The 56,983-nt window shown below is 68.5% G+C and carries 54 protein-coding genes and 2 tRNA genes (1 of these 56 cut by a window edge); 32 read left to right on the top strand and 24 right to left on the bottom strand.

Annotated elements, in window-relative coordinates; all coding sequences use genetic code 11:
* The 5 genes from NZH93_RS51090 to NZH93_RS44275 form a co-directional block, all read left to right on the top strand.
* Positions 1–2,090: the end of a WXG100-like domain-containing protein gene (locus tag NZH93_RS51090; protein WP_308214304.1), read on the top strand. Its footprint begins 4,201 nt before the window's first position; only the last 2,090 of its 6,291 coding nucleotides appear in the window; its start codon lies beyond the left edge, outside the window; it ends in the stop codon at positions 2,088–2,090.
* Positions 2,053–2,526, top strand: coding sequence for a hypothetical protein (locus tag NZH93_RS44290; protein WP_259629349.1), 474 nt, complete (start codon positions 2,053–2,055; stop codon positions 2,524–2,526). The genes NZH93_RS51090 and NZH93_RS44290 overlap by 38 nt, the downstream gene beginning before the upstream one ends.
* On the top strand, positions 2,523–4,076 hold the full coding sequence (locus NZH93_RS44285) for a TNT domain-containing protein (RefSeq protein WP_259629348.1): 1,554 nt from the start codon (positions 2,523–2,525) through the stop codon (positions 4,074–4,076). Before NZH93_RS44290 ends, NZH93_RS44285 begins: the two co-directional genes overlap by 4 nt.
* A gap of 133 nt (positions 4,077–4,209) precedes the next feature.
* The gene (locus tag NZH93_RS51085) at positions 4,210–7,992 is read left to right on the top strand and encodes a TNT domain-containing protein (RefSeq protein ID WP_259629347.1); all 3,783 of its coding nucleotides are present in this window, start codon (positions 4,210–4,212) and stop codon (positions 7,990–7,992) included.
* Positions 7,993–8,062: 70 nt separating this feature from the next.
* Positions 8,063–8,317 (top strand): hypothetical protein, encoded by a 255-nt coding sequence (locus tag NZH93_RS44275; protein WP_259629346.1) that lies wholly within the window; start codon positions 8,063–8,065, stop codon positions 8,315–8,317.
* Here NZH93_RS44275 and NZH93_RS44270 read toward each other — a convergent pair.
* Positions 8,314–8,928, bottom strand: a complete 615-nt coding sequence (locus NZH93_RS44270) for a pentapeptide repeat-containing protein (protein WP_259629345.1) — start codon at positions 8,926–8,928, stop codon at positions 8,314–8,316. The two genes, NZH93_RS44275 and NZH93_RS44270, sit on opposite strands and share 4 nt — an antisense overlap.
* 194 nt (positions 8,929–9,122) lie before the next feature.
* On the opposite strand from NZH93_RS44270, the gene NZH93_RS44265 reads away from it, so the two are divergent.
* Positions 9,123–10,112, top strand: coding sequence for a malate dehydrogenase (locus NZH93_RS44265; RefSeq protein ID WP_259629344.1), 990 nt, complete (start codon positions 9,123–9,125; stop codon positions 10,110–10,112).
* Positions 10,113–10,383: 271 nt separating this feature from the next.
* On the opposite strand, the gene NZH93_RS44260 is transcribed toward NZH93_RS44265, so the two are convergent.
* Positions 10,384–10,995 (bottom strand): TetR family transcriptional regulator, encoded by a 612-nt coding sequence (locus tag NZH93_RS44260; RefSeq protein ID WP_259629343.1) that lies wholly within the window; start codon positions 10,993–10,995, stop codon positions 10,384–10,386.
* A gap of 55 nt (positions 10,996–11,050) precedes the next feature.
* On the opposite strand from NZH93_RS44260, the gene NZH93_RS44255 reads away from it, so the two are divergent.
* Entirely contained in the window at positions 11,051–11,974 is a 924-nt protein-coding gene (locus NZH93_RS44255) for a hypothetical protein (RefSeq protein WP_259629342.1), read from the top strand.
* 161 nt (positions 11,975–12,135) lie between these two features.
* Complete coding sequence (locus tag NZH93_RS44250; protein WP_259629341.1) at positions 12,136–12,948, top strand: inositol monophosphatase family protein; 813 nt, start codon at positions 12,136–12,138, stop codon at positions 12,946–12,948.
* Between the two features lie 46 nt (positions 12,949–12,994).
* On the opposite strand, the gene NZH93_RS44245 is transcribed toward NZH93_RS44250, so the two are convergent.
* The 9 genes from NZH93_RS44245 to NZH93_RS44205 all read right to left on the bottom strand — a co-directional run bounded on the left by NZH93_RS44245 (position 12,995) and on the right by NZH93_RS44205 (position 22,472).
* A complete protein-coding gene (locus tag NZH93_RS44245; protein ID WP_259629340.1) occupies positions 12,995–13,186 on the bottom strand; it encodes a DUF1918 domain-containing protein in 192 nt (63 codons plus the stop codon).
* Positions 13,187–13,311: 125 nt separating this feature from the next.
* Positions 13,312–13,710 (bottom strand): bacteriophage spanin2 family protein, encoded by a 399-nt coding sequence (locus NZH93_RS44240; RefSeq protein ID WP_259629339.1) that lies wholly within the window; start codon positions 13,708–13,710, stop codon positions 13,312–13,314.
* Positions 13,711–13,759: 49 nt separating this feature from the next.
* Positions 13,760–14,737: an ABC transporter ATP-binding protein gene (locus NZH93_RS44235; RefSeq protein WP_259629338.1), complete on the bottom strand. Its 978-nt coding sequence runs from the start codon at positions 14,735–14,737 to the stop codon at positions 13,760–13,762.
* Positions 14,734–15,531 (bottom strand): ABC transporter permease, encoded by a 798-nt coding sequence (locus NZH93_RS44230; RefSeq protein ID WP_259629337.1) that lies wholly within the window; start codon positions 15,529–15,531, stop codon positions 14,734–14,736. The genes NZH93_RS44235 and NZH93_RS44230 overlap by 4 nt, the downstream gene beginning before the upstream one ends.
* Positions 15,524–16,321 carry an ABC transporter permease gene (locus NZH93_RS44225; RefSeq protein WP_259629336.1) on the bottom strand — a complete coding sequence of 266 codons (798 nt, stop codon included), beginning with the start codon at positions 16,319–16,321 and terminating at the stop codon, positions 15,524–15,526. Before NZH93_RS44225 ends, NZH93_RS44230 begins: the two co-directional genes overlap by 8 nt.
* A 33-nt stretch (positions 16,322–16,354) precedes the next feature.
* Entirely contained in the window at positions 16,355–18,082 is a 1,728-nt protein-coding gene (locus NZH93_RS44220) for an AIPR family protein (protein WP_259629335.1), read from the bottom strand.
* A 12-nt stretch (positions 18,083–18,094) separates the two neighbouring features.
* Positions 18,095–21,289: a helicase HerA domain-containing protein gene (locus NZH93_RS44215; RefSeq protein WP_259629334.1), complete on the bottom strand. Its 3,195-nt coding sequence runs from the start codon at positions 21,287–21,289 to the stop codon at positions 18,095–18,097.
* Between the two features lie 2 nt (positions 21,290–21,291).
* Complete coding sequence (locus tag NZH93_RS44210) at positions 21,292–21,891, bottom strand: hypothetical protein (protein ID WP_259629333.1); 600 nt, start codon at positions 21,889–21,891, stop codon at positions 21,292–21,294.
* Positions 21,892–22,163: 272 nt separating this feature from the next.
* Positions 22,164–22,472 (bottom strand): ArsR/SmtB family transcription factor, encoded by a 309-nt coding sequence (locus tag NZH93_RS44205; RefSeq protein ID WP_259629332.1) that lies wholly within the window; start codon positions 22,470–22,472, stop codon positions 22,164–22,166.
* Positions 22,473–22,558: 86 nt separating this feature from the next.
* Between NZH93_RS44205 and NZH93_RS44200 the strand changes: the two genes are divergently transcribed.
* Positions 22,559–23,725 carry an MFS transporter gene (locus NZH93_RS44200; protein ID WP_259629331.1) on the top strand — a complete coding sequence of 389 codons (1,167 nt, stop codon included), beginning with the start codon at positions 22,559–22,561 and terminating at the stop codon, positions 23,723–23,725.
* Here NZH93_RS44200 and NZH93_RS44195 read toward each other — a convergent pair.
* Positions 23,714–25,126 carry a serine/threonine-protein kinase gene (locus NZH93_RS44195; RefSeq protein ID WP_259629330.1) on the bottom strand — a complete coding sequence of 471 codons (1,413 nt, stop codon included), beginning with the start codon at positions 25,124–25,126 and terminating at the stop codon, positions 23,714–23,716. The two genes, NZH93_RS44200 and NZH93_RS44195, sit on opposite strands and share 12 nt — an antisense overlap.
* 9 nt (positions 25,127–25,135) lie before the next feature.
* Positions 25,136–25,705 carry an HhH-GPD-type base excision DNA repair protein gene (locus NZH93_RS44190; RefSeq protein ID WP_259629329.1) on the bottom strand — a complete coding sequence of 190 codons (570 nt, stop codon included), beginning with the start codon at positions 25,703–25,705 and terminating at the stop codon, positions 25,136–25,138.
* Positions 25,706–25,907: 202 nt separating this feature from the next.
* Here NZH93_RS44190 and NZH93_RS44185 point away from each other — a divergent pair, with 202 nt between their 5' ends.
* Genes NZH93_RS44185 through NZH93_RS44170 form a run of 4 tightly spaced genes read left to right on the top strand, consistent with a single transcriptional unit; the run spans position 25,908 to position 29,438 of the window.
* On the top strand, positions 25,908–26,132 hold the full coding sequence (locus NZH93_RS44185; RefSeq protein ID WP_259629328.1) for a hypothetical protein: 225 nt from the start codon (positions 25,908–25,910) through the stop codon (positions 26,130–26,132).
* Between the two features lie 4 nt (positions 26,133–26,136).
* A complete protein-coding gene (locus tag NZH93_RS44180) occupies positions 26,137–26,688 on the top strand; it encodes a DUF6879 family protein (RefSeq protein WP_259629327.1) in 552 nt (183 codons plus the stop codon).
* A 45-nt stretch (positions 26,689–26,733) separates the two neighbouring features.
* A complete protein-coding gene (locus NZH93_RS44175; RefSeq protein ID WP_259629366.1) occupies positions 26,734–28,881 on the top strand; it encodes an ATP-binding protein in 2,148 nt (715 codons plus the stop codon).
* Complete coding sequence (locus tag NZH93_RS44170; RefSeq protein ID WP_259629326.1) at positions 28,878–29,438, top strand: GNAT family N-acetyltransferase; 561 nt, start codon at positions 28,878–28,880, stop codon at positions 29,436–29,438. Before NZH93_RS44175 ends, NZH93_RS44170 begins: the two co-directional genes overlap by 4 nt.
* Positions 29,439–29,511: 73 nt before the next feature.
* Here the strand turns inward: NZH93_RS44170 and NZH93_RS44165 are convergent, their stop codons facing one another.
* From NZH93_RS44165 to NZH93_RS44155, 3 genes are all read right to left on the bottom strand, one after another.
* Complete coding sequence (locus NZH93_RS44165; protein ID WP_259629325.1) at positions 29,512–29,946, bottom strand: hypothetical protein; 435 nt, start codon at positions 29,944–29,946, stop codon at positions 29,512–29,514.
* Positions 29,947–30,225: 279 nt separating this feature from the next.
* The gene (locus NZH93_RS44160; RefSeq protein ID WP_259629324.1) at positions 30,226–30,555 is read right to left on the bottom strand and encodes a DUF6188 family protein; all 330 of its coding nucleotides are present in this window, start codon (positions 30,553–30,555) and stop codon (positions 30,226–30,228) included.
* A 78-nt stretch (positions 30,556–30,633) separates the two neighbouring features.
* On the bottom strand, positions 30,634–31,053 hold the full coding sequence (locus NZH93_RS44155) for a hypothetical protein (protein WP_259629323.1): 420 nt from the start codon (positions 31,051–31,053) through the stop codon (positions 30,634–30,636).
* A gap of 213 nt (positions 31,054–31,266) precedes the next feature.
* Between NZH93_RS44155 and NZH93_RS44150 the strand changes: the two genes are divergently transcribed.
* Positions 31,267–31,953: a DUF2625 family protein gene (locus NZH93_RS44150; RefSeq protein ID WP_259629322.1), complete on the top strand. Its 687-nt coding sequence runs from the start codon at positions 31,267–31,269 to the stop codon at positions 31,951–31,953.
* Here the strand turns inward: NZH93_RS44150 and NZH93_RS44145 are convergent.
* Positions 31,929–33,083, bottom strand: a complete 1,155-nt coding sequence (locus NZH93_RS44145) for a J domain-containing protein (RefSeq protein ID WP_308214303.1) — start codon at positions 33,081–33,083, stop codon at positions 31,929–31,931. The two genes, NZH93_RS44150 and NZH93_RS44145, sit on opposite strands and share 25 nt — an antisense overlap.
* Before the next feature lie 117 nt (positions 33,084–33,200).
* Between NZH93_RS44145 and NZH93_RS44140 the strand changes: the two genes are divergently transcribed.
* The 5 genes from NZH93_RS44140 (at position 33,201) to NZH93_RS44120 (ending at position 36,216) form a co-directional block, all read left to right on the top strand.
* Positions 33,201–33,274: transfer RNA gene (locus tag NZH93_RS44140), tRNA-Cys, on the top strand.
* A 5-nt stretch (positions 33,275–33,279) separates the two neighbouring features.
* Positions 33,280–33,354, top strand: a tRNA-OTHER gene (locus NZH93_RS44135).
* Between the two features lie 131 nt (positions 33,355–33,485).
* The gene (locus NZH93_RS44130) at positions 33,486–33,995 is read left to right on the top strand and encodes a GNAT family N-acetyltransferase (protein ID WP_259629321.1); all 510 of its coding nucleotides are present in this window, start codon (positions 33,486–33,488) and stop codon (positions 33,993–33,995) included.
* A 175-nt stretch (positions 33,996–34,170) separates the two neighbouring features.
* On the top strand, positions 34,171–35,421 hold the full coding sequence (locus NZH93_RS44125) for a glycoside hydrolase family 18 protein (RefSeq protein WP_259629320.1): 1,251 nt from the start codon (positions 34,171–34,173) through the stop codon (positions 35,419–35,421).
* A gap of 534 nt (positions 35,422–35,955) precedes the next feature.
* The gene (locus NZH93_RS44120) at positions 35,956–36,216 is read left to right on the top strand and encodes a metallothionein (RefSeq protein WP_259629319.1); all 261 of its coding nucleotides are present in this window, start codon (positions 35,956–35,958) and stop codon (positions 36,214–36,216) included.
* Between the two features lie 40 nt (positions 36,217–36,256).
* Here the strand turns inward: NZH93_RS44120 and NZH93_RS44115 are convergent, their stop codons facing one another.
* A complete protein-coding gene (locus NZH93_RS44115) occupies positions 36,257–37,063 on the bottom strand; it encodes a metal-dependent hydrolase (protein ID WP_259629318.1) in 807 nt (268 codons plus the stop codon).
* Positions 37,064–37,275: 212 nt separating this feature from the next.
* On the opposite strand from NZH93_RS44115, the gene NZH93_RS44110 reads away from it, so the two are divergent.
* From NZH93_RS44110 to yhjD, 11 genes are all read left to right on the top strand, one after another.
* Positions 37,276–38,499: an NADP-dependent isocitrate dehydrogenase gene (locus NZH93_RS44110; RefSeq protein WP_259629317.1), complete on the top strand. Its 1,224-nt coding sequence runs from the start codon at positions 37,276–37,278 to the stop codon at positions 38,497–38,499.
* Positions 38,500–38,790: 291 nt separating this feature from the next.
* Positions 38,791–40,332: a hypothetical protein gene (locus tag NZH93_RS44105; protein WP_259629316.1), complete on the top strand. Its 1,542-nt coding sequence runs from the start codon at positions 38,791–38,793 to the stop codon at positions 40,330–40,332.
* Positions 40,333–40,480: 148 nt separating this feature from the next.
* Entirely contained in the window at positions 40,481–40,798 is a 318-nt protein-coding gene (locus NZH93_RS44100; protein ID WP_259629315.1) for an SH3 domain-containing protein, read from the top strand.
* A gap of 16 nt (positions 40,799–40,814) precedes the next feature.
* Positions 40,815–41,033, top strand: coding sequence for a hypothetical protein (locus NZH93_RS44095; RefSeq protein ID WP_259629314.1), 219 nt, complete (start codon positions 40,815–40,817; stop codon positions 41,031–41,033).
* Positions 41,034–41,042: 9 nt separating this feature from the next.
* Positions 41,043–41,837: an exodeoxyribonuclease III gene (locus NZH93_RS44090; RefSeq protein ID WP_259629313.1), complete on the top strand. Its 795-nt coding sequence runs from the start codon at positions 41,043–41,045 to the stop codon at positions 41,835–41,837.
* Positions 41,838–41,874: 37 nt separating this feature from the next.
* Complete coding sequence (locus tag NZH93_RS44085) at positions 41,875–42,183, top strand: nucleotidyltransferase family protein (RefSeq protein ID WP_259629312.1); 309 nt, start codon at positions 41,875–41,877, stop codon at positions 42,181–42,183.
* Positions 42,184–42,373: 190 nt separating this feature from the next.
* Positions 42,374–44,056 (top strand): TIGR03767 family metallophosphoesterase, encoded by a 1,683-nt coding sequence (locus NZH93_RS44080; RefSeq protein ID WP_259629311.1) that lies wholly within the window; start codon positions 42,374–42,376, stop codon positions 44,054–44,056.
* 65 nt (positions 44,057–44,121) lie between these two features.
* Entirely contained in the window at positions 44,122–46,677 is a 2,556-nt protein-coding gene (locus NZH93_RS44075; RefSeq protein WP_259629310.1) for a bifunctional FO biosynthesis protein CofGH, read from the top strand.
* Between the two features lie 123 nt (positions 46,678–46,800).
* Positions 46,801–47,088, top strand: coding sequence for a hypothetical protein (locus NZH93_RS44070; RefSeq protein WP_259629309.1), 288 nt, complete (start codon positions 46,801–46,803; stop codon positions 47,086–47,088).
* A 21-nt stretch (positions 47,089–47,109) separates the two neighbouring features.
* Positions 47,110–48,132, top strand: coding sequence for a tryptophan--tRNA ligase (gene trpS / locus NZH93_RS44065; RefSeq protein WP_259629308.1), 1,023 nt, complete (start codon positions 47,110–47,112; stop codon positions 48,130–48,132).
* 605 nt (positions 48,133–48,737) lie between these two features.
* On the top strand, positions 48,738–49,757 hold the full coding sequence (gene yhjD / locus NZH93_RS44060; protein WP_259629307.1) for an inner membrane protein YhjD: 1,020 nt from the start codon (positions 48,738–48,740) through the stop codon (positions 49,755–49,757).
* On the opposite strand, the gene NZH93_RS44055 is transcribed toward yhjD, so the two are convergent.
* The gene (locus NZH93_RS44055) at positions 49,726–50,073 is read right to left on the bottom strand and encodes a hypothetical protein (RefSeq protein ID WP_259629306.1); all 348 of its coding nucleotides are present in this window, start codon (positions 50,071–50,073) and stop codon (positions 49,726–49,728) included. The genes yhjD and NZH93_RS44055 overlap by 32 nt on opposite strands.
* A gap of 26 nt (positions 50,074–50,099) precedes the next feature.
* Positions 50,100–50,333: an SCO4848 family membrane protein gene (locus tag NZH93_RS44050; protein ID WP_259629305.1), complete on the bottom strand. Its 234-nt coding sequence runs from the start codon at positions 50,331–50,333 to the stop codon at positions 50,100–50,102.
* Between the two features lie 60 nt (positions 50,334–50,393).
* Between NZH93_RS44050 and NZH93_RS44045 the strand changes: the two genes are divergently transcribed.
* Entirely contained in the window at positions 50,394–51,728 is a 1,335-nt protein-coding gene (locus NZH93_RS44045) for a D-alanyl-D-alanine carboxypeptidase family protein (RefSeq protein WP_259629304.1), read from the top strand.
* A 63-nt stretch (positions 51,729–51,791) separates the two neighbouring features.
* Here NZH93_RS44045 and NZH93_RS44040 read toward each other — a convergent pair whose 3' ends face one another.
* From NZH93_RS44040 to sdhC, 4 genes are read right to left on the bottom strand one after another with little or no spacing between them, the layout of a single operon-like run.
* Positions 51,792–52,583 carry a succinate dehydrogenase iron-sulfur subunit gene (locus NZH93_RS44040; RefSeq protein ID WP_259629303.1) on the bottom strand — a complete coding sequence of 264 codons (792 nt, stop codon included), beginning with the start codon at positions 52,581–52,583 and terminating at the stop codon, positions 51,792–51,794.
* The gene (sdhA, locus tag NZH93_RS44035) at positions 52,583–54,334 is read right to left on the bottom strand and encodes a succinate dehydrogenase flavoprotein subunit (protein WP_259629302.1); all 1,752 of its coding nucleotides are present in this window, start codon (positions 54,332–54,334) and stop codon (positions 52,583–52,585) included. The genes NZH93_RS44040 and sdhA overlap by 1 nt, the downstream gene beginning before the upstream one ends.
* 21 nt (positions 54,335–54,355) lie before the next feature.
* Positions 54,356–54,769, bottom strand: coding sequence for a succinate dehydrogenase hydrophobic membrane anchor subunit (locus tag NZH93_RS44030; RefSeq protein ID WP_259629301.1), 414 nt, complete (start codon positions 54,767–54,769; stop codon positions 54,356–54,358).
* Complete coding sequence (gene sdhC, locus NZH93_RS44025; RefSeq protein ID WP_259629300.1) at positions 54,769–55,191, bottom strand: succinate dehydrogenase, cytochrome b556 subunit; 423 nt, start codon at positions 55,189–55,191, stop codon at positions 54,769–54,771. Before sdhC ends, NZH93_RS44030 begins: the two co-directional genes overlap by 1 nt.
* 588 nt (positions 55,192–55,779) lie before the next feature.
* Here sdhC and NZH93_RS44020 point away from each other — a divergent pair.
* Positions 55,780–56,925 carry a BMP family lipoprotein gene (locus tag NZH93_RS44020; RefSeq protein WP_259629364.1) on the top strand — a complete coding sequence of 382 codons (1,146 nt, stop codon included), beginning with the start codon at positions 55,780–55,782 and terminating at the stop codon, positions 56,923–56,925.
* Positions 56,926–56,983: the final 58 nt, after the last annotated feature.

Genomic DNA, 56,983 nt, shown 5'->3' with positions numbered 1-56,983 from the left:
GCCAGCAGGTGATCGCGCCGGACAGCCTGGCGTGGTCGGACCGGCACGGCAACGTCTACTCCAGCTCCCCGGAGACGACGAACGGCCAGCAGCACCCGCGGATCCCGCCGGACGGCGGCTGGCACGCGTTCGAGCCGGACGGCACGAGCGCGCCGGTCGGCGAGAACGGGATGCCGCCCGGTCACACGCCGACGGGCGACCTGGCCGACAGCATCGACGCCGAGCACCGGGGCGACCGCGACCTCCAGCCGCAGGTCCAGACCCCCTGGACCGAGCCGAGCACCACGCACGAGCAGACGGTGCGGCTGCGCGACGGCCAGTCGCTGTTCGACGGCCGCGAGTTGCCGCTCGACACGCGCATCGAGGTGCTCAACGAGAACGGGCAGCTCCGCTCGGTCGTGCACGTGGACGCCGAGGGCGCGGTCAGCGTCGACGCCATCGCGCCGAACACCCGCGACGGCGTGAACCCGGAGATCGCCCACCCGCACCCGGACGCCAACTACCGCGTCCAGGTCGGCAACCACAACGACGTGTTCGTGGCGGGCCAGGACGGGTCGCCGCAGACGCAGGACGACCGGGTCAAGATCGGTGGCAAGTCCGTCGAGGTGACCAGGCCGGTGACGATCACCGAGCCGCCCGCGCCCGCGAACGGCGAGCAGACGATCGGCCGCGGCCACCCGATGGCGCCCGGCCCGAACGACGCGTTCACCGCCCGCCAGGACCTGCCGCCGAACACCCGGTTCGACGTCACGGACACCGAGGGCAACCACCGCGGCACCGTGCAGACCGACGAGAACGGCACGCCGAGGTGGGTGGCCGCGCCGGAGAACGCGGGCGACCGCCCGAACCCGGAGGTCGCCAACCCGATCCCCGGCTCGAACTACAACGTCGACCGCGGCCCGCTCTACCAGGAGTTCAGCACCGACGCGACGGGTCGCCCGGAGCCGGGTGTCACCTACGAGCGGCCTGCGACGAGCAACCAGGTCGAGGTCACGGGCCTGCCGCAGAACCGGCCGCTGACCCAGCACGACGGGCAGCCGCTGGCCTCGGACACGGAGTACGTGGTCCGCGACGGCGACCGGGTCCGCACCCGCGTGTTCGTCGAGGACGGCGGTCTCACGCACGTCGAGACCGAGTCCGGTCAGCGCGGTCGGCTGAACCCGGAGATGGCGCGGGCCCCCGAGGGCGCGGACATCACCACCGATCCGTACTACGGCACCGGCGCGGCGCAGACGCCGACGTGGCCGGACCCGCCGAACGGCGAGGTGCGGGTCACCCAGGAGATCCCGCTCGGCGAGAACGGCAGGCCGCTGCGGGACGAGAACAACCAGGTCGTCCGGACCGTGCGGATCGACGGCGACACCAGCGGGTGGACGCCGGAGCAGCGCGCGGAGGTCGAGCGGCCGGTGCGGCCGAACGACCCGTTCGTCACCCGCGACCTGCCGCCGGGCACCCGGTTCAGCCTCACCGACGAGCGCGGGCCGTACAGCACCTTCCAGAGCGGTGAGGACGGCGCGGTCTCGCACGTCCACACGGCTCCGCCGTTCAGCGCCGAGCTGAACAACCCGCGCCCGCTGGCGGTCTACGACGTCGACAGCGGCCGGTGGAAGTTCCTCACCGACGACCGGGCCAACACGGTCGCGTCGACCGGCGTGCCGGAGTACGACGGCGGCACGGAACGCCGCCGCGACACCACGTCGCAGACCGACGCGGGCGCGCTGGCGGGCAAGGGCGAGGACGGCCGCAACCTCGCCGACGGCGGTCACCACCAGGGCAAGGAGTCCGGTGGTCCCGGCGAGCTGATCAACGTCTCCAGCCAGCAGCGCGACCAGAACTCGGGCCTGGAGCGGCCCGCGTTCGTGCGCGAGGAGACCTGGTATCAAATGGAGCGGGACCGCGCGGACCTGGAGGCGGCCTCGGGCGGTTCGATCGAGCTGGTCGACACCTTCGCGATCCGGGAACCAGGACAGGACCACCCGCACACGTACCAGACCCGGTGGCGCGAGACACTGCCGGACGGTCGCTTCAAGATCCACGTCAGGAGCTATCCGAATGACCACAACGCAGCCCTCTGGCCATCCGACTTCTGAGTCGGACGACCGCGAGGAAGAGCTGATGCAGCGGATCGGCGCCATGCTGCTCGAAGTGGAACCCGAGGGCTGGCGGCGGATCGACCTGCTGGTGAAGCTCAACGTGAAGGTGCACGACACGGAACTGGCCGTGTACCTGGAGAACGGCGCGACGGCCGAGGTGGTGCCCCCCGAGGGCATCACCAAGGTGTTCGCCGAGCTGCGGCAGTTGCACCACAAGCCCGGCCGGGGCACGTGGTTCTCGGCGCGGCTCACGGTGGACGCGCCGGGGCGGATGGACTTCTCCTACAACATGGACCACGACCCGCTGTGGAACCCGCCGATCCCGGCCGAGTTCTGGGTGCGCGACCTGGAGGTGTTCCCCCGTGACGAGGCGTTCGTCCCCGGTTGGCTGAGCACCAGGATCGCGGCAGGCAACGAGGAGCAGAAGGCATGACGTCCCCACAGCCCCGGCTGTCCCCCGAGGAGCAGAACGCGATCCTCGGTTCGGTCACGACCCTGCTCGTCCACCGGCTGCCCGGTGACTGGAGCCAGCTCTTCCTGGACTTCCGCGCGATGGGCACCTACGTCGAGGCGCCCGTGTCGGTGCTGAACATCTTCGGCCAGTCCGTCGAGTGGGCGCTGCCGGAGGAGGCCCTGCCGTTCTTCCTGGAGCTTCGCGCGGGCATGTACCGCGAGGGCGAAGGCACCTGGTTCTCGGCGCGGTTCCACCTGGCTCACCCGAACGTGTACTCCATCGAGTACAACTGGACCGAGGAACCGGCGTGGACGCACCGGCCCGCGGCGAAGCACTTCGCCGAGGAACTGGAGATGTTCCCGCGCGCCGAGGTCCCGACCTGGCTGGTGGAGACCCCCGCCGAGGGCGACCGGGGCTCGGTCCGGCTTTACGACGCCCCGGTGTTCGACGGCAGCGACGAGCAGGGCAGGCCGATCGCCCCGCGCCCCGCCGTGCACCCGCAGGACCGCGACGACGTGCTGAAGTACCTGGAGAACGCGCCCGTGGTGCTCGCGGCCCGCGGCTACGGCCCGGACCTGCTCCAGCCCGACGCCGAGCCGGACGTGCCGCAGACGTTCCACACCGACGGCACGTGGGTGTGGTCCGGCGCGGTCCCGCACTACTTCCGCAAGCACGGCGTGAACCCGGTTCCGCAGCTCGTGCAGCACATCCACGACAACGGCTACCAGGTGCCGCCGGTCGACGACGCCGCCCAGGACGCCGCCACCCGGATCGCGACCGGTGAGGCCGAGTCGCAGCCGCTGCCGGAGTACCGGCCCAGGCAGATCGCCGAGCACGACCGGCAGGCGCTCGCCCAGCTCCAGGAGCGGCTGAACCACTTCGGCGTCGCGCCCCACGAGTACGGGATCGTCGAGCCGAAGCTGGACGCACTGGTCATCGAGCCCGCGCCGGGCACCGAGAACGGGTGGCAGCTCCAGTTCTGGGACGCCAACCGCGGCCCCAGCGGCAGGCCCGCCGTGTTCCCGAACGCCGCCGCGGCGGCGCAGACGATGCTCGGCACGCTCCTGTGGTCGCCGGAGCGCGACGCGGCCCGCGCCCAGCAGGCCGCTCCCGCCCCGGTCGCCCAGCCCGCCCCGCCGACCGCGCCGGTGCCCTCCCAAGAGATCCAGCCGCTGCCCGACGAGCCGCCGCTGTCGCTGCTGCGCGACCGCGAGCCGGTCGTGATCCAGCCGGGTGTGGAGGTCGACCGGTTCGGCGACGAGAACGGCAACCTGCTCTTCGCCGCCCGGACCATGTTCGGCAACCGCTCGCTGCCACCGGACTGGCTGAATCGCCGGTACCACGTGTACCGCGTCCAGCGGCCCATCCCGGCCTCCAAGGGCATCGCCGTGCCGTGGTTCGGCCAACCGGGTGGTGGTACCGGGTTCTTCCTGGGAAAATCGGTGCGCGATCTGCTCGCCGACGGCAGCCTGCTGGAGGTGGCGGAAGCCACGACCACCCCACCCCCGCCCCAGACCTCCGCTCCGTAGCCCCCTAGCCGGTCCGGCTTCGGTTTTCCCGCGCGCTCCGATCGGGTTATGGTCGGGCCGGCGTGGTGGTGCTCCGATTTCGGCCCAGCAGGGGGCCGTTCCGGTACGCGGAGTCGCGGGGGAAGATGTTGGTGTGTCCGAGCCGAAGCCGTTGAACCCGACAGAGCAGGACGCTCTGGTCAAGCAGATCGGGCTGACCCTGATGCGGGCCGCCCCCGAGGGCTGGCAGAACGTCGTCGCCGACTACCGCGCGACCGGTCGCTACTTCGAGCTGTCCGCAGAGGTGCGGTCGGCCGACGGGAGCGCGCAGGCCTGGGCGCCACCGCAGGAGGTGGCAGGCCTGTTCTCCCGCCTCCGCGCGGGCATGCACCGCGAGGGCCGGGGTAGCTGGTCGAACGCCCGCTACCAGCTCGACCAGCCCGCCAGCTACAACCTCGACTTCGACCGGACCGAGCCGAAGTGGCAGACACCGCCACCGCCGCAGGCCTACGTCGACGAGATGCGCTTCTTCCCGCGCGCCGAGGAGAACGTGCCGGAGTGGCTGCGCAAGTGGCTGCCGTCCGGCCAGGTCCCGGTCGCCGCGCCGCCACCCCCGCAGGTGCCGCGCGGTTTCCGGACCGCGCGCGTCTTCGACGGCGCGGGCGCCGACGGCCGCCCGTCGGTCAACCGCCCGCCGATCCCGGAGCACGAGCGCGAGGCGCTGCTGGACTACCTGGACCGCGCGCCGGTCGCGGTGGCCGGTCGCGGCTTCGACGCCGACGTGCTGGACAAGGACGCGCCGTCCGTCGTGCCGGTCGCGTTCCAGACGGACGGCCACTGGATCTGGCCCGCCGCCGTGGGCTACTACCTGCGCGCGTACGGCATCCCGCCGGAGACCGAGCTGGTCGACCGGGCCCGTGCCGCCGAGTTCCGCAGCCCGGAGGTGTCGGAGGAGTCGCGCGTCGCGGCCGCCGCGAACCTCGGGGCCCCGACCGCGCCCCGCGGCACGCCCTTGCCCAAGCCCGCCGTGCCGGTCGTGGCGGAACCGCGGGCCGAGGAGTTCTCGCCGTTCGGCGACGACCACTCCACCCAGCCGTACGACCCGCACGCCACGGTCGCCGCGCCGCTGCCGGTGCTCGTCGACGAGGAGCGGGCCGAGCCCGTCGGGAACCAGGACCAGGCGACCCAGTTCCACCCGCGTCCCGACTTCGACGACGACACGAACTTCTTCCCCGGCGACGGGAACGACCCGAACACCCGCCAGCCCACCGCGGACTTCTACCCGGAGGGCGGTCCGGCGCACCAGCCGCCGGTCCAGCAGGCGCCGACCGAGTCGGCTTCGGCGTCGGCCGCGGCGAAGCCCGAGGCCAAGCCCGTGGTCGAGTCGGACGAGAACTTCTTCGGCGACGACGGCCCGAAGGTCGTTGAGGAGCAGTTCTTCCCGGAGGGTGGTGCTCAGCCGAGGTTGAGCGTGCCGTCGGGTCTGGACGCCCCGGCGGAGTCGGTCGAGCGGCCCGAGCCGCGGCCCCGTCCGGACTTCGGTGACCAGGACAGCTTCTTCCCCGAGGAGGGCGCCGAGGCGCGACCGTCGGGTACGGAGGAGCAGTTCTTCCCGGAGGGTGGTGCTCAGCCGAGGTTGAGCGCGCCGTCGGGCCTGGACGCCCCGGCGGAGTCGGTCGAGCGGCCCGAGCCGCGACCCCGGCCGGACTTCGGTGACCAGGACAGCTTCTTCCCCGAGGAGGGCGCCCAGGCGCAGCCTTCGGGTACCGAGGAGCAGTTCTTCCCGGAAGGCGGCGCGCAGCCCAGGCTGAGCACGCCGTCCGGTGCGGACGGCCCGTCGGAGACGAGCGCCGAGTCCCGGTTCCGCGCCGAGCGGAAGACCGAGGGCTTCGACGTCGAGTCCAACTTCTTCCCCGCCGACGGCCCGAAACCGGAGTCCAGCGGCGACGAGAACTTCTTCCCCACGGCGAGCGCGCCCGTGGAGCGGGCGGCCCAGCCGGACGCGGAGTTCCAGCCGAGGCAGGACTTCCACGCCGAGCAGCCGCCGAAGCGCGAATCGGACTACGCGGCCGAGTCGAACTTCTTCCCCGTCGAGGGCGACTCGGCGAGCGTCGGGTTCCAGCCGGGTGAGGACTTCTACCCGTCGGACGACCGCAGGCCGTCCGACCCGTCCCCGAACGGCCGCTACACCGAGCCGGACCACGCCGACCTGCCCGCGACGGTCTTCCAGCCGACGCCGGACTTCGCCGCCGAGCCGGAGCACGAGCCCGAGCCGGAACTGCTGCGCGCCGAACCGGGGCCGGGTTTCCAGCCCGCCGACGACTTCGACGCCCAGCCGGTGTTCCGCACGGACGTGGACCACGGGTTCCGCGCCGAGCCGGACCGCGCGCCCGAGGCCGTGCCCGTCGACCACCTGGTCGAGCCGAGGCCCGAGCCGATGCCGGTCGACGTGCCGGACGTCGAGGACACGGCGACCATGGACCTCGTCGACCTGCGGCCCGCGGAGGCCGAGGAGGCGGTGGAGTTCGACCAGAGCCAGTTCGACGCCGCCCAGGACGGTCCGCCGTACCGGGTGCAGTTCGACTTCGACACCGAGCCCACCCCGCCGCGCGACGACCGGTACCGCCGCGAGTCGTACGTCGAGGGCATGGACCTGTTCGCGCCCAACAGGTACGAGAGCGGCGGCGTCGAGCAGGACACGGCCGCGTGGAGCCCGTTCGGCGCAGCCGGGCAACCGTCGAGCGACGCGCTGCCGGTGGAGCCGAAACAGGATCCGCCGCCGGTCGAAGACCCGGTCGTGGAGCAAGCAGCGCTCGTCGAGTCCGACCTGGTCGACGTCGTGCCGAAGTTCGAGGTCGAGGCCGACCCGAGGCACGCGGACGTGACGACCAGGTTCGAGGTCGACCAGGAGACCCAGTTCGACATCGAGCCGGTGGCGGTCGAGCCGCCGCCCGAGCCCGAGGTGCCCAGGCAGGTCACGCCCGAGGAGGAGCGCGAGCTGTCCGGTGTCCGCCGGGCGCTGGACGACCTCGACGTGCCGCCCGCCGCGTACCGCATCGGCGAGCCTGCCGACCGCACGTGGAACCTGCGCACCGAGGGCAGTAGCTGGGTCGTCGCCTGGCACGACCAGGGCCCGAAGAACCCGAGCCGGTTCGACCGGCTGGAGGACGCGGCGTCGTACCTGATCGGCAAGCTGGTGCTCACGGGCCGCCGCGCGCCGCGCAGGCAGCCCCCGCCGCCGCAGATGCGCCCGCCGCAGGGCCCGCCGCCGCTCGGTGGACCGCAGGGTCCGCCGCCGAACGGCGTCAACGGGTTCCGCGACGGCCGTCCGATGCCGCCGCAGGCGGTGCAGGTCGCGCCCATGCCCCGGCCGGAGCCGCTGCCCCGCGTGGAACCGCCGCGCCCGGAGCCGTTGCCCCGAGCCGAGATGCCCAGGCCCGAACCGCTGCCGCGCGCGGAACTCCCGCGCCCGGAGCCGTTGCCGAGGGTCGAGCCGCCCAGGCCGGAGCCGCTCGGCGCGCAGCCCCCGCGGGGCGACGTGCCGCGCCAGGAGCAGTCGCAGCAGTCCGATTCGGGCGGCAAGCGCGGCTGGCCGATCAAGCCGATGAACGGCGAGCCGCCGCTCACGCTGTTCCGCCACAAGAAGATGGTCGAGCTGCCCGTCGGGTTCGAGGTCGACCGGTTCGGCGAGCCCGCGGGCAACCTGGTCTACGCCGCGGGCACGCCGTTCGAGGAGCGGTCGCTCGTGCCGTCGTGGATCAACCGCGCGTACCGGGTGTACCGGTTGCGGCGCCCGGTCGAGGTGCTGACCGGTGTGGCCGTGCCGTGGTTCGAGCAGCCCGGCGGCGGTACCGCTTACCTGTTCCCGAGTTCGGTCGAGGACATGGTCGCGGACGGCGCGCTCGTCGAGGTGTCGCACCAGGAAGCGCAGAACTAGCCGGTAGTCGGGTCGGTGAGGGCCGAGCCGTGTTCCAGTCGTCGAACTGGGGCGCGGCTCGGCTTTTTGCGTGGGGGGAAGGAAGGTCCGTTCGGCGGGTGACATCCCGGTCGAGGTGGTCCAGCACGGGCGGCAGCGCCTCGCGGACGTCCCCGAGGTCGGTCCGGCGTTGGAGCGGGCGTGGTCCGCGGGCAGCGCGGGTGGCTCGGGGTGTCGTGCCGCAGCAGCCTCGGCACGGCCGCGGAGAGCGGCCACTACATCCACGTCGACCAGCCCGACCTCGCGGCGCGGGCCGTTCACCGGGTCGTCGCGCAGGCGGCGCTAGTCCCTGCCGCCGAGTTCCTCCACGAGCAGGCCGTGCGCGGCGGCGAACGCGATGGCCATCGTGAGGTCGACCGTCGCACCGGCGATCTTCGCCTGCACCCAGCCGTTGGCGTCCAGCCGGGCGCCGCGCAGGTCGGCGCCGCCCAGGTTCGTGCCGAGCAGCCTGGTCCCCTGGAGGTCGGCGCCGCGCAGGTCGGTGTCCCGCAGGTCGGCCTCGCTGAGGTTCGCCTCCCGCAGCCGCAGTCCGCGCAGGTCCACCTTGCGCAGGTTGGCGCCCGCGAGGCTGGCCAGCGTGAGATCGGTCTCGTGGATCGTGATCGGCCGCAGCACGCAGGCCGTGAACGACGAGCCGAGCAGGGTGCAGTTCGTGAACGACGACCCCGCCAGCACCGTCCGGTCGAACGTGCACGACCGGAACGCCGTGGCGGTGTGCTTCGAGTCGCCGAGGTCCGTGCGGGCGAACGTGCAGTTCGTGAACGTGCAGCCCCTGGTCACCAGGCCGCGCATGTCCGCTTCGCTGAAGTCGCACCGGTCGAAGGACCGCCGCTCCCACGTCTGCTGGAACAGGACCGCGTCGGCGTAGTCCTCGCCGATGATCACCTCGTCGTCCACGCAGCACACCTAACCACCTGAGAGGCTCCTCACCGCACCGGCGGTCGGCGTTGGCCAGTTGGTAACCTGCGGAAGTCGGGCGAAAACGCCCGGCGCGCGGTCCCGGTGCAGAGACCGCCGCTGACAGGTCAGTCCTGCCTAGTGGTCGTGCCACCCGAGGACTCCGCCCCCTGGACCGTCATTCGGGAAGGCTCATGACCCGCACGCCCGTGAACGTCACCGTCACCGGTGCGGCCGGCCAGATCGGCTACGCACTGCTGTTCCGCATCGCCTCCGGCCACCTGCTGGGCCCGGACACCCCGGTTCGCCTGCGCCTGCTGGAGATCCCTCAAGCGGTCAATGCCGCCGAGGGCACCGCCATGGAGCTCGACGACTGCGCGTTCCCGCTGCTGTCCGGCATCGACATCACCGACGACGCGAAGACCGCGTTCGACGGCGTCAACATCGCCCTGCTCGTCGGCGCCCGGCCCCGTTCCAAGGGCATGGAGCGCGGCGACCTGCTCTCGGCAAACGGTGGGATCTTCAAGCCCCAGGGCGAGGCGATCAACGCCGGTGCGGCGGAGGACGTCCGGGTCCTGGTGGTCGGGAACCCGGCCAACACGAACGCGCTCATCGCGCAGCAGCACGCGCCGGACGTCCCGGCGGAGCGGTTCACGGCCATGACCCGGCTGGACCACAACCGGGCGTTGGCGCAGTTGTCGAAGAAGCTCGGGGTGTCGTTGGGGGACATCAAGAAGCTGACGATCTGGGGCAACCACTCGGCCACGCAGTACCCGGACCTGTTCCACGCCGAGGTGAACGGGACTTCGGCCGCTGCTGCTGTGGGTGATCAGGAGTGGTTGGAGGGGACGTTCATCCCGACCGTCGCGAAGCGTGGTGCGGCGATCATCGAGGCTCGGGGGTTGTCGTCGGCTGCTTCGGCTGCCAATGCGGCTATTGATCATGTTTATTCGTGGGTGAACGGGACTCCTGAGGGGGACTGGACTTCTGCGGCTGTTGTTTCCGATGGGTCTTATGGGGTTCCTGAGGGGTTGATTTCGTCGTTCCCGGTTGTGGCTTCTGGGGGGCGGTATGAGATTGTTCAGGGGCTGGAGATCGATGAGTTCTCGCGTGGGCGGATCGACGCTTCGGTTGCGGAGTTGGTTGAGGAGCGCGACGCTGTGAAGGCTTTGGGGCTTATCTGAGGGTTGGGGTTTCCTGGAGGGCGGTCCGGTTGTGGGCCGCCCTTTGGGGTTTGTGGGGGTGGGGTGGCTGCGGGTTCCGGCGTGGTCGGTGGGTGGATGGCTGCGGTTCCGGCGTGGTCACCGGGTGGATAGTGCGGTTCCGGCGTGGTGTGGCCGATTTGACTTGGGGCCCCTAGATTCGACCCTTCGCCGGGCACTTAGGGCGGAGGGTGAAGCTGCCGCCCGGCGAAAGTTTAAGGGTCGAATCCCCCAAGTAAAATCGGCCACGGTTTTAGGGCGGTGGCTGCCGGTCCCGTAGTGGGCCACCAGGTTGGTGGTGGGTTGTTATTTGGGCGTAGGCTTTGTTGGCTAGGTCTGTTATGGATTTTTTGATGGCTTCTGGCGCTTCTTTTGCTTGTACTCTTCGGCGGATTTCTGCGTGTAGTGCTCGGTCTATTCCCGCTACTATTGCGGCGGTGATGCGGGCTTCTGCGGTTCCGCCTAGGGCTTCTGCGAGTGCCTCTTCGGCTTGTTCTGAGATGTGTCGTAGTCGAGCTTGAAGTGCGGGGCTTCCGTCCACCACTGCCCAGAATCCTGCTGCTTCCTTGGACAGGCCTAGGGTCACTTCGTCCTGTTGTAGGGATGTCAGGAAGGCGTCTCGTACTCCTGCTGCTCCGCCTGTTCTTGCGGCTGTGGCGAGTCTGTTGATCACTGTGTCCTGGTGGTCGAAGAACAGGTCTTCCTTGGTGGGGAAGTAGTTGAACACCGTGTTGATCGACACTCGTGCTGCTGCTGCCACCTCGGCGACCGTGACGGCGTCGAAGCCGCGTTCGGTGAACAGGGTCGTGGCGATGTCGCTCAGGGCTGTTCGGGTGGCTGCCTTCTTCTCTTCTCGGAGTCCCACGGTTGAATCTTACATCAACCCCAAAGTTGGTGTGACACCAAGTATGGTGGTCGTCATGGCTCTTACCTTTGGCATTTACGCTGGTGGGCGTGTTGGGTTGGACGATGGGTCGCCGGTGGAGGATCCCGTTGCGATCGCGTCCGCGTTGGATCTCCTGCACGGGGAGCATCCGTTCCTGGTTCGTGCGTACGTCCACTACCCGACGTTGGTCTCGGCTCCGCCTCGGCCGGAGTTGCTGCTCAACGGGCGTCGGCGGCTTGATCTGGTCGTGTGCTTCCGCGAGTCGGGTACCGATCTGACCGGTTGGTTGGGCTTCCTCGTAGGACTGCTCCGCGAGTACGGCTCGTCCCTTGCCTCTCTTCAGATCACCGAGGAGCCGAACAACGCTGGGCCTGGTGGGGATGGGGAGTTCCCGGCCGTTCGCCAAGCGTTGGTGGAGGGGGTTGTGGTGGCCAAGCGGGAGGCGCTTGCGTTGGGGTTGGACGTGCTTGTCGGGTGTAACGCGACGCCGGTCTTCGATCCGTCCCAGGAGTTCTGGACTGATCTGGGGCGGAGGGGTGGGGAGGAGTTTCGGGACGCGCTCGACTACGTGGGTCTTGATCTGTTTCCCGATGTTTTCCAGCCGATTCCGGCTGATCGGCTGGTGGATACCGTGCTTGCTGTCCTCACCGGGTTTCGTGGTGAGAGTCTTGCCGCTGCTGGGATTCCTGGCGCGACGCCGATCCACGTCACCGAGCACGGGTGGGCTACCGGGGCTGGGCGGTCTGCTGCTCGGCAGGCTGAGGTGGTGGACGCGGTGGTTCGTGCGGTTGTGAAGGCGGATCTCAACATCACGACGTACGAGCACTTCGCGTTGCGTGATGCTGATAGTCGTCAGGCGGGTCCGCTGCACCAACTGGGGTTGTTGTGTTCCGACTACACGCCGAAGCCGGCGTTCGACACCTACCGGGACCTGATCGCTGAGTTCACGGTTCGGTGAGGGATGTCAGGACGTCTGTGGCTCAGCGCGATTCGCCTGTCCAGCCGGTCGGCACGTGTGCTCCGGGCTGAAACCAGGTAGGAAGACCAGCGGGCGGTCTTGGCCGATGGCCAGGTACGGCAGTCCACCGGAGAGTCCAGTCCTCATGAAGGAGACGCTCGTTGCGGATCACCTGGCCCGTGCCGGAACCCTTGATGCCCGCCGACGTCCACCCCGCGCTCGCCGCGACGGCCCGTGCCGCCTCGGTGGCTTACGGCGAGGCGCGGTTGGCGTTCACCCGACTGGAGTTGCGCGAGGAGGTCGCGGACGGGGCTGATGGGACGCCGACCATGCGGGTCGACGCGATCGTGGAAGGGGCCATCGCGGACGCGGCCAAGCGGAACGGGGCGAACCTGTTGTCCGAAGAGGCCGGGTTCATCGACAACGGGTCCGCTGAGACGTTGGTGATCGACCCGGTGGACGGGTCGGCGAACGCCGCGTTCGGGGTGCCGCTGTCGTGCTTCGCGGGTGTCGTCGTGCGGGACGGGGTGCCGAGTGAGGCGTTGACGGTGTGGTTCGACACCGGGCGGGCGTGGTGGGCGCGTGCGGGTGAGCCGACGCCCTACCGGACGACGGGGCGGACGGCGTTGGACGGTGCTTCGGTGTGCCTGATGCGGCCGAAGCGGGGTACCGAGGAGGCGTGGCAGCGGGTCGCGAACCGGGCGGACCGGATTCGTGTCCTGTGCACCACGTGCCTGGAGACGGCGCTGGTGGCCGAGGGGTCGGTCGACGCGTTCATCGACGTCGGCTCGGACACCCACCGGATCATGGACCTCGCCGCGGCGTTGGTGACGGTGCCCGCCGCGGGCGGTGTGCTGCTCGACCTGCGGGGAAGGCCTTTCACGTTCGACCACGACCTGAGCAGGCGGTGGTCCGGGGTCGCCGCCGCGACCCCTCAGCTCGCCGAAGCGCTGATCGAGGTCGCACTCGGGTGAGCCGATCTGCTGTCGCCAAGGCCGGGGAACGGCCTTGGCGACAGGGTCAGCTCGTCGAGCGTGATTCGACGAGGCAGTCGGGGCCTGGGTAGACCAGCCCTTCGTGCCCGTCTACGAAGCGAATCAGGTACGGGGGAGCACCTTCACGGCCGCGGACCTCGAGAACCTCACCCAAGCGCTCCTCGACGCCGACCACACGGCTGTGGACGTGCAACCTGTCGCCTACCAATGCCTGCATCTCTCTGCACCTCCGATGCCACCAGAGTAGGGGGCCGGGGCAGCGGGCGACAGACCACCAAGGTTTGGTTTCAACCGGTGGAAAGGCGTTCCCCCAACGGGTGCGGGCACGCGGGTGAACTTTCTTCAGCTCGCGCAAGCGGTGTTGAGGGCATTGAGCTTGTCGAGCTTCTGCTGTAGCCACCCGGCAGCGGAGGCGGGGTCGAGGTCGCTGATGGTGACCGAGCTGAGCTGCTGGGCCGACGCCTCGAGTGCCTGCTTGAGCGTGGTGTCGCCCGCCTGCTCGGCGAGCTTCGTCATCTCCTCGGCCTTCTTGTGCGCGTCGTCGACGGCCGCCTGCGGGTTGCTCAGGTCCGGCGTGAAGCCGATCAGCTTCACGGCGTCGAGGCAGAGCTGGACCTTGGTCGCGGCGTCGTTGACCGAGTTCGCGGCGTTCGTGGCCTCGTTCACGGCATCGCAGCCGGAGGCAGCACCTGCCAGTCCAAGTGCCAGCACGGCGGTGGCCACCGACCGGGAAACGCGCATGGGAGGACTCCAGTTCGTCGGCGATCGAGCGTCTTGTGGAACTCCGACATTACCGACACTCCGCCCCGAGGTGTCGGCGTTCGTACAAGCGGCGCACCACGTCGTCGATCTCCGGCTCCACGACCGCGAGGTCGTGCACCTCCGCGCGGGCCGCCACGGCGGTGATCAGCGCGGCCGCGGTGGTCACGTCCCGGCGGAACGCCAGGTGCTGCCGCTTGCCGCCCATCTCCAGCCGCACCGACGTGACACCGGGCAGGTCGTCCAGCGGCGGGGCGGCGTCCTCCAGGTCCACCACGAGCACCCGGTCCGGGCTCACCTCGGCCCGCAGGTCGGCCAGCGGGCCGTCGGCGAGCACGGTCCCGTGGTCGATGACCATCAGCCGCGGGCAGAGCCGCTGGATGTCGTCCAGGTCGTGCGTGGTCAGCAGCAGCGTCGTGCCGCGCTTGGTGTTCAGCTCCGCCAGGAACTCCCGCAGCCGCTCCTTGGACTCCAGGTCCAGCCCGATCGTGGGCTCGTCCAGCACCAGCAGTTCCGGCGCGTGCAGCAGCGAGGCCGTGACCTCGCCGCGCATCCGCTGGCCCAGCGAGAGCTGCCGGACGGGCGTGGTCAGGAACGGCCCCAGCTCCAGCAGTTCGACGCACTCCGCGAGCCGCGCGGTGAAGTCCGGCGCGGACACCCGGTAGATCGCCTTGAGCAGCTCGAAGCTGTCCTTGAGCGGCAGGTCCCACCAGAGCTGGCTGCGCTGCCCGAACACCACGCCGATCCGCCGCGCCAGTTCCTTGCGCTGCCGCGACGGGTCGACCCCGGACACCCGCACGGTCCCCGACGTCGGCACCAGGATGCCGGTCAGCATCTTGATGGTGGTGGACTTCCCGGCCCCGTTCGGCCCGACGTAGCCGACGGCCTCGCCCGCCGCCACGTCGAAGCTGACGCCGTCCACCGCGGCGACCGTGCGGTGCGCGCGCCGCAGGAACCCCGCCTTCTCGCTGACGCGGAACTCCCGGCGCAGGTCGCGCACCTCGATCATGATCCAGTCCCTCGGTAGTGTCGAACGGCGAACGTCCAGGTGATCCCCGCCAGGCCTGCGACCAGCGCGGCGACGAGCGGCGCCACCCAGCCCAGCCACGCGGGCGCCCCCAGCGGATCGGTCTTGTCCAGCAGCGCCAGCGCCGGGTAGTACGCGACGAACGCGCCGGGCACCACGAACGCCATCAGCCGCCGCAGCCAGCCCGAGTACACGCTGATCGGGTAGGAGGTGAAGGTGTTGCTGCCGTACGTCACGGTGTTCGCCAGCTCTTGGCCGTCCACCAGCCAGAAGCACACGGAGCAGGCGAGGACCCAGATCCCGCTGAAGATCACCGCTCCGGCGACGGGCGTCACGAGCAGCAGCCCGACCGACCACGGCGTCCACACGACGTCGTTGTGCAGGAGGGCGTACCCCAGCACGACCAGCCCGGAGAACACCCGGCCGATCCGCTTCAACGGCAGGTCCGACGCCATGAGCTGCGGCAACGTCCCCAGTGGACGCAGGAGCAGCACGTCGAACGTGCCCTCCCGGATGTACATCGGTAGCGCGTTGAGCTGCCCGGCGAACAGGTCCGACATCCCGAAGGCGGTGCTGGCGAGCGCGTACACCAGCAGCACCTCGGTCACCGAGAACCCGCCGAGCGCGGTGATCCGGTTGAACAGCACCAGGATCACCACCAGTTCCCCGCCCTGCGCGATGGCCTGGGCGAGGCAGTCCAGCAGGAACGAGCCGCGGTAGGAGAGCTGCCCGCGCAGCCGCGCGTGCAGGATCTTCCGGTAGATCCCGTCAGCCACCCTGCACCACGACCTTCCGCACGGCCCGCGCCAGCGCCAGCCTGCCCGCCAGGAACAGCGCCACGGCCCAGAACACCTGGTGGCCAACGGTGAGCCACAGCGACCCGTGGCCGATGAACACGTCGATGGGGCTCTGCATGATCGCCGGCATCGGCGTGAACCACAGCGCGAACCGCGCCCACTCCGGGAAGAAGTCCAGCGGCACCGTCAACCCGCACAGGATCCCCGTGGCGACCCCGTACAGCGCCATCACACCGCGGTTGTCCAGCAGCCAGAACGTGGACGCGTTCACCAGGAACCGCATCCCGAAGCTGACCAGCACCGCCAGCACCGCGCTGACCAGGAACACCGGCCACCGCTCCGGCGTCGGCCAGCGGAACGGGAACAGCAGCGCCCCGACCACCACCGGCGGCACCAGCCGCGTCACCGCGCAGTACGCCGCCCGCCCCAGGTCCTCGGCCAGCAGCGCCTGCTGGAGGTCCCACGGCCGGTACAGGTCCACCACCACGTCCCCGGAGCGGATCCGGTTGGCCAGCGCGGCGTCCCCCCACAGCACCACGAACGCCAACAGCCCCTGGCCGAGCCACACGTAGGTGACCGTCGCGGCCACGTCGTACCCCGCGATGCGGCCACCGGGCGCCGCGTCGAGCGCCGCGAGCAGCACGGCCATCCTCAGCAGGCCGAACACCACGTTCGTGGCCGTGCCCGCGATCATCGCTTGTCGGTAGGTCGAATATCGGCGGAACCCGGCTGCCGCGAGCCGGAACTGGCTGGAACCCCACGCACGCACGTCGATCAACGCTACGGCGGCGCGCAACCGGTTTTAGCCTGCCGTGCCGAGCACCTCACGCCGGACGTTCTCGGCGAAGCGCTGCGTGCGCACGATCTCGCCCAACCGCACGTTGACGCCCGGCTCGGCGTCGATCGCGCGCTGGAGCGGGTCGAGCAGTTCGAGCACCAGGCGTTCCGACTCGTACTGGTCCCAGACGAGTTCGAGGATCCGCTCGCACTGCTTCACCGCGGCCTTCGACGAGTGCGGCACCCGGTCGGCGCCGAGCACCCGCAGCTTGATCGCGGCGAGCAGGTGGTAGCGCGCAGGCCGATAGCTGCTCGGGATGCGGCGGTTCCGGATCAGCCACTCCACCCGGTACAGCGTGGCCGCCGCCGTGTAGTAGAGGATCGGGTGCTGCTCGGCGGCGAACAGCTCCTTGCCGCGGGCGTCGAGCAGCGACTTCAGGTGCCCCGACCGGGACGGCTCCTCCAGGAACATGGCCACGAAGGCGCGGGTGAGCTGGGCCCTGGCGATGACGCGGGTCTTCTCGATGTGCTTGCTCTCGCTGTACTGCTTCGACCGCCGCTCGTAGTACAGGCTCTGCTGCTTGTCGCGGCCGCGGTGGAAGTAGTCCTCCAGCAGGCGGTGGAACTCCTCCCGGACCGACAGGTCCTCCTCCGTGACGACGGTCTGGCGGTTCGTCGCGGCCACGATCCCGTTGATGAGGTCCTCGTCCAGCGAGTGCACGATCCGCACGCTCACGTGGACGGCGTCGGTGAGCAGGTCGCGCTGCTCGAAGAGCACGTGGCAGGTCTGGCAGCCGTTGACGATCTGGAAGTCGTCGACGTGGACCTCGTCGCCGACGACCGTCAGCCCCCGCGTCACGATGGTGATGCCGTTGTTGAGCACCGCGAAGCGCTCCCGGCGCACCGGGTCGCGCAGCGTGCCGAGGATCTCGGTGTTGACGTCGTTGTAGCCCTGGAAGTCGCGCACGTTGTCGTTGAACAGCGTCTTGCGCAGCCGTCCCGACTCGTCGCCGAGGATGTGCTGGACGAGGTCCTTCGCGGCCAGCAGGCCCAGCAGCGACTGGTCGACGCCGGGCACCTTGGGGAAGAACACCTTCTTCGGCATCGGGAACGTGGCCGCGACCTTGGTGGTGGCCCGCCGGTAGAGCTTGCGCAGCTCGCTGCGGACCACGCAGTGGAACTCCACGACCTCGAACAGGCCGGGTTCGGCGAGCTGCTTCTCCGCGGAGTGCGCCTTCTGCGCCACCATGTCCGCGACCTGGTCACCGGTGGTCACGTAGTGGACGTGGAGCTGCGGGAGCCTGCTGGACAGCTTGCCGATGTCGGCGTAGATCGCGGTCAGGCAGTCGCGGAGGTTCCGCACGTCCTCCGACGCCTGGTACGGGAGCGGGGCGGAACTCATGACGTGGCACAGGTTCTCGGCCAGGTCGGAGATGACCTTGGTGTCGAACCCGGAGCTGGTCTTGGCCTGCACGACGACGATCTGGATGTCGGGCTTCGACGCCCCGTCCACGGCGGCCCGGACGTCCTCGACGTCGTGGTACAGCTCCCCGTTGACCACGACGCCGAACGCGTCGATGCCCAGGTCGTTGCCGCCGCCGGTGCGGAAGTCGTCGGGGCTGAACTCGTTCTCGTAGTACGAGCTCAGCACGCAGTAGGCGGCGAACGCCTCGAACGCCTCGCTCTGCGGGAGTTCGGTGAGGCTCTGGACTTCCTGGAACTCCTTGACCAGTCCCTGGATGACGAGGTCCACGTGCGCGGTCTCCTAGTGCTGTTCGGTGCGGGCCCTGACCAGTACTTCCTCGGCGGTCAGGGCGCTGGACGGGTGGTGGCTCAGGCACATCGGCGACCGGACCCTCCGGAACGGCATGCCCTCGCCGACGGCGTAGAACTGGCCCGCGTTCAACCGGGAGATGTCCAGGACCGTGCTGCCCTTGGCCGCGGCCATCTCCTTGGCCGCGGCGACCTGGGTGGGGCTGTTGATGAAGCCGAAGTACTGCGTGGCCGCGTTGCCGACGATCCGGTTGTGGATGCCCTTCGGCGCCTGCGTGGCGAACACCAGGCCCAGCCCGTACTTCCGGGCCTGCGACGCGAGCGCCAACGTGCTTGACGTGCACGCCGTCATCGCGCCGGACGGCGCCAGCGTCTGCGCCTCGTCCATCACGAACAGCCCGCCCAGCGGCCGGTCGCCCGCCGGGTTCTGCTTGATCCAGGCGAACAGCGCCATCTGGAGCTGGTTGACGAAGCTCTGCCGCTGCTCGTCGGTCGGCAGGCCGATGAGGCTGATCACCGAGATGCGGGCGCGCTTGCCGGGCGCGGGCGTGAGCAGGACGCCGGGGTCCAGCGGCGTGCCGGAACCGCCGAACAGCGGGTCGTTGATCATCGCCGCGGTGAGGGTCTGCGACATGTCGGCGGCCATGGCCTGACCCTTGGTGAGCGAGGTGACGCCGTCCGGCAGGTCGCCGAGCAGGTCGAGGAACGATTCGAGGCTGCCGCCGCCGACGTGCGCGAAGTACGCCAGCGCTTCCTTCAGCACCGCCCGCGCCAGGTCCGCCTTCGCCGTCGAACCGTCCGCGCGCGCCCGCGGCGCCAACCCGGCGACCGCCGTGTCGAGCGCGAGCCCGAACTCGTCCGGGTCACCGGCCACCGCGGCCAGGTCCGGCAGCGGCTGGAAGCTCAACGGTCGCCCCGCTTCCCGCCGGGGCGTCCAGACCACGACGTCGGTGTGCTCCAGGTAGTCGGCGGCCTTCACGTCGTCACCGGGACCCCACCCGCCCGGCGCCGACGGCCACGCGTCACCCAGCCGGGCCAGGTCGTTGTTCGGGTCGAGCACGATCGCCGACACACCCTGGAGCGCGCACTCCTCCAGCAGCCTGCGGATCAGCACGGTCTTGCCGGACCCGGACCCGGCGAAGATCACCGCGTGCTTCCTCAGCGCCTCCAGCGGGATCGGCACGGGCTCCCCGGTGTCAGCGCTCTCCCCCAACGAAACGAAGCCGGGCGGCACGACGGGCACCACGACGGGCGGCGCTTCGACGTCGAGATCCTCGTCCGGCCACCCGTCGAAGTCCCCGTGCGACTCCGGCGGCACCGGGTCGTCCGGCTCGGTTTCCCGCTCCGGCAACGGCTCCGGCTCCCCGAACACCGTGCGGAACAACGCGGTCGTACTCGCGGGCCTCCGCTGCTGGAGCCACGGCTTGAAGCCGGAGGGGGGCTCGTCCCACAGTTGCTCCAGCGCGGCGAACGCCTTCAGGTCGTCCGGGTCGACGTGGTCGAGGAACACCCCACCCGCCGCGCGGAACGCCTCCAGCATCTCGCCGGTCTTCTTCGTGTTCATCTTCCACGGGCCCGTCCGCAGCAGGAACGCCTTGCGCTTGGGCACGTTCGGGTCCAAGCCCGCGTTGATGAGCAGCCGCTGGATGCGGTTCTGCGCGGCCCTGGCGTCGGAGCTGGCGATCGAGCGGAACGACCAGTGCGCCTGGTCATCGGTCTTCTCCTCCAGCATCCGCCGCAACCTCGCGTGCAGCGAGGGGTTCGCACCCGGTCGGGGGTCCAGCGAGTACTGCTCGCGCTCGTCACCCTGCTCGAAGATGTAGGTGCGCAGCCCGGCCTCCAGCAGGGCGGGCATCCGCGAGTCCTCGCTCGCCTTGTCCAGCGCGGCACGCGGGTCGGCGCTCCGCGTCAGCGCGGCGAACCGCGCGTCCAGCGCGTCCACCTGCTCGTCCGACGCGGTCTCGACCTGCGGCTTCCGCCTCGGCTTGAGCCCGACCCTGCTGGTGAGGCTGGCCAGCGTGACCAGGGTGTCCGCGTCGAGGCAGGTCCTGATGTGGTCGTCGATCTGCTTGAAGAGCTGCCGCGGGGTGAACTGCACGGCCCCGGAGAACGCCTGCGGCAGCACCGGCCAACTCGGGTACGGCGGCTCGAAGCCCACGTCCTCGAACCGCTGCTCGAACCGCGTCTCCACGAGCGCCCGCCCGACCTCGGCCGACGGCACCGAGTTCAGCTTCGACTCCCGGCGGAACCGGTCGCCGACGGACTTGATGGCCTGGTCGTTGATGCTCTCCCACACCTGGTGCTGGCAGGCGACGACGGACACGGTCCGCTGCATGGACTCGCGCAGGGCCATCAGCCCGCCGCCGATCTGCTCGATCAGCGAGTCGTTGGCCAGGGTGACCAAGGCCGACCCCCGCGCGTCGGTCGACCGCGACGACTGCGAGATCAGCGTGTCGATCTGGTCGACGGCGAGGACGCTCGCCCCGGTCAGCGACAGGAGCCGAGACAGCTCCTCGACGATCTGGTGCGGGGTCTTCGACGCCGGGTGGATGCCCCAGTGCATCCGCTCGCCGGGCAGGGCCTCGCTCGCCGAGATGAGGTAGGACTCGCCCACCTCGCTGGCGGACAGGTCCCCGGACGCGAGCAGCACCAGTGCCCTGGCGGTGTGCCTGCACTCGTGGCCGCGCTGGGGGTCCGTCCTGCCCAGCGCGTGGACGACCTCGTCGAGCGCGGCCCTGGTCAGCGGTGCCTCACCGAGCACCTGCCGCCTGGCGTCGTCTGGCAGGTCCAGCCGGTTCGCCAGCCGCGTCAGCGCGACCATGAGCTGCTTCTCGCCGCCGAGACCGGGGTAGTGCAGGCCCGTGCGCAGGGCGTGGACGATGTTCTGCCAGAAGTCGCTGCCGTGCAGCAGGCTCACCAGGAAGAAGTAGCCGCCCCGGCGTTGCACCTCGGCCCGCACCGCGCCGAGCATGTGCGTCTTGCCGGAGCCCTGCTGGCCGGTGATGGCGACGCCGAGCGGACTGGGACCACGGCTCGCCTTGGCGTCCTCGTACGCGGCCATGACCGTCTTCAGCACGCCGTCGTTGAGGCCTTCGACGTGCGGCGTGGTCCGGTCCCACACGTCCTCCGGGGTCGGTGCCCAGTCGAACCGCAGGTTCTCCAGTGCCTTGCGCTCCAACGCCTCCATGCTCAGTCGAGTTCGATGGACAGCAGGTGCTTGTCCTCGCCGCCGACGTGGACGGCCGCCTCGCGGTCCGCCTCGGAGAGGGTCTTCTGGTTGGCCTCGGGGATGAGGTACGCCCACGGTTCCAGGTTGAGCCGCACCAGGGCGTCGTCCACCTCGTCGCGGGACAGGTGGGGGAGCGCGGCGCGGAGCCTGGTCAGGCTGACCCACGCGCCCGGACGGGACACGAGTTCGTCGTACGCGGCGCGGATGTCGGCGTCGGGATCGGCGTCACGGGGAGCCTCGACGACCTTCGCCGACCTGTGGGGCAGGAAGACGTCGGCCACCTCCAGCTTCGACCTGGTCATGTGGCGGTCGAGGGTGCGCAGGACGCCGTAGAGCAGGCGGTAGACCTTCTGCACGCCCGGTGGCGTCGGGGCGGCCAGTTCCTCCCGGCTCTGCTTCCAGCCCGCCTCCGTGAGTTCGTGCACGAACGCGCCGCGCAGCTCCTTGGACTTGTACGCGGAGATATAGCCGGAACCTACTAGCCGGTCGCGAACCTTCTTGTCGATCGTGAAGCCGTACTCCTCGCGGATCTCCGTGTTCGACACTTCTTCCACGAACATCATGAGAACCAGCAGAGCGGATTTTTCGGGAAGGCTGAGTTGGACGTCCACCGCGCGCGATCTCCAATGGGGCAGGCAGGGATCTGAACGCGGCCAACCCTAGCTGCCGACTCCTCGCTGGTCAGCGGTTCGCGAGGGCGGAACAGCGGATGTCCAGGAAATGGCCACGAATTGTCCACGCGGCTCGCTGGAATCCCTCGGACGTGCCTGCTGTTCAACTCATTCGGCGGTATGCGGCGGAATATTCCACATCAATTCCGCAAAATAGCGGCCTAGTGCTTCGCCGCCAGGACGCCGTCCAGCAGGCCGGGGTAGAGGGCGTTCAGGTCGTCGCGGCGCAGCGTGCTGATGCGGGACGTCCCCTCGGGGCGCACGTGGACGACACCCGCTTCGCGGAGGGTGCGGATGTGGTGGGTGCGGGTCGACTTGCTGATGTCGAGTTCGATCGCCCCGCAGGCGATGCCGGTGTCCGTGTGGGCGAGGGCGCGGACGATCGTCAGGCGGACCGGGTCGGCGAGCGCGTGCAGGACGGCCTCGATCCGGATCTCGTTCCGGTCGGGGTGCTCCAGCGCGTTGTCCATGTCACCCATCGTACGATATTCATCGTAGTTCGACGAAAGTCGTAGTACGGTCGTCGTCGAACCACTGAGCCGATGCTGGGAGTCCGATGTCCGCCCGCACCTACCTGCTCGCCGCCGGAGCCTTCACCGTGGGCACCAGCGGCTACATCCTGTCCGGACTGCTGCCCGCCGTGAGCCGCGAGCTCGACGTGTCGCTGTCCACGGCAGGTCAGCTCCTCACCGTCTTCGCGCTCTCCTACGCCGTCGCGGCCCCCGTGCTCGCCGCGCTCACCGGCCGCTGGAACCGCCGCAAGCTGCTCGTCGTCGCACTGGTCGTCTCCGCGCTCGGCAACGTCCTGTCCGCGCTCGCCCCCAACTACCCGCTGCTCATGGCCGCCCGCGTGGTCAGCGCGCTCGGCGCCGCCGCGTACACCCCGGCAGCCACGCTCGTCGCCACCGCGCTGACGACGCCGGAACACCGGGGCCGCGCGGTCGCCACGGTGTTCGGCGGGCTGACGTTCTCGCTGATCATCGGCGTCCCGGCGGGCAGCCTCCTCGGCGGCTCGATCGGCTACCAGGGCGTCTTCGCGCTGGTCGGCATCGCCTCGCTGGTCGCGGCCGCCATCGTCCGCGTGGGCGTCCCCGAGGTCGCCGCGCCGCCCGTCGTGAGCGTCCGCGAGCGGTTCGCCGTCGCCGCCGACCGCCGCGTCGTCCCCGTGCTCGGCATGACCGTGCTCGCCTGCCTGGCCGCGTTCAGCGTGTTCACCTACATCTCGCCGCTGCTCGCCGCGACCGCGGGCGTCCACGGCACGGTGATCTCGCTGCTGCTGTTCGCCTACGGCGTCGGCGGCGCGGTCGGCAACTCCCTCGGAGGCAGGCTCACCGACCGCTTCGGCAGCCAGCGCCTGCTGTACGTCATCTTCAGCGTGTTCACGCTCGTCCTCATCACGCTGCCGCTCACCACCACGACCACCGTCACCGCGGGCATCGCCCTGTTCGTCTGGGGCCTGTTCACCTGGTCGGTCAACCCGCCCATCCAGAACTGGCTGATCGAACTCGCGCCGACCAACAGCGGACTGCTGTTGTCCCTCAACGCTTCCGCCATCTACCTCGGCGTCGGCCTGTCGGGCGTCTTCGGCGGCCTGGTCATCGACAACGTCGGCATCACGCTGCTGCCGCCGATCGCGGGCGTCCTCGCGCTGGTCGCGTTCGGCCTCCTGGTGCACGCCCGCCGCGTGACGCGCACCCCGGAGCCGGTCCTGCTAGCCGCCTGACCCGAAGGCGCTCGTGGTCAGCTCGCCGCCCTCCTCCGGCGAGGCCATGCAGAGGAAGTAGTTGCGGTCGCCCTCCTCGAAGCCGACGACGCCGAGCTGCCAGGTCGACGTGTCGACCGTCGGCCGGGTGTTGGCCTTCATCGCGGCCTTGGTGCAGACACCCGCCACCTCGGGGGCCGTCAGCAGCTCATCGCTGTCGACCTTGGGGATCTTGCCGGAGAACCACTCGCCCGCGAAGGCTTCCCAGAAGTGCTCGTCGGAGCAGCTCGCCGCCTTGCGGGCGGTGGTCACCTGGCCGCCGATCGAGACCATCCCCCGGAAGCAGGCCGGTTCCGCCACGCAGTAGCCGGTCTGGCACGCCTTGAGGAACGGCGGCGGCAGCTTCTCGTCGGCGGCCTTCTGCGCCGCACCGCTGGTGGACGCGCCACCGGTCGGCGTGGCTCCGCCGCCACCGTCCGGGATCGCGAACCACACGCCGACACCGACGGCGACGGCCACGACCACCGCGGCGGCGATGACCGGCCACCGCTTCTTCGGGCCCGGCAGCGTTTTCGGCGGCCGCTGAACCGGTGCCCGCACGACGGGAGCGGGCGGCGCCACCTGCACCGCGCCGCGCAGCTCGTCGCGGAGCTGCGCGGCCGTCGGCGTCCGCGCCGACACGTCCGGGTGCAGCGCCCGCACCAGGATCTGGTGGAACTCGTCCGGCACACCGGGCACCTGCGGCACGGGGGAGCGCAGCACCTCGCCGAGGTGGTCGAACGACGCGATCGGCCACGGCACCGGCCGCGGCGGCTTGCCCGCCAGCAGGTCATACAGGGTCGCGGCGAGCGCGTACACGTCGCCGGTCACGGTCGGCGCGGCCATCGCGAACGCCTCGGGCGGCGCGTAGCTGGGGCTCAGCGCGTCGCGCGTGACGGTGCTGCCGCCCGCCGCGTCGAGCAGCGCGGCCAAGCCGAAGTCGGCGAGCTTCGCCGTCCCGTACCGGTCGACGAGGATGTTGGCGGGCTTGATGTCCCGGTGCAGCACGCCTTCCGCGTGCGCCGCGGCCAGCGCGTCCGCCAGTTGCATCCCGAGCTGCCGCACCCGTTCGGCGGGCAGCGGGCCGTTCTGCTTCAGCACGTCGTGCAGCGATCCGCCCGTGCACAGTTCCATGACGATGTACGGCATGCCCTGCGGCGTGATGTTCGCGTCGTGCACCGCGACCACGTTCGGATGCCCGGAAAGCCTTGCGGCGGCGTGGGCTTCGCGCAGGAACCGCCGCCGGTCCCGCTCGTTGCCGAGCACCCGGTTGTCGATCTTCACGGCGACGTCGCGCCCGAGTTGCACCTGGTGCGCGCGGTAAACGGTGGCGAACCCGCCGGACCCGAGCGGCTGGAGGTTCGTCAGTCCGGGAATGTGCACCCGCAGACTTTACGTCGTCTTCGCCGCCGCCTTGGCCGCCTTCTTGAACTCCCGCACCTCACCGAGCGAAACTGCGTCCACGACATCGGCCACACTCCGCCGCGCCCCGTCCTCCCCGTACGCCCCAGCAGCCTCCCGCCACCCCTCGGGCTCCACCCCCACCTGCTTGCCGAGCAACGCCAAGAAAATCCGCGCCTTCTGATCCCCGAACCCCGGCAACGCCTTCAACCGCTTCACCACAGCGGCCCCGTCACCCTCGTCCCAGATCCGCCGCACGTCCCCGTCGTACTGCTCGACGACGAACCGCGCCAACTCCTGCACCCGCTTGGCCATCGATCCGGGGAACCGGTGGATCGCAGGCGGCGTCGACGCCATCTCCACGAACGCCGCTTCGTCCATCTCCGCGATGTGCGCGGGCTCGAAGCGCCCCAAGCGCTCTTCGATCACCTTCGGGCCTTTGAAGGCTTTTTCCATGGGGATTTGTTGATCGAGAAGCATGCCGACGAGCAGGGCGAACGGGTCTTTGGCGAGCAGTTCGTCGGACGCCGGGTCCTGGGCGAGGCAGAGCGTGCGGGTCATGGGGAGAGGATCCCACGGTCCTAAGTTCTTCGCACCCCGCATCAATGCGGAAAATCCGACCGAGACTACTCCAACGATTCCAGTTGGATGTGGTATATGGGTCACCCGGTGGGCTGGTATTACGGCCTGTTTGGTGGATTGACCCACTTTGAAAGTTAAACTACAACTGGTTGTAAGTCAAATCTGTTTATTGGGGAGTGACATGAAGATCACGAAGCTTGCCAAGGATCAGAACTCCGGCGGCAATGGATGCCCTGCTGTCTACCTCGGAGAGACCGGCGAGTTGGTTATTCAAGGGGTGCAGGTCGATATCGATACGTTCGGCCGGTTGGACGATGTGCTTCCAGGCGAAACCGCTGTCCGGATATCATCCGACGTAGTCGTGCGGGCGGTTGAACTTTATCTGGCTCGAGCCGGTGGGGAGTAGGTGTATGGGCCAGGTATTCTCATCATTGGATGACATCGAGTTCAACCAGCTCTTCGTTGACTTCAAGTACACGGCGTTTCGGCTGGAAACGCTTCAGCACTACGACGTTTCGTACGAATCGCGGGAATTCTCACGTTTCCTCGGTGGGGAGCGTTCGGAGGAGTTCGAAGGCATCCGTGGATGGATAGACGGAACCGTCGCCAAGGCTGTGGCGAACGGCAAGAAGATGCATCGCGTGCATGTGGTCGAGATGCCCCTCTCCAGCTACATCAGATTCGAGTTCGCCTCGGCGTACGACCACACCACTTCTGCTGGTGAGGAAGTCCGAATACTGCCCGTTCGAGCTGGTGAGTGGCCAGAGCAGATACCGCGTTGCGACTACTGGCTGTTCGACTCCGTCAAGTTGGTGTTGATGAACTACGAGGACTCTGGCCGATTCTTATCGGCGGAGGTCGTGGACGATCCAGCGCAAGTGATCCGAGCGAACAACCTGAGAGATATCGCGGTTGCGTCCTCGACGCCTTATCAGGAATTTGTTGCCAAGTGTGATGTGTAGTGTTCGGAATCAACTGGACAAGTCGAGCAGGACCTGTTGAAGAAGGTGGCCAGCTTGAGTGTGGAAGGCGATGGCGGTGCTGCCAATGACTTTTCAGGTAGTGGTGAGTCGGTAGTTCAGGCGGGGACTGTTCACAGCGTTCATTTCCACAACGCCGGACGTCCGCACAGCATGCCGCCTCGTCAGCTTCCGGGTGGCATCGGTGGTTTTGTCAACCGCTTGTCTTCTCTGGCTCAACTCGACAGTTTGCTCGGGTCGTCGACTGCTGCCCACAGGCCACCTTCTGCTCCCCATGTCGTCGTCATCGTCGGTGCGCCAGGGGTTGGGAAAACTGCGCTCGCGCTTCATTGGGCGCATTTGGTTCGAGAACATTTTCCAGATGGAGAGCTGTACATCGACATGCGCGGCTATGGAGCTGATCATCCGCTCGGGCCGGAGCAGGCGATAGACGTTTTCCTCAGATCCCTGAACGTGGCACCGGACAGGATACCGATTGATCTTGAAGAGCGCGCATCGCTCTACAGGTCGATACTGGGTGACAAGAAGATGCTGATCGTTCTGGACAATGCCTCAAGTGCAAAGCAGATCAGGCAACTTCTTCCTGGCTCGCGCGATTCTTTGGTGTTGGTGACAAGCCGAAGTAGAATTTCTGGCCTCGTGGTGCGTGAAGGAGCAATCCGGATGAGTCTTGATGTTCTTTCATCTAATGATTCTGTCCGTTTGCTTGCCGAAATCATCGGTGAGGACCGAGTCGATGCCGAAATTCGTTCAGCCGAGCAGGTGGCTGTGTTGTGCGGATTTCTCCCACTTGCGCTTCGCGTCGTGGCGGAGAGAACTGCTGGACGGCCGCACATGAGGCTCAGTGAGCTGGTGAACGAGCTGAACGGCGAGCAGAGCAGGCTGGACGCGCTTGCGGCAGAAGTAGATGAGCTCACTGACGTTCGGGCGGCGTTCTCGTGGTCCTACCGCGCACTCGCGCATGAGCACAGGCATATTTTCCGAATGCTCGCGCTGCACCCCGGTCCGGAGTTCTGCTGCTCGGTTGTCGCAGCTTTGGTGGATGTGCCCGAGGCTGAGCTCAAGCCACAGTTGGAAGTGTTGGTCGGTGTTCACCTGTTGCAGCAGATCAGCCCTGATCGATATCGAATCCATGACCTTCTTCGGGCTTATTCAGTAGAGCGCAGCAATCATGAGCTTGCTCAACGTGATCGCACTTACGCAATGAGAAGGATGCTGAGCTGGTATCTCATCGGTACGGACAACGCTCGCCAGTTGATGGTGCCCTACTCGCGCGCTGTCTCACTGGTTCCGGCCGGAAGGATCGACGCTCCATCATTTTCCACCCTCCAGGACGTGATCAACTGGTTCGAATCGGAGCGGCTGAACCTGTTGGCCGCGTTGCACCAGGCGATGGAACTCGGCCAGTTCGATATCGCGTGGAAACTTCCCGTGGTGGCGGACGCGTTTTTCGAGATGCGTTCCTACTGGAAGGAGTGGCGGCAGATCCACGTTGACGGGGTCTCCGCTGCCCGCATGATTGGCGATGACCTGGGCGAAGCGGCGAACCTCATTTGCCTGGGAGATGCGATGTGGAGGCTCGGTGAGCACGAGGACGCGCTCACGACCTACGAGCAGTCCAGCAGAATCGCACACGAAATCGGCGATCGGCGAACTGAAGGATATGCCCTCCGCGGGAGCGGGTTGATCTGTTACGAAATCGCGGACTACGACCGGGCGTTGCAGCTTTTTGAAAATGCTCTGGAGGTATTTCGCGCCAGTTCCGTCAAGCGTGGTGAAGCAATGTCGCTGTTGAGCTTGGGTACGACATTCAAGATGCTCGGGCGCATGGATGATGCCGTGCGGCACTGCGAAGAGGCCGTGGAAATCCTCCGAGATATCGATGACGTGTGGAGCGTTGCCTGGGCGTTGATGCCGCTCGCCGAGGCGTTGGGTTCCGCTGGGAGGTTCTCCGAGAGTGAAGGGCAGCTCGCTGAGGCCGTGGAAATCTTTCGACGATTCGACGACCGGAACAGTGAGGCCATGGCGTGGGAGCACTTGGGTGATGTTCTCGCCAGTCAGCGGAAGTCTGATGCCGCCATCGCCGCTTGGTCAAAGTCGTTCGAAATCCTCGAATCGCTCGGCAACTCCCGTTCGCGGGAGGTCGGGCAAAAGATCGAAGGTTTGCAGGGTTGAACGAGTTGAGTGAGATCACGCTGCTGTCCGGTGGGGCAGAAGTTGCCAGGTCGTGCGCCGAGGAAATACGAACGCTGTACGACGACACCTTTTCAAAGGCACCGTTCGAATGGCTCGACTCGGACTCCGAGACGCATCATCGAGAGTTTGAGGCGTTGTTGCGCGAAGAGACGTTCTCTGTTGTCGTCGGCCGGTTCCGGGGCGAGCTGGTTGCCTTCGCCTACGGGTTCGCACTGCCGGTGGACCATCGGTGGTGGGCGGGCTTCTCCGATGATCTTCCTGCCGACTTGGTCCTCGAATACCCCGGTCGCACCTTCGCCTTGATCGATCTGGCGGTCTCGGGGAGTTGTCGAGGGCGAGGGTGGGGTGGCCGTGTGGTCAGCAGGCTGCTCGACGGTCGGAGGGAGGAGCGCGCGATTCTGTCGGTGCAGCCTGCCGCCGTGGACACGCAGTCGATCTACCGGCACTGGGGGTGGACGCTCGTCGGTCGGAAGGGGCCGATCGACGGTGCGTCCCCGCCGTACTGGGACATATTCGTGAAGCCCATCAGTGGGTAGTCGACCATCCACCGATGGTCCCTCGCGGTGGTCGTGGTTAGCCGGGCTCCTGACAGTTTGGCCCGTGCGCTCCTCAGAAGTGCCAGATTATCCAGTTCGACAGCAGCGGTACGAGGCCCGGTAGCAAGGTGGGGCCCTGGTTGATCGCCAGTGCGACGACCACGATCGCGGAAAGGAGGCGCAGTGGGGCGAATTCGGTGCCTTGCAGGCGGTATTCGGTGGTGATGAAGACGGGGATCAGCAGTGCGGCGCTGAGGGTCAGTTTCAGCCAATCCCAGACCGTCAGGTTGAGGTTGGCGATTGTGTGGGAGTACGCGCTCGTCACGGCGAAAAGCGCTCCGTACGCCGCTGCGGTGTAGCTCCAGGGCAGCGGTGGGAGGAGTGGTTCCGGCGCGGTGGTGTGGACGTTGATTCCTCCCTGGACGTCGCGTGCTTGCAGGGAGTGGTGAGTCGCGCCGGAGTGTTCGTTGTGCGTTCGGCCGTCGACTTCGTACTCGTGGTGGTCCATGCCCCCGCCAGGTTTCTCCGTGAATCCTCTTGACCGGTTCGGTAGCGCCGACGCTCCAAGGTAACGGAGCGCCGGAGTTCGGAAAGAGGTCAGTCGAACTATTTGTGAGGTTCACCGATTCGGCCTAGCGAAAGCGGATTTGCGCGAGGAATCCGATTACTTCTGGTGGCGCCGCTAACCCTATTGGCGGCAAATATTTCCTCGACACCCGAGCCCGCGCCATCACCGAAGGCCGCGCTCGTCGACGTGGCCCGCCCGACGAGCGCGGTCACCCGGTCGTCACAGCTCGACGATGCTCCACGACTCGAAGTCGCCGTCGGGCCGGGCCGCGAGGGTCCAGCCGTCGTCGAACGTGAGCGTGAGCGACTCGTCCTCGGTCACGTCGACGGAGGCGACGGTCTTCATGAACAGGCCGAGCACGGGGGTGAGGGTGCCGGGTTCGCCGGGCTTGATCTCGTGCTTCTCGCCCGCGCCGCCGCACAGCTCGAACGGGACTTCCACGACGAGTTCGGCGCTGAGCCGCGGGTGCGCGACCAGTGTGAGGCGGACCTGGTGGTCGAACGACGTCCGCCAGACCTGCGTGCCGACCAACTCGTGATGCGACTGCATGCTTGTAACGCTCCGAACTGACTAGTGGTCCCGCGGGCAATGTAAGGCCGTGGCGGCCTCGATACGAGGCCGGGACGGTCACAGCTCGTCGTCGAGCCAGGGCAGGTAGGGCCGGTCGCCCTCCGGGGTCTCCCGGTTGGCGAGTCCGTAGCTCTCGGCGGGGAACACCGCGAAGGGCAGCGCCATCCGCAGCGCCAGCACCTCCATGTCGGGGTAGAGCGGCCTCGTCTCCTCCACGATCGAGTACTCGGCGTCGACCGGTCCGGGCGGGTCGAGTTCCACGATCGTCTCGAACTCGCCGCGCGCCGCGCGGTTCGGCACGATCCGGACGGCGCCGGGTCCGGTGGCCGTCCAGGTGAACACGGTGAACTCGCTGACCCCCGGCCGCGCCCACTCGCACCAGCCGGTGCCGTCGGCGCGGAACACGAGCTCCTCGTCCTCCATCGCGCTGTGGTAGCCGTAGTCGACGCTCCATCGGCCCACCAGGTCGGCGCTCATGTGGGCCAAACTACAGAGTCCACTGATCGACTCCGCGACTCGCGGTCGATCATCGTCGGACGCTCAACGCCTGATCAGAGGCCTGTGAACAGCGCTCGCACGGAACCGTTGAAACGTTACGTGTTCTTCCCCACGGTTACGTCCTGTAGAAGTTCGAAAGCTCGCAGCCCCGGAATGGGTGATTGAAGCGCCGGAGTAGGTGAGAATGGTCGGGTGAGCGCACCACGTCAGGTCGAGGATCTCGTCGACGTCGACCGTCCCGCATGGCCCTGGGTGCAGGGACTGATCGAGAAGTCCGAACTGTCGGTGGAGGTGCTGCCGGTCGGCCCCGAGTCGGCGCGGCGCACGCTGCACCGCCTCCAGGTGACGGCGGGGTCCGCGCTCGGCGCGATAGCCCTGCACACCGGTGGCCTCGTCATCGACAACTGGGTCCGCCTGCTCGGCGGTGGCGGCGCACTGCCCGCCCTCGGCGAGTACGAGGAGGTGGGCAAGATGACGGTCGGCTACGACCTGCTCGGCGGCCGGTTCGCGCTCAACGGCACCGCGTTGGACGGTCCGCCGGGCGGCCTCTGGTACTGGGCCCCGGACACGCTGGAGTGGGAGAGCATCGACTCGACCTACAGCGGGATGCTGGAGTGGTTCCTCGGCGGGGCGCTGACCAAGTTCTACGCCGACTGCTACTGGCCGGACTGGCGGTCCGAGGCGGCGCGCGCGGCACCGTGGGAGGGCATCACGCTCTTCCCGCCGCCGTTCACCAAGGAGGGCACCAAGGCCGAGGGCGTCCGCCGCAAGATCGTGGACATGAGCCTGCTGCTCGACCTGTACGTGGACACCGCGCGCCAGCTCGCGGGCAAGGGACCGGACGACCTCGTCGCTCAGGCCCCCGCCGCGCGCGCCTGAGCGACCACCTGGTTCAGCAGCACCCGAAGCGCCTCGCGGTCCACCGTCGCGGGGTCTTCGGCGAACCACTCGCCGAAGACCTCCACGAACTGGTCGGGCGTCATCGGCACGACCACCTGGTTCTCGTCCTCGTCCGTGGTGATCTCCCCGGCGCGGCTCGGGTAGACCAGCACCGCGCCGCGCACCTCGAACCCCGGCAGCGCGTGCCGGTACGCGGCCAAGCCCTCGGGCAGCATCGTGCCGCCGCCGCGGAACACGTGGCCGTTGCGCCACAGCGTCCCGTCGTCGTCCGCGCCGTAGTGGCCCGGTAACCAGGACTTCGACTCGATCAGCACGAGCCGCTTCCCGCACAGCACGGCGTGGTCGATGTCCGCGAACACCGACCCCGGCCAGGACAGCCCGTGGAAGATCCGCGCACCGGGCAGCCTGGTCAGGTACCGGCCGAGCACCTCGGCGCTGTACCGCTCGCACAGCCGCTCGTCCGGCTGGCCGTGGACGACGCCGGTGTCGTACCGCCCGGCGAACGCCCGGTCCGCCCGCATGGTCCGCAGGTACTTGCGGACCAGCTTGAACGCCGTCAACGCCGCCGCCGCGACCAGCGGCAGCCACACCGCGAGCAGCAGCAGCGAGAACCCGAACACCGCCACCGGCAGGAACAGCAGCAGCCACCCGGTGATCGCCGCCAGCGCGGGCGCGTGACCGGGCCCGCTCGTCGGGACGTACCGGACGCGCTGCGCCAGGTCGACCAGGTGCCACCACGGGATGTCGCCCAGGTCCACCCGCGGCCGCGGCGGCACGAAGTTCGGGTCCTCGCCGAACACCCGCAGCTTCGTCGAACGCCGAGTCCGCGCCGACGGCCTGGTGGCGACCGTGGTCGTCACGCCGACGCGGTCGTAGTGGAACCGCCGCACCGGGTCCTGGAGCGTCTCGTACGCCTCCTGGAGCGTCCGGAACCCGTCCCCGCTGCCACCCGCGTCGGGGTGCACGACCTTGGCGAGGGCCCGGTAGGCGGACTTGATCTCCCTGGTGGACGCGCTGCGCCCGACGCCAAGCACCTCGTAGTAGTCGACCGCGTGCACGAAACCGCCCATCATCAGTGACCCCGCGGAGCAGACCTTATTGCGTGCCACCGAACCACCGGACAGCCCCGTCCCGAGTTGATCACCCGACCGGCTGACGACGGCCCCGATTGCTCCGTTGGGCTTGATCTCGCACCACCTCAGGCCAAAGCCGTTAGGCTGGGCAACGAGTCCGGTAGCGCAGTGGTTGTCGCGCTCCACAGCACGTGGGGAGGACGTCGGTTCGAATCCGGCCCGGCTCACACGGGGACCTGTAGCGCAGTGGTTGTCGCGCCCTCTCACTCAGAGCGGGAGCACGCCGGTTCGAGTCCGGCCTGGTCCGTGTCTTTCCGGGGCGAAGCCCCCAAGTCCCACCCGGCGGGCTCCGCCCCGGACCCCGGCTGGTGGGCTGCGCCCGCCCTGCCCCGCTTCGCGTGCGGCAGGTCCGGTGCCGGTCCTTCTTAGACTCGGCGTATGCCTGGTGAGCGCGAATCCGCCGTCGTCCTCCGTCCCGCCGTGCCCGCTGATGCCGCGGCCGTCGCCGACATCTGGTTCCGGGGTTGGCGAGATGGGCACGTCGGCAACGTGCCGGACTCGGTGGTCGAGATCCGCACCGAGGCGTCGTTCGGGGTGCGGGCGGGCGAGCGGGTCGGGGACACGACCGTCGCGGTGGTCGACGGTGCGGTGGTCGGGTTCGTGATGGTGGTCGGGGACGAGGTCGAGCAGGTTTTCGTGGAGGCCGCGCACCGGGGTGCGGGGGTGGCCGGGGTGCTGCTCGCGGAGGCTGAGCGGCTTGTAGGGGGCGGTGGGCATTCGCGCGCGTGGCTGGCCGTGGTGCCGGGGAACGTGAGGGCTCGGCGGTTCTACGCGCGGTGCGGGTGGGTGGACGAAGGGCCGTTCGAGCACCACGCGGCGGCAGGGGTCGTGGTGCGGGCGCACCGGTACGTGAAGCCGGTCGGCGGTGGGAGCGGTTCCCATCCGTGAACTTCGGCCAAACCCGCGCGGGCCCATTGACTCAGTGGTCTAGTCCACTTAGCTTGGGTGTGTCCGACTGATCACGCTCTGAACACCTCGACCCGACCGGATGTCCGCCGCTGCCCGGTCGGCTGCCTCGCCCTGTGTGGTGCCCCAGGCACCACGAGAGCACCTGGAGCCATCCATGTTCAGTTCAGCCAGGCGAAAGCTGGTGGCGCTCGGCGGAGCCACCCTCGCCCCCCTGCTGGTGGCGGGCATGCTCGCCGCGCCGACGACGGCCGTCGCCGCCCCCGACTCGGGGGTCGGTGCTCAGGCGATCTCGAAGCGGGTCATCGGCTACTTCGCGCAGTGGACCGTGTACCAGCGCAACTACCACGTCAAGAACATCCGCACGAGCGGGTCGGCGGCGAAGTTGACGCATATCAACTACGCGTTCGGCAACGTGTCCGGCGGCAAGTGCGTGCTCGGCGACGTCGAGGCGGACACGAGCAAGTTCTACGACGCGGCGTCCTCTGTGGACGGTACGACGGACTCCTGGGACGCCGGCGCGCTGCGCGGCAACTTCAACCAGCTCCGCAAGCTGAAGAAGCTGTACCCCAACCTGAAGGTGCTGTTCTCGTTCGGCGGCTGGACGTGGTCCGGCGGCTTCGCGCAGGCCGCGCAGAACGCCACCGCGTTCGCCGACTCCTGCTACAAGCTGGTGGAGGACCCGCGCTGGGCGGATGTCTTCGACGGCATCGACATCGACTGGGAATACCCGAACGCGTGCGGCCTGAGCTGCGACACCAGCGGGTTCACCTCGTTCAAGACCCTCATGGGCGCTCTGCGCAGCCGCTTCGGCACGAACAACCTGGTCACCGCCGCGATCACAGCGGACGGCACGACGAACGGCAAGATCGACAAAGCCGACTACGCGGGCGCGGCGCAGTACGTGAACTGGTACAACCCCATGTCCTACGACTACTTCGGCGGCTTCAACCCACAGGGCCCCACGGCACCGCACTCGCCGCTGACGACGTACACCGGCATCCCCACGGCGGGTTTCTACACGGATGCGGCGATCCAGAAGCTGAAGAGCAAGGGCATTCCAAGCGACAAGCTGTTGCTGGGCCTGGGTTTCTACGGCCGAGGCTGGACCGGCGTAAGCCAGGCGACACCGGGCGGCACCGCGACAGGCGCAGCGCCCGGCACGTACGAGGCGGGCATCGAGGACTACAAGGTGATCAAGGGCAAGTGCCCGAGCACCGGAACCGTAGCGGGCACCGCGTACGCCAAGTGCGGCAACCAGTGGTGGAGCTACGACACCCCGTCCACCATCGGCGGCAAGATCACCTACGCGAAGAACCAGAACCTCGGTGGCGTGTTCTTCTGGGAACTCTCAGGAGACACGACCAACGGTGAACTGATCACCGCCGTCAAGAACAACGTCGGCTGATCGGGCGCTGGCCACCGGCCCGCCCTGCAACGGTCGGTGGCCAGCGTGCTTTCCCAAAGCAAATCGGAGAAAGGGGAAGGAAGGGGGATAGGGAAAGGGGAAAGCATGGCTGGACGGCGCAAAGCAAAACGGCTGAAAGCAGAACGGCGGGACAGTGGCACGGCGGGGCGGTCAGTGGGGCGACCCACCACCAAGGTGAGCCCACGGGTGACCCACCACCGACGCGAGCTACGGGCGACCCACTACGGGACCGGCAGACCAACCAGGTGACCCACTACGGGACCGGCAGCCACCGCCCTAGAACCGTGGCCGATTTTACTTGGGGGATTCGACCCTTAAACTTTCGCCGGGCGGCAGCTTCACCCTCCGCCCTTAGTGCCCGGCGAAGGGTCGAATCTAGGGGCCCCAAGTCAAATCGGCCACACCCCGCTGGAACGCGACCCGCAGCCGGTGACCCCGCTGGAACCCGCAGCCACCCCCACGTGACCACGCCAAAAGTTGCGCCCCACCCCAACCTCCCCCAGGCTCCCCGTCATGGCGACCTGCGACGTGTGCGGCAACGACTACTGGATGGCCTTCGAGATCCGCACCGTGAGCGGAGGCGTACACACCTTCGACAGCTTCGAATGCGCAATCCAACGCCTGGCCCCACGCTGCGAACACTGCGACTGCCGCATCCTCGGCCACGGCGTAGAAGTCGAAGGCCGCTTCTTCTGCTGCGCCCACTGCGCCCGAGAAGGCGCCAGCACCCTCGGCTCCCAAATCCGCGACACCGTAGGCGCCCACCCCGCCTAACCCACCCCGACCGGGTGACACCACAGCGCCGACCCCCCGATCAGATCGGCAACAGGTCAAACCCACCCAAGAACGGCAGCACACCCACGTTCTGCAACGCAGCGGCCGACAACCACACCGACAGCACCGTGATGATCGGCCCGACGACGGCCATCTCGACCTTCCCGCCGGTCTTCATCCGCATGATCTTCGGCGGCGCCACGGCGAACCACGTCTTGCCGCCCAGCGGGATCGGCCACAGGATCGGGCAGCCCTGCTCGGTGATCGCGTCGCCGAGGTAGTGCGCGACGCAGCCGATGCCGACCGCCAGCCCGCACGCCGCCGCGCTCGCGGACGTCTGCGCGGTCCACGACAGGCAGATCCAGGTGATCGCCGCCGACGCGGCGGTGATCAGCAGCGCGTCCTGCTTGGGGCACCAGTCGTTCATGATCCCGCGCACGGCGAGGCCCGCGAAGATGAACATCAGCAGCGGCAGCGCCCACTTCTGGCTGGTCTGCACGATCGCGGTGGTGCCGACGGCGGCGAACAGCGCGAACACCAGCGTGTGCGTGAGCCCGCGGTGGCCGCCTTCGCGCTTCGAGTCGCGCTTGGTACGCGTGGTCCGGTAGACGAACGCGCTGACCGCGCTCACACCGCCGGAGATGCCCTGGGTGAGCGGCCCGAACGTGCGCGACACGGTCGAGCCGGGGTGGTCCAGGTCAGGCAGCAGCGCGGCCCCGGTGGCCAGCACGGCGCCGACGGCCCAGCTCTGCGGCTCCAACTGGCCGATCGGGTGGTCGGCGGCGAGCGCCGTGACGGCGGCCCAGGCCAGCAGGCCGCTCATGGCGTGGGTTGGTCCCGTGGACAACTGCTTCCCCCCAAGATCACTCGTTCGGGGAAGCCTAGGTGATCATCGGAACCTACCGGTCAGTTCCGCGGGTTCGACGGGCTCATGGCAGGCTCGGTGAAGTCGCGGCGTCGTTTACGTCACGGTCGACCGACGACCATCAGGCTTTAGCAGTACGCTTGTACCGCTTGCGCGGGTCGCGAGTAGGAACTCGAAGGGAGCAGTCCGAGAACATGGGCAAGATCAAGGTGCAGGGCACCGTCGTCGAACTCGACGGCGACGAGATGACCCGGATCATCTGGCAGTTCATCAAGGACAAGCTGATCCACCCGTACCTGGACGTCAACCTCGAGTACTACGACCTGGGCATCGAGCACCGGGACGCGACCGACGACCAGGTCACGATCGACGCGGCGAACGCCATCAAGAAGCACGGCGTCGGCGTCAAGTGCGCGACCATCACGCCGGACGAGGCGCGGGTCGAGGAGTTCGGCCTGAAGAAGATGTGGGTCTCGCCGAACGGCACGATCCGCAACATCCTCGGCGGCGTCGTCTTCCGCGAGCCGATCATCATCTCGAACATCCCGCGCCTGGTGCCGGGCTGGACGAAGCCGATCATCATCGGCCGCCACGCCCACGGCGACCAGTACAAGGCGACCAACTTCAAGGTCCCCGGCGCGGGCAAGCTGACCATCACGTTCCAGCCCGAGGACGGCTCCGAGCCGATCGAGCACGTGGTCGCCGAATACCCGGCCGACGGCGGCGTCGCGATGGGCATGTACAACTTCAACAAGTCCATCGAGGACTTCGCGCGCGCCTCGTTCTCCTACGGGTTGCAGCGCAACTACCCGGTGTACATGTCCACCAAGAACACCATCCTCAAGGCGTACGACGGCGCCTTCAAGGACATCTTCCAGAAGATCTTCGACGAGGAGTTCAAGGCGGAGTTCGACGCCAAGGGCCTCACGTACGAGCACCGCCTGATCGACGACATGGTCGCCGCCGCGATGAAGTGGGAGGGCGGCTACGTCTGGGCGTGCAAGAACTACGACGGTGACGTCCAGTCCGACACCGTGGCGCAGGGCTTCGGCTCGCTGGGCCTGATGACCTCGGTCCTGATGACCCCGGACGGCAAGACCGTCGAGGCCGAGGCGGCGCACGGCACCGTGACGCGGCACTACCGCCAGCACCAGGCGGGCAAGCCCACGTCCACCAACCCGATCGCGTCGATCTACGCGTGGACCGGTGGCCTGAAGCACCGCGGCAAGCTCGACGGCACCCCCGAGGTCACCAAGTTCGCGGAGACCCTGGAGCAGGTCGTCATCGAGACCGTGGAGAGCGGCAAGATGACCAAGGACCTCGCCGCGCTCGTGGGCAAGGACCAGGAGTGGCAGACGACCGAGGACTTCCTCGCGACGCTGGACGAGAACCTCCAGAAGAAGATGGCTTCCTTCTGACCTGATCTCGTGATTTGAAGGGCCCGACCGGATTCCGGTCGGGCCCTTCGTCTTGCGGGGGTGGCCGAAAGCCTTGAGTGCGAACGATTCAGGTCGATATGTTCCGGAACGGGTCGGAGGGCCTGTCCTGCTCCACTTCGTGGAGCCTTGTCCGGGGGGAACATCATCTTGTTCGCGAATTCAGCGCGCAGGTTAGTCGCGCTCACAGCAGCTTTAACGCTCAGCGGAACACTATGCGCCACCGCGTACGCCGAGGAGCCGGAACCCACCACGGAAACATCGACTCCCGTCGTGGAACCCGCGCCCACCACACCGGAGCCGGAAGTCGTGGCCGCGGGCGCGGATCCGGCGGTCACGGTGAAGGTGAACGGGGGTCCGTACCTCGTCGGCCAGAAGATCCCCGTCGAGATCACGGTCACCAACCTCGGCACCGCCATGGCCACGGGGGTGAAGGCGTACAACGAGTTCGTGAGCGGCTCGCGGCTCGGCATCAGTGGCTACGGCGAGCTGGGCACGCCGGCGGGCGCCTCCATCCCGGCCGGGGAGAAGCTGGTCGTCACCGCGGAGGGTTACGTCTACTCCTGGGCCGGTCAGCCGGTCAGCCGCATCAGGATCTACTCCGCCAACGACAGCTCGCTCGAGAACAACACCTTCGAGTGGGCCACCTCGATCGTCGAACCGGACTCGGGCAGGGGATCGGTCAGCGGGCTCGTCTACGGCGACGCCAACGGCAACGGTGCCGCCGACACCGGTGAGGGCCTGGCGGGCGTTCAGATCAACATCTCCAACGACCTCGATGTGGTCAGGGGCCGCACCGGTGCCGACGGTCGGTTCACGATCGGCGACCTGCCCCTGCGCCACTACCGGGTGTCCGCGGGCGACGCGCCGGACGGCTGGGTCGTGCGGTCGGCGTCCCGGAACGTCGACGTCGACGGCGACGAGTACCTGGAGTTCGGGGCGGTCCGCCCGTTCAGCGACCAGCTCGGGGTGTCGATCGACTTCACCGAGGACACCTACCAGGTGGGTCAGACCGCCGAGATGGTGGTGGTGCTCACGAACAAGGGCGACGCGGACATCAGCGGCGTCAAGGCGGGCTGCGACCGCAGCGGTGAGGGGCCGCACGTCGTCGACATGGTCCTCGGGGACCTGGCGTGGAACGCCGCGGGCGTGACCGTGCCCGCGGGCCGTTCGCGGACCCTGACGATCACCGGTGTCGTGCCCCCGCACGCGGCGGGCTTCGCCTCGGTCAAGGTTGCGTGCGACTTCGGCCCCGACGGCGACCCCAACGGGCATCCGTGGGCCAGCGACGTCGTGCGGGTGCCGGGCGCCGGACCCGGCGGCACCTTCGGCCACCTCTACTACGACCGCGACGGGGACACGATCGGTGACGCCGACGAGTTCGTGGCGGGCGTCGAGCTCGCCGCGTTCGACCGGATCACCGGCCTGTTCGCCGCCGCGACGACCACTGACGCCAACGGCCGGTGGGAGTTCACCAACCTCCCGGCGGGTCCGTACGAGCTGGAGATCCGCGGGCCGTGGAAGTTCGAGCACGGAACGATGGGCTTCTACATCGGCACCTGCGGACTCCACTGCGGCGGTGGCGTCACCGTCAGGATCCTGCCCGTCCCGGTCGACCCGGATCCCGAGCCGACCACGACCCAACCGACTCCGACCACGACCGCTCCCGCCGGTGGTGGCGGTGGCGGCTCCACGACCGGCGGAGGCCTGGCCACGACGGGCGCGAGCACGGTGGGTCTCACGGCGTTCGGCCTGCTGGTGCTGGTCGCGGGCGTCGGCGCGGTGACCGCCACGCGCAGGCGGCGCGGCGCCTGACCCCCGATCACGCGCTGAGGGCCCCTCAGCGCTCGGTGATCGCCTCACCCGTTGGGTTCGCTTGCCGGGTGGTTCCGCCGTCGAACCGTCCACACCGGCCTTCCGCTCGCTATACCTGCTGGTGGGTGGTCGATCGGGGAGGCGAGTGATGTTCGGGATTCCGGTGCGGGGCATGATCGTGATCGGGGTGCTGGTCGGTGCGGGGCTGATGTACGCCGCCAACGGCGGGAAGCCGATGGGTGAGGCGGACGCGTCGACCACGTGCCGGATGACCGTGACGGCGGACGTGCTGAACGTGCGGTCCGGGCCGGCCGACACGCAGCCGGTCCTGTCGACGTTGCAGCGCGACGCGGTGACGCGGGCCGAGCGCAAGGTCGAGAACGGGTACCGCATGCTCGACACCGGGCGCTGGGTGAACGAGGAGTTCGTCGCACCCACCTCCGAGAGCGAGTGCACGGTGACCTGATGGTCTGATATGTCCCATGTTCTCCCAGTGGTTCCGCGGCGGCGAAGCCGAGATGACGACGTGCGCGTGCGATCCGGAGTGGCCGGGTCTGGTCACCGAGGCCTACGGGGAGCCGCTCGAAGCGGTGCCCGCCGAGGCGTCGAGCGTGCTGGTCGGCATGCTCGGCCTGGTGGCGCACTGCACCGGCTGCCGGGCGCGCTACCCGTACGGCTTCCACACCGCGGCCCGTGGCTAGGCTTCCCGCGTGCTGACCGTGTCGACCGTGAACGTCAACGGCCTGCGTGCCGCCGCCAAGAAGGGCTACCTGGAGTGGCTCGACGCCACCGAGGCGGACGTCGTGTGCCTCCAGGAGGTCCGGGCCGAGCCGGGCCAGCTCACCGACGAGGTGCGTGAGCCGGACGGCTGGCACGTCGTCCACGCCCACTCGTCCGTCAAGGGCCGCAGCGGCGTCTCGCTGCTCAGCCGCACCGCCCCCGACGCCGTGCGGATCGGCTTCGGCGCCGAGGAGTTCGAGCTGAGCGGGCGCTACGTCGAGATGGAACTGCCCGGCGTCGTCGTGGCCAGCCTGTACCTGCCGAGCGGCGACGTCGACACCCCCAGGCAGGACGAGAAGGACCGGTTCATGACCGAGTTCCTCCCGTACCTGGTCGAGCTGCGCGAGAAGTCCGCCGCCGACGGCCGCGAGGTCGTCGTGTGCGGCGACTGGAACATTGCCCACCGCGAAGCCGACCTGAAGAACTGGAAGACCAACCAGAAGTCCTCCGGCTTCCTGCCGGGGGAACGCGCCTGGATGGACCGCGTCTTCGAGTCCGGCTACGTCGACGTCATGCGCAAGCTCCACCCCGACGTGACCGGCCCGTACACGTGGTGGTCGTACCGCGGGAAGGCGTTCGACGTCGATTCCGGGTGGCGGATCGATTACCAGATCAGCACCGAGGGGCTGGCCGAGCGGGCCGTCACGGCGGTGGTCGAACGCGCCGCGACGTACGCCGAACGCTGGTCCGACCACGCGCCGGTGACCGTGCGGTACGAGGACTGAGCCGGGTCGGGCCCGGTCGCGCCTGGAGGCGGTGGAAGTGCACGAACTCGTCGCGGACAGGGTGAACGAGATCGTCGACCTTTGCCGCCGCCTGGAGGTGCGCCGCCTCGACCTCTTCGGCTCCGCGCTCGGTGACGCGTTCGACGTCGCTTCGAGCGATGTCGACATCCTGGTCGAATTCGCCACCGGGCAAGGGATCGACCACTTCGGCACCTACTTCGCCCTGAAGGAGGGGCTGGAGGCCGTTCTGGGGAGGCCGGTCGACCTGGTGAGCGGATCGAGCATCCGCAACCCCTTCTTCCGGCAGCAGGTCATGGACACCAGGGAAACCCTTTATGCCGCGTGACCCCAGGCCCGATCCGCGCGGATCTGCTCGCCCAGCAGGGCGATTGACGGAGCGCTGGTCCGACCACGCGCCGGTGACCGTGCGGTACGAGGACTGATGTCCTTGCGCCAGGCCAGTCTTCGGGTGTAATCGGTGACGTCCCGGTGGTCCCCGTGGGACGTTGCCCCCTCCTGGACCGAGGGGATCACCGATGGGGTCGTTGAACCGGCGGGGCTTCTTCCGTGCGGCGGGTGTGGCTGGCGCGGGGGTGGTGTTGGGTGCGCCGCCCGCTTGGGCGCGTGGCGGTGGGACGACGTTAGACGTGGTGGCCACGCCGGTCGGGGCTGGTGGGTATCGGCGGTTGGCGGCTGGGCCGGGGTGGCCGGTTGTGGTGCGGGGTGAGTTGGCGACCGCGAATCCCAAGCGGGTTGAGCGGCGGAAGTCGTTGGCGTGCTTCGTGCAGTTCACCGACATGCACTCGGTGGACGCGCAGAGCCCGGCGCGGTTCGAGTACCTGCACCCGTTGATCCGGGGGTCGGCGCACCGGTCACAGGAGTTGTTCGCGAGCCGCACGTCGGCCGCGCTCGTGCGGAGGGTGAACGGGTTGCGCGGTGGGCCGTTCACCGGGCGGCCGGTCGACTTCGTGATGACCACCGGCGACAACACCGACAACCACCAGTCGAACGAGATGCGGTGGTACCTGGACGTCCTCAACGGCGGTGTCCTGACGCCCAACTCCGGCGACCCCCACCGGTACGAGGGCGTGCACAACTCGGGCAGCGAGCTGTACTGGCACCCCGAGTCGGCGTTCGCGGACCGGTACCGGGCCATCGGTTTCCCCGTCGTCCCCGGCCTGCTGGACGCGTCGATCCGGCCGTTCGCGAGTGAAGGCCTGCGGGTGCCGTGGTACTCGACGTTCGGCAACCACGACTCCGCCATGGCGGGCACGCTGCCCGACGGGCTGCCCCTGCTGGACGGCATGTTCACCGGCGACCAGAAGATCACCGGCTTCGACGACGCCATGACGCTCAAGCTGGTCCTCGCGCTCGTCGACCCGCACGGGGCGCCCGAGTTCGCCTCGCTCCTCAAGGAGGGCGTGACCCGCACGGTGACGCCGGACGCGCGGCGCAGGCCGTTCACCACGGCCGAGTTCGTCCGCGCGCACCTCCACCCGCGCAACACCGGGCCGGGACCGGTCGGGCACGGCTTCACGGCCGACAACGCCGACGGGATCGACGTGTTCTACAAGTTCCGGATCGCGCCCGGCGTCACGGGCGTCAGCCTGGACACCACGTCGGCGGGCGGGTACTCCGAGGGCGCGATCGGGCTGCACCAGTACCAGTGGCTGGAGAACGTGCTGCGGCGCGGCAGTTCCCGCTACTACGACGTGTTCGGCCGCCTGGTGCGGAAACCGGTCACCGACGAGCGGTTCGTGCTGTTCAGCCACCACACCAGCGGGACGATGACGAACACGCTGCCCGAGCAGCGGCGACCGCTCGAACCCAGGCTGACCGGCGACGCGCTCGTCGCGCTGCTCCAGCGCTACCCGAACGTGCTCGCCTGGGTCAACGGCCACACGCACACCAACGCGATCACGGCGCACGGCCACGCGACCCCGGAGCGCGCGTTCTGGGAGATCAACACGGCCGCGCACGTCGACTACCCGCAGCACGCACGGGTGATCGAGATCGCGGACAACGGGGACGGCACGCTGTCGCTGTTCACCACGCTCATCGAGGTCGACGCGCCCTACGAGGTCGACTACGACGACTTCTCCGCGACCGGATTGGCCTCGCTGGGCCGGGAATTCGCGTTCAACGACCTCCACGCGAACCCCGCGAAGGTCGGCACGCCCCTCGACCGCAACACCGAACTGCTGCTGGCGACCCGCTAGCCGACACGAGTGCGGCATCTCACTGGATAGACGGGAAGGAATTTCCACCGCCTAGGGTCGTTGACGTGGCAGTGGACATCTCCCTCAACGCACCCGAGCCCGTGCCGAGCGCCAGCGCGATGCGGCGGGCGCTTCGGCGGGCGAACGACGGGGTCGCGCTCGACGTGACCGAGGCCGCGGTGCTGCTGCACGCCCGCGGCGACGACCTCGAAGAGCTGTTCGGCGCCGCGGGGCGGGTGCGGGACGCGCACCTGCGCGCGGAGGGCCGCGAGGGCGTCGTGACGTACAGCCGGTCGGTGTTCATCCCGCTGACCCGGCTGTGCCGCGACCGGTGCCACTACTGCACGTTCGCGACCGTGCCGCACAAGCTGCCCGCGGCGTTCCTGGAACGCGACGAGGTCCTGGAGATCGCCAGGAAGGGCGCGGCCGCCGGGTGCAAGGAAGCGCTGTTCACCCTCGGTGACCGCCCGGAGGAGCGGTGGCCCGCCGCTCAGGAGTGGCTGGAGGCGCGCGGGTACTCGTCGACGCTCGACTACGTGCGGGCGTGCGCCATCGCGGTGCTGGAGGAGACCGGCCTGCTGCCGCACCTCAACCCCGGCGTGCTGAGCTGGGAGGAGTTGCAGCGGCTCAAGCCCGTCGCGTCCAGCATGGGGATGATGCTGGAGACCACGGCCACGCGGCTGTGGAGCGAGAAGGGCGGGCCGCACTACGGCAGCCCGGACAAGGAACCCGCGGTCCGCCTCCGGGTGCTGACCGACGCGGGCCGGGTGAACGTCCCGTTCACCACCGGCATCCTGATCGGCATCGGCGAAACGATCACGGAGCGTGCCGAGTCGCTGATGGCGATCCGGGGGATCGCCCAGCAGTACGGGCACATCCAGGAAGTGATCATCCAGAACTTCCGGGCCAAGCCGGACACGGCGATGCGCGGCATGCCCGACGCCGACCTGCACGAGCTGGCCGCGACCATCTCGGTCGCCCGGCTGCTCATGCCGTCGACGACGAGCGTGCAGGCGCCGCCGAACCTCGTCGGCGACGAGTTCCCGATGATGCTGCGCGCCGGGATCGACGACTGGGGCGGCGTCTCGCCGATCACCCCGGACCACGTGAACCCCGAACGCCCGTGGCCGCACATCGACGAGCTGGTCGAGCGCACGAAGGCCGTCGGGTACGACCTCCGCGAGCGCCTCAACGTCTACCCGCGCTACGTCCGCGCGATGGCGGGCCAGTGGATCGACAGCAGGCTCACCGGCCACGTCGCCGCGCTCGCGTCGGCCGACGGGCTCGCAAACGCTTCCGCGGAGGTCGTCGGACGTGAGTGGCAGGAGCCGGACGGCGGCGTCGACACCTACGGCCGCGCGGACCTCAACACGTCCATCGACACCGAGGGCCGCACGGAGGACCGCCGGAGCGACTTCGAGACCGTCTACGGCGACTGGTCGTCCCTCAGCGTCCCCAAGGCCGTTTCCCGGCTTCCTGAGGACGTGGGCCGGGCGTTGAGCCTCGCCGCGGACAACCCCGCGGGCATCCTGGACGACACGGACGCCGCCATGGCGCTGCTGACGGCCGACGGCGACGCGCTGGAGACCATGACCCGCCTCGCCGACGAGCTGCGCGCGAGCGTGGTCGGCGACGACGTGACCTACGTGGTCAACCGCAACATCAACTTCTCGAACGTCTGCTACGTCGGCTGCCGCTTCTGCGCCTTCGCGCAGCGCGAACGCGACGCCGACGCGTTCCGGCTGTCCACCGACGAGGTCGTGGACCGCGCGCAGGAGGCGTGGGACGCGGGCGCCACCGAGGTCTGCATGCAGGGCGGCATCGACCCGAAGCTGCCGGTCACCTACTACGCGGACGTCGTCCGGGCCATCAAGAAGCGGCTGCCCGGCATGCACGTCCACGCGTTCAGCCCGATGGAGATCGTCAGCGCCGCCGCCAAGGCGGGCGTGAGCGTCCGCGAATGGCTCCAGGAGTTGAAGGACGCCGGTCTCGACACGATTCCAGGCACGGCCGCCGAGATCCTCGACGACGACGTCCGCTGGGTCCTCACCAAGGGCAAGCTGCCGACCGCCACGTGGCTGGAGGTCGTCGGCACGGCGCACGAGGTCGGCATCCGCTCGTCCTCCACGATGATGTACGGCCACGTGGACCACCCCGGTCACTGGCTCGGCCACTTCCGCACCCTCGCGGCGCTCCAGGACCGCACCGGAGGCCTCACCGAGTTCGTCGGACTGCCGTTCGTGCACCGCAACGCGCCCATCTACCTCGCGGGTGTCGCCCGCCCCGGCCCGACCCGCCGCGACAACCGCGCCGTGCACGCGTTCGCGCGGCTCGCACTGCACGGCCGCGTCGACAACGTGCAGGTCTCGTGGGTGAAGCTCGGTGACGAGGGCACCTCGGAGGTGCTGCGCGGCGGTGCCAACGACCTGGGCGGAACGCTCATGGAGGAGACGATCAGCCGCATGGCCGGCTCCGAGCACGGGTCCGCCAGGACGGCCGAGCAACTGGTCGCCACGGCGGCGCTCGCGGGCCGCACGGCGCGGCAGCGGACTACGACGTACGGACGAGTCGAAACTGTGAGGAAGACCCCACTCGTGGAGAGCGCACCCCTTGACCGCTAATCTTCGGCCGGTCGCGTTCACCGGAGTGGCGGATGAGAATCGCACAGCTTCGGTAGGGTCGCGGCATCCAGGCCACAGAGTTCACCCGAAGTGGTGACGGCTGTCTTCTGAGGAGGCTCGGCAGTGCGCGGTCGCAGTGCGGCTTTGAGTCTGGTCGTCGTGTCCACCACGTCCGTCCTGCTGTCGCCGGGGGTCGCACTGGCCGCTGACGGCACGGTGGCGCGGACGGCCTTCGACAGCGCCCTGGCGGGCCCTGTCGGCGTCGGTGCGGTCGCGGTGGGCGTCATCGGCCTGGTCACCGGTTTCCTGCGGCGCCGCAAGGGCGTCGTCGTCTCCGAGCAGAACCAGCGCGTGGTCACCCCGCCGACCTCGGACACCCCCACACCAGCACCGGCCACCACCCAGGCCTGAGCACCCGGCACAATCAGTTCCGTGTCGACCGAGAGCGCAACCCCCACCAGCCGTCCCCGAGTCCTGTCCGGCATCCAGCCGACAGCGGGCTCGTTCCACCTGGGCAACTACCTGGGCGCGGTCAGGCAGTGGGTCGCCTTGCAGGAATCGCACGACGCGTTCTACTGCGTCGTCGACCTGCACGCCATCACGGTCGAACAGGACCCCAAGACGCTGAGGCAGAACTCCAGGGTGTCGGCCGCGCAGTTGCTGGCGCTGGGGATCGACCCGGAGCGGTCGGCTTTGTTCGTGCAGAGCCACGTTCCGGAGCACGCCCAGTTGGGGTGGGTGATGCAGTGCTTGACCGGGTTCGGTGAGGCCGGGCGGATGACCCAGTTCAAGGACAAGTCGGCTCGGCAGACGGCTGATCACGTCGGGGTGGGGTTGTTCACGTACCCGATCTTGCAGGCCGCGGATATTTTGTTGTACCAGACGCAGTTCGTTCCCGTTGGGGAGGATCAGCGGCAGCACCTGGAGTTGACGCGGGATCTGGCGCAGCGGTTCAACAAGCGGTATGGGAAGACTTTTCGGGTTCCTGAGGCTTATATTGTCAAGGACACGGCTAAGATTTATGATCTTCAGGATCCTGCGGCGAAGATGAGCAAGTCTGTGCCTGCTGGGATGGTGGAGTTGTTGGAGGATCCCAAGCGGTCCGCCAAGAAGATTCGTTCGGCTGTTACTGATGCTGGGCGTGAGGTTGTGTTTGATGTGGTGGAGAAGCCTGGGGTCAGTAATCTGTTGACCATTTACTCGGCGTTGACCGGGCGGGCTGTTCCGGAGTTGGAAGCGGATTATGCTGGTCGGGGTTATGGGGATTTGAAGAAGGACCTGGGTGAGGTGTTCACGGAATTCGTGACTCCTGTGCAGGCTCGGGTTGCTGCTTATCTTGATGATCCGGCTGAGTTGGACAAGGTGTTGGCTCGGGGGGCTGAGAGGGCTCGTGAGGTGGCGTCTGTGACGTTGGCTCGGGCTTATGAGCGGATTGGGTTTTTGGCGCCTGCGTAGTGAGTGATGAGCTGCCGGTGGGTTGGGGGCTGGGTGGCTGTTTGTGTGGGTGGTGTTTGGGTTGGGCGGTTGCGTAGGTGGGTGTGGTCGATTTGACTTGGGGCCCCTCTTTTTGGCGCTAGTCGGGCAAAAACGGCAGGTGGAAAGCTTGCCGCCCGACTGAGTTTAGCGCCAAAAACCCCAAGTAAAATCGACCACAGTTGCATGCGGATGTTGCGTGACGTTGTGGCTGAGTAAAGACATAAAGGTATTAAAGCTGATTGGCTGGCTTAGTAGGATAGGCTGCCGATTTCCTGACTGGTGCCATGTGCTTGCTTGAGGCCGATTTTACTTGGGGTTTTGCCCCTTAAAATTGATGATCGGGTAGGTCTTCAGCCTGCCCTTTTGGCCCGATCAAAGGGGCAAAAGAGGGGTCCCCAAGTCAAATCGGCCGGCTCCAGGATCACCCCAAACGAACCGCCCTGCACTCGACGACCCACCCCACACGTACCCGCAACACACACCCACCCCACACGTACCCGGCACACACCCAGGCACACGTACCCGGCACACACCCAGGCAAGTACCAACGTGCAGGTCAAGGTAACCCTGGGTAGCGTCACCCCGTGGCGGAAAGCGAATCCAAGATCGACAAGCTTCGGCGGCAGCACGCGTGGCTGGATCACATCATGCGGGCTGTGCAGCGGTACACCGAGAGTTACGGCTCGCACTACGCCGCCGCGGTGACGTACTTCAGCGTGCTCTCGCTGGTTCCCATCCTGATGATCGCCTTCGCCGTCGCCGGTATCGTCCTGTCGTCCCAGCCGGACCTCCTGGACGAACTGAGGGTGGCCATACAGGACGCGGTTCCCGGCACCCTGGGGGACACCCTCAACCAGGTTGTGGAGCAGGCGATCGAGTCCAAGGGCACGGTCGGTGTCCTCGGGCTCCTGGGCGCCGCGTACTCGGGGCTCGGGTGGATGGCTAACCTGCGGGACGCGTTGACCGCGCAGTGGGGGCATCCGAAGGCGGATCTGCCGTTCCTGAAGACCTACCTGAAGGACCTCCTGGCCCTCCTCGGGCTCGGGACCGCGCTCGTCGTGTCCTTCGGCATCACGGCGGCGGGGTCCGGGTTCGCGAACCTGCTGCTCCGGCTGGTGGGGCTGGAGGGTGTCGGGTGGGCCGAGTTCCTGTTGAAGGTCGGGACGATCGTGCTCGGTCTGGCCGCCAACTGGCTCGTCTTCCTCTGGGTGCTCGCGAAGCTCCCCAGGGACCCGGTGACCTGGCGCAGCGCCTTCAAGGGCGCGCTCGCGGCCAGTATCGGGTTCGAGGTGCTGAAGCAGGTGGCCACGATCTACCTGTCCAGCGTGACCAGTTCTCCGGCTGGCGCGGCGTTCGGGCCGGTCATCGGCATCCTGGTGTTCGCGAACCTGGTGGCGCAGTTCCTGCTCTTCATCACCGCCTGGACGGCAACGGCCACGGACAACCTGCCGGAGAAGGTCATCCCGGCGCCTGTGCCCGCCGTCATCCGGCCGACGATCATGGTCACCAGCCGACCCAGCACCCGCACCGCCGCGAGCCTCGTCGGTGCGGGTCTGCTGGCCGGGTTGACCCTCAGGTCCAGAAAACCGCGACGCCCACGTTGAGCACGACCAAGCCGGCCAACGCCCGCGGCAGCCACGTCGGTGCCGCGGGCTTGCGCACGTAGGCGAACGCGAGCACGCCGATCACGACGAGCACCAGCAGCTTCACGCCGACCTTGAAGTGGTCGTAGTCCTTGTCGGTCAGCGGTGCCAGCCCGACCAATGCCAGGCCGGTGAGCAGTTGCAGCCCGGAGCCGTGCAGCCAGCCCTTGTTCAGCGGCGCACCCGCTCCCGCGCGCAACTGGAGGAAGAACATCGCGACGAGCATCCCCATGCCGAGCAGGTGCAGGAACACCAGCAGCAGTCGCACGAATTCCACGGGACGGGCCTCCAAGGCGTGGTGGGTCAGGAACGCGGGGCGCGCAGGGCCAGCAGGCCCCGCACCCCCAGCACCCCGATCACGGTCCCGAACGTCAACGACGCCACGACCAGCACGAGGTGCACGGTGAAGAACGCGGTCGCGCCGTCGTCCCACGAGCGCGGGTCCTTCCAGATGTTGCGCAGGAAGGTAGGCCAGATCACCCACGACCACACCCCGAAGGCGACCAGGAACGCGGACATCCACCGGGAGAGCTTCACCCGAGCAGTATCGGACGTGGTGGGTGCACGTCACCCGACGGGGGTGGATAGCCTGGTCGGGTGCCTTCCACCGTTCGACGGCCCGCCCTTGCCCTGGTCCTGTCCGTCTGCACGCTGATCGCAAGCGCCGCACTGGTCTCGCCGATCGGCACCGCGCAGCCCGCTCCCGTGCGGGTGGCACAGCCCGCGAACTGCGAGAACCGCGTGAGTCCCCCGCCTCCGGTCGACACGTCGGAACAGGTGCCGGACGGCATGAAGCCGCCCAGCCCGCTGCCGGTCCCGGAGACGCCCGTCGGCGGCGAACGCCTGGCGGAGTGCGCGCTGGTGCTGCCCGCGAACGCGAAGCCCGTGCCGGACGGCGTGACGGCGGCGAGCTGGGTGGTGGCGGACATGGACAGCGGCGCCGTGCTGGCGGCGTACGACCCGCACGGCAGGCAGCGCCCCGCCTCGGTGATGAAGGTGCTGCTGGCCATGGTGGTGGCCAAGGAGCTGCCGCTGGACACGACGGTCGTGGCGACGCAGGAGGACGTGGACCAGGAGTGCACGTGCGTCGGTCTGCGCGACGGCGGCCAGTACACCGTGGACCAGCTCATGCAGGCGCTGCTGATGATGTCCGGCAACGACGTGGCGCACACGCTCGCGCGGCGGCTGGGCGGTGTGCCCAGCGCGGTCCGCAAGATGAACGCGCTGGCCGTCGAGCTGGGCGCGCTGGACACGCGGGCGATCACCCCGTCCGGCCTCGACGCCCCCGGCACGAGCACGTCGGCCTACGACGTGGCGCTGATCTTCCGCGCGGCCATGAAGTACCCGGAGTTCGCCAAGGCGATCGGCACCCCGCAGATCAACTTCCCCGCGCCGAGCGGCCGGGGCACGATCCAGGTGGTCAACGACAACCTCCTGCTGGGCAACTACGAGGGCGCGCTCGGCGGTCGGGCCGGTTACACCGACGACGCCCTGAACACCTACGTGGGCGCGGCGGAACGCGGCGGCAAGCGGCTCATCGTCGGGCTGCTGCGCGGTACGAAGCAGGCGGCGCCGATCGCCGACCAGGCGGTGGCGCTGCTCGACTACGGCTTCGAGCTCCAGGGTTCCGGCGACATCGGCAGGCTGGTGGACGGCGCGCCACAGGCGAAGAAGAAGACCACCGAGCCCAAGCCGACCGAGACCAGCGTCCCCGGCGCCCCGAACGGCACCGGCGGCGACGTGAACAAGCTGACGGCGGGCAAGACCCCGATGGAGGCCGCGTTCGGCAACGTCGGCCTGCCGGTCACCGGTGTCGCGGCGCTGGGCGTCCTGCTGGGACTGGTCATGTACCTGCGGTCGTTGCGGGCCAAGAAGGCCCGTGCCCGCCGCAACGCCGAACAAGAGGCGAAGCTGGCGCAGCTCGGTCTGTGACCCCGGAAACCGAAGAGCCCCCCACCCGACGACCGGGTGGGGGGCTCTTCGGTTCAGGCCGCGTCAGACCCGCTTGAACAGCAGCGCGCGCTTCACTTCCTGGATCGCCTTCGTCACCTGGATGCCGCGGGGGCACGCGTCGGTGCAGTTGAAGGTCGTGCGGCAGCGCCACACGCCCTCCTTGTCGCTGAGGATGTCCAGCCGCTCCTCGGCGCCCTCGTCCCGGCTGTCGAAGATGAACCGGTGCGCGTTCACGATCGCGGCGGGCCCGAAGTACGAGCCGTCCGACCAGTACACCGGGCACGACGTGGTGCAGCAGGCGCACAGGATGCACTTGGTGGTGTCGTCGAACCGCTCGCGGTCCGCCGCCGACTGCAACCGCTCCCGCGTCGGCTCGGGGGAGTAGTTGATCAGGTACGGCTGCACGGCGCGGAACGCCTCGAAGAACGGCTCCATGTCGACCAGCAGGTCCTTGTGGACCGGCAGACCCTTGATGGGCTCGATGGTGATCGTGGTCGGCTTGCCGCCCGCGGACAGCAGGTCCTTCAGCAGCACCTTGCACGCCAAGCGGTTCACGCCGTTGATGCGCATCGCGTCCGAGCCGCAGATGCCGTGCGCGCACGACCGGCGGAACGTCAGGGTGCCGTCCAGGTACCACTTCACGTAGTGCAGCAGGTTCAGCACGCGGTCCGACGGGAGGGCCGGGATCTCGAAGGAGTCCCAGCGCGGTTCGTCGTCGAACTCGGTGTTGAAGCGCCGGATCTTCACCGTGACGGTGATCGCGCCCTCGGGCACCGGCGGCTCGGAGCCCTTCGAGCCCGAGGCGGACGTCTGTTCAGCAGTAGAGGCGGTCATCAGTACTTGCGCTCCATCGGCTGGTACCGGGTAAAGGTCACGGGCTTGTAGTCAAGCCGGATGTCGGCGGCCAGCGCCTCGCCCTGCTTGTAGTACATGCTGTGGCGCATGAAGTTCGTGTCGTCGCGGGTCGGGTAGTCCTCGCGGGCGTGACCGCCGCGCGACTCCTTCCGCGCCAGCGCGCCGACGACCAGCACCTCGGCCAGCTCAAGCAGGAAGCCGAGCTCGACCGCTTCGAGCAGGTCCGTGTTGAACCGCTTGCCCTTGTCCTGCACGGTGATCCGCGCGTAGCGCTCCTTGAGCGCCTGCACGTCGTGCAGCGCCTGCTTCAACGTGTCCTCGGTGCGGTACACCGACGCGTTGGCGTCCATGGTGGCCTGCAACGCGATGCGGATGTCCGCGACGCGCTCGTGGCCGTGCTCGGACAGCACCAGCGCGACCTGCGCCTCGACGGCGGCGGCCGGGTTCTCCGGCAGGTCGAGCTGCTCGTGCGCCAGCGCGTACTCCGCGGCGGCGATGCCCGCGCGGCGGCCGAACACGTTGATGTCCAGCAGCGAGTTCGTGCCCAGGCGGTTCGCGCCGTGCACCGAGACGCACGCGCACTCGCCCGCCGCGTACAGGCCGGGGACGACGTGGTCGTTGTCCCGCAGCACTTCGCCGTGGACGTTGGTCGGGATGCCGCCCATGGCGTAGTGCGCCGTCGGGTACACCGGGACCGGCTCGGTCACCGGGTCGACCGCGAGGTACGTGCGGGCGAACTCGGTGATGTCCGGGAGCTTCGTCTCCAGCACCTCGGCGCCGAGGTGCGTGCAGTCCAGCAGCACGTAGTCCTTGTTCGGACCCGCGCCGCGGCCCTCCAACACCTCCAGGGCCATGGAGCGGGCGACGATGTCGCGCGGCGCCAGGTCCTTGATGGTCGGCGCGTACCGCTCCATGAACCGCTCGCCGTCGGCGTTGCGCAGGATCGCGCCCTCGCCGCGGGCGCCCTCGGTGAGCAGGATGCCCAGGCCCGCGAGGCCGGTCGGGTGGAACTGGTAGAACTCCATGTCCTCCAGCGGCAGGCCCTTGCGGAACACGATGCCCATGCCGTCGCCGGTCAGGGTGTGCGCGTTCGACGTGGTCTTGAAGACCTTGCCGAAGCCGCCGGTCGCGAAGACCACGGACTTGGCCTGGAACACGTGGATCTCGCCGGTCGCGAGCTCGTAGGCGACCGCGCCGGTGCACACCGGGCCGTCGGCCGTCTCGGTCAGGCAGATGTCGAGCACGTAGAACTCGTTGAAGAACTCGATGCCGTGCTTGACGCAGTTCTGGTACAGCGTCTGGAGGATCATGTGACCGGTGCGGTCCGCCGCGTAGCAGGCCCGGCGCACGGCGGCCTCGCCGTGGTTGCGGGTGTGCCCGCCGAAGCGCCGCTGGTCGATCTTGCCCTCGGGCGTGCGGTTGAACGGCAGGCCCATCTTCTCCAGGTCGAGGACCGCGTCGATGGCCTCCTTCGCCATGATCTCGGCGGCGTCCTGGTCGACCAGGTAGTCACCGCCCTTGATCGTGTCGAAGGTGTGCCACTCCCAGTTGTCCTCCTCGACGTTCGCGAGGGCGGCGCACATGCCGCCCTGCGCCGCGCCGGTGTGCGACCTGGTCGGGTACAGCTTGGTCAGCACCGCGGTGCGGGCGCGCTGACCGGACTCGATGGCCGCGCGCATACCCGCGCCACCCGCACCGATGATCACTACGTCGTACTTGTGGAACTGCATTTCACGTTCTCCCGCAGCGCGTCAGTCGGTGATGTTCGGGTCGAAGGTGAAGATCACGAACGTGCCGAGGGAAATGATCAACACCATCGAGACGTAGAGCAGGATCTTCAGCCAGAACCGGGTGGCGTCCTTGCGGGCGTAGTCGTTGATCACCGTGCGGAGGCCGTTCCCGCCGTGGATCTGCGCGAGCCAGAGCATCGACAGGTCCCACATCTGCCAGAACGGCGATGCCCAGCGACCGGCGACGAAACCGAAGTTGATGCGGTGCACGCCGCCGTCGAGGACGTTCATGATGAACAGGTGCCCGAGCACCAGCACGACGAGCGCCATGCCCGAGATGCGCATGAACAGCCAGCTATAAAGTTCGAAGTTGCTGCGGCGGGCGGCGGGCCTGCGCGGCGCGCGGGGCTTGGCCAGGCCGAGTGCGTTCGACATCACTTGCCCCCGAACAGGTCGGACAGCGTCCGCTCGATCATGAAGTAGGCGCCGGGCACCATGACGACGACCCAGATGCCGAGGGTCGCCCAGAGCATGGCGCGCTGGAAGCGCGGGCCCTTCTCCCAGAAGTCGACCAGCATGATGCGGATGCCGTTGAGCGCGTGGTAGAGCACCGCGCCGACGAGACCGATCTCCATCACGTTGACGACCGGGTTCTTGTACACCTCGATCACCGCGTCGTACGTCTGCGGCGACACCCGGACGAGCGCGGTGTCGATCACGTGCGCGAAGAGGAAGAAGAAGGTGAGCACGCCGGTGATGCGGTGGGCGACCCATGACCACATGCCCAGATCGCCGCGGTACAGCGTGCCGCCCCCTCGGGAGGTGCCCTCCCGCTCGGTCGCGGTGGTACTGGCCATGCGCAACGGCCTCCAACGTCAGTGGTGGTTGGTCTGTGAACTCAACTATTGAGAAAGACCTTGACCATCCGATGCTAGACCTGTGAACACGAACGGACCCAACGGCCGCACCCGCTCTGTGATCGATGGAACACGGTGTCGTTCTTCTGGGTGACCTGTATCGATCCGCCCGGTCGGAACCGTTCACGAACGGGAATTCCGGCGCCCCCTGGAAAGGGTGCGGCGGCCGGTACCCCGCCAGGTCCCGGCCGCCGCGTGGCGCGCGCCACCCGCTTCACGCACGGCGGGCCCATCCGGTTCGCGCGGATTCACCCGGAGGGGACTTCGGTGGCGGATTTCCACAGTTGACCTTCCCGAGGAGCGCGGGACCACCGTTCCGGGTGCTTCCTGGCCACGCCCAGAGACGGGCGGGTTACGTCGAGTGGCGAACGATGTCGATCGCATCAACGATTAGGTCACGTGCGAGCCGGCGTGCGTCCTGAGGCCATTACCAGGGGGTACGGTTCGCCACTCGGAAGGCCCGACGGCGTCGTTGTCGGGAATGTCTGCTCGGTTGAGCAGGGAGGGAGACGAGCCGTGCGTCGTCGAATGCGGGGCATCGCGGTTGCCGCGATCGCGCTGACCAGCGTCATGTCGATGGCAGCGTGTGCCAAGGACTCTGGCGGCAACACCACCAGCGGGGGGTCGAGCGGGACCGCCGCCAGCGGCTGCAAGCTGGCCGAGAAGCCCGCCGCCGCGGCCGCGAGCAGCAGCACCGCCGGTGACGCCACGAAGGTGGACGGCAGCGCGCTCAAGGTCGGCCTGGCCTACGACATCGGTGGCCGTGGCGACGCGTCGTTCAACGACTCCGCCGCCGCCGGTCTGGACAAGGCCAAGACGGACCTGGGCCTGAAGGCCGAGAACGTCAAGGAGCTGACCGCCGCCCCGAACGAGGCCGAGGACGCGAAGCAGACCCGCCTCCGCCAGCTCGCGACCGACGGCTTCAGCCCGATCGTGGCCGTGGGCTTCGCCTACGCCGAGTCGCTGAAGGTCGTCGCCCCCGAGTTCCCGAACGTCAAGTTCGGCATCGTGGACGGTGTCGTCGAGGGCGCCCCGAACGTGACCGGCCTGGTGTTCGCCGAGGAGCAGGGCTCCTTCCTCGCGGGCGTCATCGCCGCGTACCAGAGCAAGGGCTGCCACATCGGCTTCGTCGGCGGCGTGAGCATCCCGCTGATCCAGAAGTTCGAGGCGGGCTACGTCCAGGGCGCCAAGGTGGCCGCCCCGGACATCAAGATCGAGCAGAAGTACCTGACCCCGGCCGGTGACTTCACCGGGTTCCAGGACCCGGCCAAGGGCCAGGCCGTCGCGCAGGGCCAGATCGACTCCGGCGCCGACGTGATCTACCACGCGTCCGGCGCGTCCGGCAAGGGCGTCTTCGCCGCCGCCAAGGCGGGCAACGTCAAGGCCATCGGCGTCGACTCCGACCAGTACAACCAGGCCACGGTCGCCGAGTCCAAGGACGTGATCGTCTCGTCCATGCTCAAGCGCGTCGACGTCGCGGTCTTCGACTTCGTCAAGGCCGTCGCGAAGAACGACCTGGCGAGCCTGCCGAAGGTCTTCGACCTCAAGGTCGACGGCGTCGGCTACGCCACCTCCGGTGGCAAGATCGACGCCGACCTGGCGGCGGTCCTCGAGGGCTACAAGGCCCAGATCATCGCAGGCAAGATCACCGTCTCGGACAAGCCGAGCAGCTAACGTCAGACTGCCGGTCGTGCTGGGCCCCGCGAGCACGTCTCGTGGGGCCCAGCACGTC

Origin of the sequence: Umezawaea endophytica (genome assembly GCF_025061645.1) — a bacterium.
Classification (GTDB): domain Bacteria; phylum Actinomycetota; class Actinomycetes; order Mycobacteriales; family Pseudonocardiaceae; genus Umezawaea; species Umezawaea endophytica.
This window is presented reverse-complemented; position numbering and strand designations above follow the sequence as displayed.

Excerpts from the sequence above, each read along its gene's own strand:
- NZH93_RS44290 (WP_259629349.1), top strand. The coding sequence starts at position 2,053 with ATGACCACAACGCAGCCCTCTGGCCATCCGACTTCTGAGTCGGACGAC.
- NZH93_RS44285 (WP_259629348.1), top strand. The coding sequence starts at position 2,523 with ATGACGTCCCCACAGCCCCGGCTGTCCCCCGAGGAGCAGAACGCGATC.
- NZH93_RS44265 (WP_259629344.1), top strand. The coding sequence starts at position 9,123 with ATGACCCGCACGCCCGTGAACGTCACCGTCACCGGTGCGGCCGGCCAG.
- NZH93_RS44255 (WP_259629342.1), top strand. The coding sequence starts at position 11,051 with ATGGCTCTTACCTTTGGCATTTACGCTGGTGGGCGTGTTGGGTTGGAC.
- NZH93_RS44245 (WP_259629340.1), bottom strand. The coding sequence starts at position 13,186 with ATGCAGGCATTGGTAGGCGACAGGTTGCACGTCCACAGCCGTGTGGTC.
- NZH93_RS44240 (WP_259629339.1), bottom strand. The coding sequence starts at position 13,710 with ATGCGCGTTTCCCGGTCGGTGGCCACCGCCGTGCTGGCACTTGGACTG.
- NZH93_RS44235 (WP_259629338.1), bottom strand. The coding sequence starts at position 14,737 with ATGATCGAGGTGCGCGACCTGCGCCGGGAGTTCCGCGTCAGCGAGAAG.
- NZH93_RS44215 (WP_259629334.1), bottom strand. The coding sequence starts at position 21,289 with ATGGAGGCGTTGGAGCGCAAGGCACTGGAGAACCTGCGGTTCGACTGG.
- NZH93_RS44210 (WP_259629333.1), bottom strand. The coding sequence starts at position 21,891 with ATGTTCGTGGAAGAAGTGTCGAACACGGAGATCCGCGAGGAGTACGGC.
- NZH93_RS44205 (WP_259629332.1), bottom strand. The coding sequence starts at position 22,472 with ATGGACAACGCGCTGGAGCACCCCGACCGGAACGAGATCCGGATCGAG.
- NZH93_RS44200 (WP_259629331.1), top strand. The coding sequence starts at position 22,559 with ATGTCCGCCCGCACCTACCTGCTCGCCGCCGGAGCCTTCACCGTGGGC.
- NZH93_RS44190 (WP_259629329.1), bottom strand. The coding sequence starts at position 25,705 with ATGACCCGCACGCTCTGCCTCGCCCAGGACCCGGCGTCCGACGAACTG.
- NZH93_RS44185 (WP_259629328.1), top strand. The coding sequence starts at position 25,908 with ATGAAGATCACGAAGCTTGCCAAGGATCAGAACTCCGGCGGCAATGGA.
- NZH93_RS44180 (WP_259629327.1), top strand. The coding sequence starts at position 26,137 with ATGGGCCAGGTATTCTCATCATTGGATGACATCGAGTTCAACCAGCTC.
- NZH93_RS44165 (WP_259629325.1), bottom strand. The coding sequence starts at position 29,946 with ATGGACCACCACGAGTACGAAGTCGACGGCCGAACGCACAACGAACAC.
- NZH93_RS44160 (WP_259629324.1), bottom strand. The coding sequence starts at position 30,555 with ATGCAGTCGCATCACGAGTTGGTCGGCACGCAGGTCTGGCGGACGTCG.
- NZH93_RS44155 (WP_259629323.1), bottom strand. The coding sequence starts at position 31,053 with ATGAGCGCCGACCTGGTGGGCCGATGGAGCGTCGACTACGGCTACCAC.
- NZH93_RS44130 (WP_259629321.1), top strand. The coding sequence starts at position 33,486 with ATGCCTGGTGAGCGCGAATCCGCCGTCGTCCTCCGTCCCGCCGTGCCC.
- NZH93_RS44125 (WP_259629320.1), top strand. The coding sequence starts at position 34,171 with ATGTTCAGTTCAGCCAGGCGAAAGCTGGTGGCGCTCGGCGGAGCCACC.
- NZH93_RS44120 (WP_259629319.1), top strand. The coding sequence starts at position 35,956 with ATGGCGACCTGCGACGTGTGCGGCAACGACTACTGGATGGCCTTCGAG.
- NZH93_RS44110 (WP_259629317.1), top strand. The coding sequence starts at position 37,276 with ATGGGCAAGATCAAGGTGCAGGGCACCGTCGTCGAACTCGACGGCGAC.
- NZH93_RS44100 (WP_259629315.1), top strand. The coding sequence starts at position 40,481 with ATGTTCGGGATTCCGGTGCGGGGCATGATCGTGATCGGGGTGCTGGTC.
- NZH93_RS44095 (WP_259629314.1), top strand. The coding sequence starts at position 40,815 with ATGTTCTCCCAGTGGTTCCGCGGCGGCGAAGCCGAGATGACGACGTGC.
- NZH93_RS44080 (WP_259629311.1), top strand. The coding sequence starts at position 42,374 with ATGGGGTCGTTGAACCGGCGGGGCTTCTTCCGTGCGGCGGGTGTGGCT.
- NZH93_RS44040 (WP_259629303.1), bottom strand. The coding sequence starts at position 52,583 with ATGACCGCCTCTACTGCTGAACAGACGTCCGCCTCGGGCTCGAAGGGC.
- sdhA (WP_259629302.1), bottom strand. The coding sequence starts at position 54,334 with ATGCAGTTCCACAAGTACGACGTAGTGATCATCGGTGCGGGTGGCGCG.
- NZH93_RS44030 (WP_259629301.1), bottom strand. The coding sequence starts at position 54,769 with ATGTCGAACGCACTCGGCCTGGCCAAGCCCCGCGCGCCGCGCAGGCCC.
- sdhC (WP_259629300.1), bottom strand. The coding sequence starts at position 55,191 with ATGGCCAGTACCACCGCGACCGAGCGGGAGGGCACCTCCCGAGGGGGC.
- NZH93_RS44020 (WP_259629364.1), top strand. The coding sequence starts at position 55,780 with ATGCGGGGCATCGCGGTTGCCGCGATCGCGCTGACCAGCGTCATGTCG.